General features: G+C 45.4%; 42 protein-coding genes and 1 pseudogene (1 of these 43 running past the window's edge). 22 read left to right on the top strand and 21 right to left on the bottom strand.

The window, feature by feature from the left end:
- Positions 1–25 precede the first annotated feature (25 nt).
- Positions 26–1306, bottom strand: coding sequence for a citrate synthase (gene gltA / locus GMES_RS16095; RefSeq protein ID WP_006993804.1), 1281 nt, complete (start codon positions 1304–1306; stop codon positions 26–28).
- 412 nt (positions 1307–1718) lie between these two features.
- On the opposite strand from gltA, the gene sdhC reads away from it, so the two are divergent.
- The 8 genes from sdhC to sucD all read left to right on the top strand — a co-directional run bounded on the left by sdhC (position 1719) and on the right by sucD (position 11588).
- Positions 1719–2093: a succinate dehydrogenase, cytochrome b556 subunit gene (gene sdhC, locus GMES_RS16100; RefSeq protein WP_033187562.1), complete on the top strand. Its 375-nt coding sequence runs from the start codon at positions 1719–1721 to the stop codon at positions 2091–2093.
- Entirely contained in the window at positions 2087–2434 is a 348-nt protein-coding gene (sdhD, locus tag GMES_RS16105; RefSeq protein WP_006993806.1) for a succinate dehydrogenase, hydrophobic membrane anchor protein, read from the top strand. The genes sdhC and sdhD overlap by 7 nt, the downstream gene beginning before the upstream one ends.
- Complete coding sequence (gene sdhA / locus GMES_RS16110) at positions 2435–4204, top strand: succinate dehydrogenase flavoprotein subunit (RefSeq protein ID WP_006993807.1); 1770 nt, start codon at positions 2435–2437, stop codon at positions 4202–4204.
- A 14-nt stretch (positions 4205–4218) separates the two neighbouring features.
- Positions 4219–4929 (top strand): succinate dehydrogenase iron-sulfur subunit, encoded by a 711-nt coding sequence (locus tag GMES_RS16115; RefSeq protein WP_006993808.1) that lies wholly within the window; start codon positions 4219–4221, stop codon positions 4927–4929.
- 177 nt (positions 4930–5106) lie between these two features.
- Positions 5107–7929, top strand: coding sequence for a 2-oxoglutarate dehydrogenase E1 component (sucA, locus tag GMES_RS16120; protein WP_006993809.1), 2823 nt, complete (start codon positions 5107–5109; stop codon positions 7927–7929).
- 9 nt (positions 7930–7938) lie between these two features.
- Positions 7939–9426, top strand: a complete 1488-nt coding sequence (gene odhB, locus GMES_RS16125) for a 2-oxoglutarate dehydrogenase complex dihydrolipoyllysine-residue succinyltransferase (RefSeq protein WP_006993810.1) — start codon at positions 7939–7941, stop codon at positions 9424–9426.
- Between the two features lie 123 nt (positions 9427–9549).
- On the top strand, positions 9550–10719 hold the full coding sequence (sucC, locus tag GMES_RS16130; protein WP_006993812.1) for an ADP-forming succinate--CoA ligase subunit beta: 1170 nt from the start codon (positions 9550–9552) through the stop codon (positions 10717–10719).
- Positions 10716–11588, top strand: a complete 873-nt coding sequence (gene sucD / locus GMES_RS16135; RefSeq protein ID WP_006993813.1) for a succinate--CoA ligase subunit alpha — start codon at positions 10716–10718, stop codon at positions 11586–11588. Before sucC ends, sucD begins: the two co-directional genes overlap by 4 nt.
- 64 nt (positions 11589–11652) lie before the next feature.
- Here the strand turns inward: sucD and GMES_RS16140 are convergent, their stop codons facing one another.
- Both GMES_RS16140 and GMES_RS16145 read right to left on the bottom strand, forming a co-directional pair.
- Positions 11653–13722, bottom strand: a complete 2070-nt coding sequence (locus GMES_RS16140) for a S9 family peptidase (protein ID WP_006993814.1) — start codon at positions 13720–13722, stop codon at positions 11653–11655.
- Between the two features lie 218 nt (positions 13723–13940).
- Positions 13941–15608: an FAD-binding oxidoreductase gene (locus tag GMES_RS16145; RefSeq protein ID WP_226990320.1), complete on the bottom strand. Its 1668-nt coding sequence runs from the start codon at positions 15606–15608 to the stop codon at positions 13941–13943.
- Here GMES_RS16145 and GMES_RS16150 point away from each other — a divergent pair.
- Entirely contained in the window at positions 15575–16246 is a 672-nt protein-coding gene (locus tag GMES_RS16150) for a winged helix-turn-helix transcriptional regulator (protein ID WP_083879622.1), read from the top strand. The two genes, GMES_RS16145 and GMES_RS16150, sit on opposite strands and share 34 nt — an antisense overlap.
- Positions 16247–16261: 15 nt before the next feature.
- On the opposite strand, the gene GMES_RS16155 is transcribed toward GMES_RS16150, so the two are convergent.
- The 5 genes from GMES_RS16155 to GMES_RS16175 all read right to left on the bottom strand — a co-directional run bounded on the left by GMES_RS16155 (position 16262) and on the right by GMES_RS16175 (position 23436).
- Complete coding sequence (locus GMES_RS16155) at positions 16262–17659, bottom strand: PQQ-dependent sugar dehydrogenase (protein ID WP_006993817.1); 1398 nt, start codon at positions 17657–17659, stop codon at positions 16262–16264.
- Positions 17660–17967: 308 nt separating this feature from the next.
- Positions 17968–18750 (bottom strand): substrate-binding periplasmic protein, encoded by a 783-nt coding sequence (locus GMES_RS16160; protein ID WP_006993819.1) that lies wholly within the window; start codon positions 18748–18750, stop codon positions 17968–17970.
- 133 nt (positions 18751–18883) lie between these two features.
- Positions 18884–19888, bottom strand: a complete 1005-nt coding sequence (locus GMES_RS16165) for an LLM class flavin-dependent oxidoreductase (protein WP_006993820.1) — start codon at positions 19886–19888, stop codon at positions 18884–18886.
- 121 nt (positions 19889–20009) lie between these two features.
- Positions 20010–20717, bottom strand: a complete 708-nt coding sequence (gene pepE / locus GMES_RS16170) for a dipeptidase PepE (protein WP_006993821.1) — start codon at positions 20715–20717, stop codon at positions 20010–20012.
- Positions 20718–20847: 130 nt separating this feature from the next.
- A complete protein-coding gene (locus tag GMES_RS16175; protein WP_006993822.1) occupies positions 20848–23436 on the bottom strand; it encodes a TonB-dependent receptor in 2589 nt (862 codons plus the stop codon).
- 335 nt (positions 23437–23771) lie between these two features.
- Between GMES_RS16175 and GMES_RS16180 the strand changes: the two genes are divergently transcribed.
- From GMES_RS16180 to GMES_RS16195, 4 genes are read left to right on the top strand one after another with little or no spacing between them, the layout of a single operon-like run.
- Complete coding sequence (locus tag GMES_RS16180) at positions 23772–24449, top strand: histidine phosphatase family protein (protein ID WP_006993823.1); 678 nt, start codon at positions 23772–23774, stop codon at positions 24447–24449.
- 15 nt (positions 24450–24464) lie between these two features.
- Complete coding sequence (locus GMES_RS16185; protein ID WP_006993824.1) at positions 24465–25691, top strand: acyl-CoA dehydrogenase family protein; 1227 nt, start codon at positions 24465–24467, stop codon at positions 25689–25691.
- A 14-nt stretch (positions 25692–25705) separates the two neighbouring features.
- Positions 25706–26740, top strand: a complete 1035-nt coding sequence (locus GMES_RS16190) for a phosphotransferase family protein (protein WP_006993825.1) — start codon at positions 25706–25708, stop codon at positions 26738–26740.
- 57 nt (positions 26741–26797) lie between these two features.
- Complete coding sequence (locus GMES_RS16195; protein WP_006993826.1) at positions 26798–27772, top strand: NADPH:quinone oxidoreductase family protein; 975 nt, start codon at positions 26798–26800, stop codon at positions 27770–27772.
- Positions 27773–27991: 219 nt separating this feature from the next.
- On the opposite strand, the gene GMES_RS16200 is transcribed toward GMES_RS16195, so the two are convergent.
- A complete protein-coding gene (locus GMES_RS16200) occupies positions 27992–28387 on the bottom strand; it encodes a DUF3718 domain-containing protein (RefSeq protein ID WP_006993827.1) in 396 nt (131 codons plus the stop codon).
- 292 nt (positions 28388–28679) lie between these two features.
- Between GMES_RS16200 and GMES_RS22700 the strand changes: the two genes are divergently transcribed.
- Positions 28680–28850, top strand: a complete 171-nt coding sequence (locus GMES_RS22700) for a hypothetical protein (protein WP_006993829.1) — start codon at positions 28680–28682, stop codon at positions 28848–28850.
- A gap of 98 nt (positions 28851–28948) precedes the next feature.
- Here the strand turns inward: GMES_RS22700 and GMES_RS16205 are convergent, their stop codons facing one another.
- The gene (locus GMES_RS16205) at positions 28949–30115 is read right to left on the bottom strand and encodes an aspartyl/asparaginyl beta-hydroxylase domain-containing protein (protein WP_006993830.1); all 1167 of its coding nucleotides are present in this window, start codon (positions 30113–30115) and stop codon (positions 28949–28951) included.
- A 149-nt stretch (positions 30116–30264) separates the two neighbouring features.
- Between GMES_RS16205 and GMES_RS16210 the strand changes: the two genes are divergently transcribed.
- Positions 30265–30804: a DUF924 family protein gene (locus GMES_RS16210; protein WP_006993831.1), complete on the top strand. Its 540-nt coding sequence runs from the start codon at positions 30265–30267 to the stop codon at positions 30802–30804.
- A gap of 113 nt (positions 30805–30917) precedes the next feature.
- On the opposite strand, the gene GMES_RS16215 is transcribed toward GMES_RS16210, so the two are convergent.
- Positions 30918–32996 (bottom strand): S9 family peptidase, encoded by a 2079-nt coding sequence (locus GMES_RS16215; protein ID WP_006993832.1) that lies wholly within the window; start codon positions 32994–32996, stop codon positions 30918–30920.
- 236 nt (positions 32997–33232) lie between these two features.
- On the opposite strand from GMES_RS16215, the gene GMES_RS16220 reads away from it, so the two are divergent.
- Complete coding sequence (locus GMES_RS16220) at positions 33233–33535, top strand: YkgJ family cysteine cluster protein (protein WP_033187574.1); 303 nt, start codon at positions 33233–33235, stop codon at positions 33533–33535.
- Positions 33536–33676: 141 nt separating this feature from the next.
- Here GMES_RS16220 and GMES_RS16225 read toward each other — a convergent pair whose 3' ends face one another.
- On the bottom strand, positions 33677–34993 hold the full coding sequence (locus GMES_RS16225) for a YHYH protein (protein ID WP_006993834.1): 1317 nt from the start codon (positions 34991–34993) through the stop codon (positions 33677–33679).
- Between the two features lie 524 nt (positions 34994–35517).
- Positions 35518–36390: pseudogene (locus tag GMES_RS16230) on the bottom strand (aminotransferase-like domain-containing protein); the annotation flags it as partial.
- Between the two features lie 218 nt (positions 36391–36608).
- Between GMES_RS16230 and GMES_RS16235 the strand changes: the two are divergent.
- The gene (locus GMES_RS16235) at positions 36609–39344 is read left to right on the top strand and encodes a M14 metallopeptidase family protein (protein WP_006993836.1); all 2736 of its coding nucleotides are present in this window, start codon (positions 36609–36611) and stop codon (positions 39342–39344) included.
- A 183-nt stretch (positions 39345–39527) separates the two neighbouring features.
- Here GMES_RS16235 and fghA read toward each other — a convergent pair whose 3' ends face one another.
- From fghA to GMES_RS16275, 8 genes are all read right to left on the bottom strand, one after another.
- On the bottom strand, positions 39528–40424 hold the full coding sequence (gene fghA, locus GMES_RS16240; RefSeq protein ID WP_006993837.1) for an S-formylglutathione hydrolase: 897 nt from the start codon (positions 40422–40424) through the stop codon (positions 39528–39530).
- Positions 40424–41542: an S-(hydroxymethyl)glutathione dehydrogenase/class III alcohol dehydrogenase gene (locus GMES_RS16245; RefSeq protein WP_006993838.1), complete on the bottom strand. Its 1119-nt coding sequence runs from the start codon at positions 41540–41542 to the stop codon at positions 40424–40426. Before GMES_RS16245 ends, fghA begins: the two co-directional genes overlap by 1 nt.
- Positions 41543–41643: 101 nt before the next feature.
- The gene (locus tag GMES_RS16250) at positions 41644–42102 is read right to left on the bottom strand and encodes a hypothetical protein (protein ID WP_006993839.1); all 459 of its coding nucleotides are present in this window, start codon (positions 42100–42102) and stop codon (positions 41644–41646) included.
- Between the two features lie 115 nt (positions 42103–42217).
- The gene (locus GMES_RS16255; RefSeq protein ID WP_006993840.1) at positions 42218–43114 is read right to left on the bottom strand and encodes an amidohydrolase family protein; all 897 of its coding nucleotides are present in this window, start codon (positions 43112–43114) and stop codon (positions 42218–42220) included.
- A 59-nt stretch (positions 43115–43173) separates the two neighbouring features.
- Positions 43174–43929, bottom strand: coding sequence for an SDR family NAD(P)-dependent oxidoreductase (locus GMES_RS16260; protein ID WP_006993841.1), 756 nt, complete (start codon positions 43927–43929; stop codon positions 43174–43176).
- Positions 43930–44004: 75 nt separating this feature from the next.
- Positions 44005–44454, bottom strand: coding sequence for a DUF2721 domain-containing protein (locus tag GMES_RS16265; RefSeq protein WP_006993842.1), 450 nt, complete (start codon positions 44452–44454; stop codon positions 44005–44007).
- A gap of 2 nt (positions 44455–44456) precedes the next feature.
- A complete protein-coding gene (gene rimO / locus GMES_RS16270) occupies positions 44457–45878 on the bottom strand; it encodes a 30S ribosomal protein S12 methylthiotransferase RimO (protein WP_006993843.1) in 1422 nt (473 codons plus the stop codon).
- Between the two features lie 323 nt (positions 45879–46201).
- Positions 46202–47794 carry an L-lactate permease gene (locus GMES_RS16275; RefSeq protein WP_006993844.1) on the bottom strand — a complete coding sequence of 531 codons (1593 nt, stop codon included), beginning with the start codon at positions 47792–47794 and terminating at the stop codon, positions 46202–46204.
- A 490-nt stretch (positions 47795–48284) separates the two neighbouring features.
- Here GMES_RS16275 and GMES_RS16280 point away from each other — a divergent pair, with 490 nt between their 5' ends.
- The 5 genes from GMES_RS16280 to GMES_RS16300 form a co-directional block, all read left to right on the top strand.
- Complete coding sequence (locus GMES_RS16280; RefSeq protein ID WP_006993845.1) at positions 48285–48572, top strand: DUF6172 family protein; 288 nt, start codon at positions 48285–48287, stop codon at positions 48570–48572.
- A gap of 379 nt (positions 48573–48951) precedes the next feature.
- Positions 48952–51387 (top strand): excinuclease ABC subunit UvrA, encoded by a 2436-nt coding sequence (locus tag GMES_RS16285; RefSeq protein ID WP_006993847.1) that lies wholly within the window; start codon positions 48952–48954, stop codon positions 51385–51387.
- Positions 51388–52000: 613 nt separating this feature from the next.
- Positions 52001–54643: a TonB-dependent receptor gene (locus GMES_RS16290; protein WP_006993848.1), complete on the top strand. Its 2643-nt coding sequence runs from the start codon at positions 52001–52003 to the stop codon at positions 54641–54643.
- A gap of 223 nt (positions 54644–54866) precedes the next feature.
- The gene (locus tag GMES_RS16295) at positions 54867–56354 is read left to right on the top strand and encodes a sulfatase family protein (protein WP_006993849.1); all 1488 of its coding nucleotides are present in this window, start codon (positions 54867–54869) and stop codon (positions 56352–56354) included.
- A gap of 61 nt (positions 56355–56415) precedes the next feature.
- Positions 56416–57671 carry the 5' portion of a sulfatase family protein gene (locus tag GMES_RS16300; RefSeq protein WP_006993850.1) on the top strand. The gene runs 322 nt beyond the window's last position, so 1256 of the gene's 1578 nt are visible here — the first part of the coding sequence; the start codon lies at positions 56416–56418; its stop codon lies beyond the right edge, outside the window.

Consider the following 57671-nt stretch of genomic DNA (forward strand, 5'->3'; position numbering starts at 1 on the left):
CTATTTTTTTATTCGTTAATCAACATTATTTGTCAATTTTATTGTATTTACGTTGTGCTTCGCCTGTGTATAGTTGACGAGGACGGCCAATTTTCTGACCTGGCTGGCTTAACATTTCATGCCAGTGAGATACCCAACCTACCGTTCTTGCTAAAGCAAAAATACAGGTAAACATATTCGTTGGAATACCAATCGCCTTAAGAATAATACCTGAGTAAAAATCTACGTTCGGGAACAATTTCTTTTCAGCGAAGTATGGGTCGCTAAGGGCGATACGCTCTAGCTCCATGGCAACATTCAACAACGGATCGTCAATGTTTAATTCAGCCAATACTTCATGGCAGCTTTCACGCATAACGGTTGCACGTGGGTCAAAGTTTTTGTAAACACGGTGACCGAAACCCATTAAGCGGAAAGGGTCGTTCTTATCTTTAGCGCGGTCGATAAATTCAGGAATGCGATCCACTGAACCAATTTCTTGCAACATGTTTAAACACGCTTCGTTAGCACCACCGTGAGCAGGACCCCATAATGATGCAACACCAGCGGCAATACATGCATAAGGGTTAGCGCCAGATGAACCCGCTAGACGTACCGTAGACGTAGATGCGTTTTGCTCATGGTCTGCGTGCAATGTAAAGATTCTGTCAACTGCGCGAGCCACCACAGGGCTGATTTTATAATTTTCAGCCGGCACAGAGAACATCATATTTAAGAAGTTTTCAGCGTATGACAAATCGTTACGTGGATATACAAATGGTTGACCAATATTGTATTTGTAACACATGGCGACCAAAGTCGGCATTTTAGCAACTAAACGATAAGCACTGCGTAGTCGTTGATCTGCGTCTGAAATGTCTAAATCATCGTGATAGAACGACGCCATTGCGCCAACTGTACCGCACAACATCGCCATAGGGTGCGCATCACGGCGGAATCCACGAAAGAAGTTATTAACCTGATCGTGTACCAAGGTATGACGCGTGATGGTGTCTTTAAAATCGCGATATTCTTCGGTTGTTGGCGTTTTGTCATGTAACAACATGTAACATACTTCAATGTAGTCAGCGTCACGTGCCAAATCTTCAATTGAGTAGCCGCGATGGAGCAAAATACCTTTCGCGCCGTCTATGTATGTGATTGACGACTCACATGAGCCTGTCGCCATAAAGCCCGGATCGAAAGTGAAATAACCGCTAGCTCCCAACGTACGTACATCGATTACATCATGCCCTGCAGTACCAGATAGAATCGGAAGTTCGACCTCTACATCACCTGCTTTCAAAGTGGCTTTATTGTCTGCCATGTATTGCTCTCCTCAGAAATGTTCTGTTTGCGATAAACCGCATTTTATGATGATTATCGGGAAAAATTGGCGCTATTTGTACTCAGGTTGACGCCATAAGTCAATTTAAAACCATTTTTGCTTAATAATTATTCATCCTCATTCTACCCTGAATATTCATTCTAATTATGCATATAATTTATGCTTGATTATAAACCGTTAATAACGAACAACAATTGTATTTATTGGCGTCGCTGGATATACTCGTGCCTGTCGTCTAGCTCTTGTTAACATGAATAATAAAAGCAACAACTTGTTTACAATGTGGCAACAATCTAGGCGGTAGGACACATGTATCTTTAAGCGATTGGTAAGGTGCAACACATTACCAAACAATGACTAGACAACCTACGGGTAAAACAGGCATCAAAACGTGAAAAAGCAGAGACCAGTTAATTTACAATTAAACACAATCAGTTTTCCCCCTGCAGCTATAACTTCTATCCTTCATCGCATTACCGGCGTCGCAATGTTTTTTGCGTTGCTGTTTGTGATCTGGGCTTGGGCGGAATCTGTATCTTCTCCAGACGGTTTTGCATTTGTGCAAGAACAGATGTCGGGAGTTATCGGTAAAATAATCGCTATCGGTACCATTTCAGCGCTTACCTATCACATTCTTGGCGGTCTACGTCATTTAGTGATGGACATGGGTTACTGGGAAGAACTTGAGTCAGGGAATATCAGTGCGAAAATCGTTATCGGTTTATGGATTGTTCTGACTGTCGTTGTAGGAGTTTTATTATGCTAACTAATCAAGCTAACTTTAAGCGTGACGGCGTTCAAGATTACGTTACTGTGCGCGCCACTGCCATCATCATGACTGCGTTTACTTTATATATGCTGTGGTTTTTCCTTAGCACTCCAACAGTGACCTATGAAATTTGGCACGGGTTGTTTTCTTCTTTAAGCATGAAAGTATTCACTTTTGCGGCGTTAGTGTCTGTGATGCTGCATATTAGAATTGGTTTTTGGCAAGTGCTAACCGATTACGTTAAATCAACGGGCCTTCGTGCTGTTGTGCAATTTTTTATTAACCTGGTGGCGTTTGTGTATGTTGCTGTAGGTTTGTTTGTTTTGTGGGGTCTATAAATGAGTATTCCAGTTCATGAGTTTGACGCGGTAGTAATTGGTGCTGGCGGTGCAGGTATGCGCGCCGCATTGCAGATTTCTGAATCAGGAAAGTCTTGCGCATTACTGTCTAAAGTATTTCCAACACGCTCACACACAGTATCTGCTCAAGGTGGTATTACGGTAGCACTGGGTAACTCCCACGAAGATAACTGGGAATGGCACATGTACGACACCGTAAAAGGGTCAGACTATATTGGCGATCAAGATGCCATAGAATATATGTGTAAAACAGGTCCTGAAGCCATTATTGAAATGGAAAACATGGGTTTGCCTTTCTCACGTTTCGAAAACGGTAAAATTTACCAACGTCCTTTCGGCGGTCAGTCTCAAAACTTTGGTGGCGAACAGGGTGCACGTACTGCAGCCGCAGCTGACCGAACCGGCCATGCGCTGTTGCATTTGTTGTATCAACAAAATGTAAAAAACAAAACCAAAGTGTTCAGTGAATGGTATGCCCTTGATTTAGTTAAAAACCAAGACGGTGACGTCGTTGGATGTACCGCAATCGATATCGAAAGCGGTGAAGTGGTTTTCTTTAAATCCAAAGCGGTTGTGTTAGCAACAGGTGGAGCAGGGCGTATCTTTGCCTCGACTACTAATGCGCACATTAATACTGGCGACGGTGTTGGCATGGCCATCCGTGCTGGTGTACCTATGCAAGACATGGAAATGTGGCAGTTCCACCCTACGGGTATCGCTGGTGCAGGAACATTGGTAACTGAAGGTTGTCGCGGTGAAGGCGGTTACCTACTTAACAAAGATGGCGAACGCTTCATGGAACGTTATGCGCCAAATGCTAAAGATTTGGCTGGTCGTGACGTAGTTGCCCGCTCGATGATGACAGAAATACGCGAAGGCCGTGGCTGTGAAGGACCTTGGGGTACGCACCTTAAGTTAAAACTCGATCACTTAGGTAAAGACGTACTTGAGTCTCGTTTGCCAGGTATTCTTGAATTGTCACGTACATTTGCCCACGTTGATCCTGTAAAAGAACCTATTCCAGTTATTCCTACCTGTCATTACATGATGGGCGGTATTCCAACCAACGTGAACGGTCAAGCGTTAAGCATTGACGCACAAGGTAATGAAAAGCCGATTCAAGGTTTATTCGCTTGTGGTGAAATTGCATGTGTATCAGTACATGGTGCAAACCGTCTTGGCGGTAACTCGTTACTTGATTTAGTGGTATTTGGTCGTGCGACTGGATTGCACCTCGGTAAAGCTATCGACGAAATTGAGAGCCGCGAAGCGTCTTCAGATGACATCGACGCTGCACTCGTGCGCTTTAATCGCTGGGAAAGCTCAGAAGCCGGTAAAGGCGAAGACCCAGTACAGATTAAGAAAGACTTACAGAAATGCATGCAGCTTAACTTCTCGGTATTCCGTGAAGGCGATGCAATGGCTGAAGGTCTTAAAGAGCTCGGCGAAATTCGTGAGCGTTTGAAATCAGCTCGTCTTGATGACAAGAGCAGCGATTTCAACACTGCGCGTATCGAGTGTCTTGAACTAGACAACTTGATGGAAACCGCATACAGCACAGCTGTAGCCGCTAACTTCCGTACAGAAAGCCGTGGCGCACATAGTCGTTTTGATTTCCCTGACCGTGATGACGACAACTGGTTATGTCACTCTGTTTACTTGCCTGAAGGTGACAAAATGTTGAAACGTGACGTAAACATGACACCTAAACTACGTGAAGCTTTCCCACCGAAAGCTAGAACTTACTAAGAGGAGTTAAGCATATGCAATTATCATTTTCTGTTTATCGCTATAACCCAGATGTAGACAATGCTCCTCGTATGCAAGACTACAAACTTGAGGTTGAAGAAGGTCAAGACATGATGGTGCTTGATGCACTTATCGCGTTGAAAGAGCAAGATCCTACATTGTCATTCCGTCGCTCATGCCGTGAAGGTGTTTGTGGCTCTGATGGTGTGAACATGAACGGTAAAAACGGTTTGGCGTGCATCACGCCTTTGTCTGCCCTTGGTAGCAAGAAAATCGTTGTTCGTCCTTTACCTGGTCTACCTGTGGTACGTGACTTAGTCGTTGATATGACTCAGTTCTATACTCAGTACGAAAAAATCAAGCCGTTCTTGATTAACGACAATAACCAACCGCCAGCACGTGAGTTTTTACAATCACCGGAAGAGCGCGAGAAGTTAGATGGTTTGTACGAGTGTATTTTATGTGCTTGTTGTTCAACTTCTTGTCCTTCATTCTGGTGGAACCCTGACAAGTTCATCGGTCCTGCGGGCTTATTGCACGCTTATCGCTTCTTGGCTGATAGCCGTGATACCGCAACTGAACAACGCTTGGGCGATCTAGACGATGCATTCAGTGTGTTCCGTTGTCATGGGATTATGAACTGCGTTAGCGTTTGTCCGAAAGGGCTGAACCCGACGAAAGCAATCGGACATATCAAGTCCATGCTGTTACAGCGGGCTGTTTAGTTTTTAATTCTGTAAGTTATCTCTGCAGAATGATAATGTCTAAATAGCCATCCCAAATCGGGTGGCTATTTTTTTATTTTACAAACTGTAGTTTAAGGTGAGCATCCGCAAACCTTTAAAAGGTCGTGTGCATCTGCACATTTAATTGTGAGTCTTAATAAAATTCAAGGGACAACAATGCAACAAAGCGTGATGAAAGCATGGTGGGATTCTTCTCACATGGCTGGTGGCAACGCTGCTTATGTAGAAGAACTATACGAAGCATATCTTGAAGACGCGAAAAGCGTATCTGACGAATGGCGTGCTATTTTCGACAAATTACCCAAGGTCGAAGGAGCTGAGCTTGAGACTAAGCACAGTGAAATTCGTGACCAATTTCGAGCATTAGCTGCATTGGGCCCTGTTGCTCGAGCAGGGACTGTTTCTACTGGTACATCTCATGCCAGCGATGAGAAACAAGTTAAAGTATTACAGCTTATTAATGCATACCGTTTTCGCGGTCACCAACACGCAAACCTTGATCCATTAGAACTGTGGAAACAACCCAGAGTTCGCGATCTTGAATTGTCGCATCACTCGTTATCAGAAAAAGATTTCGACACTGTATTTAATGTCGGCTCTTACGCCATAGGCCAAGACAGTATGAAACTGGGTGATTTGTTCAAATCACTTAACCGTACTTATTGTGGCTCTATTGGTACTGAGTACATGCACATTACCGATACAGAACAGAAGCGCTGGTTACAAGACAGAATCGAATCTGTACAAGCTAAGCCTGAAATTTCTCGCGATGAGAAGGTCGCCATTCTTAAAGGCCTAATTTCTGCTGACGGCATGGAAAAATACCTAGGGGCTAAATTCCCAGGGGCTAAACGTTTCTCTCTTGAAGGGGGAGATGCATTGGTGCCTATGCTTAAAGGCTTGATTAGTCATGCAGGCGAATGTGGTACTAAAGAAGTGGTTGTCGGTATGGCTCACCGAGGACGTATTAACGTTCTTGTTAACGTACTAGGCAAAAACCCGTCTGTTTTATTTGATGAATTCTCTGGTAAGCACGACAACACTTTAGGTGCTGGCGATGTTAAATACCATGCTGGCTACTCGTCAGATTACGCTACCCCGGGCGGCAACGTGCATTTAGCACTTGCTTTCAACCCGTCTCACCTAGAAATCGTTAACCCAGTGGTTATCGGCTCGGTACGTGCGCGTCTAGATCGCAGAAACTGTGAAGATGGCTCTGTGGTATTACCGATTACTATTCATGGTGATTCCGCTATCGCTGGCCAAGGTGTAGTTCAAGAGACATTTAATATGTCTCAAACACGTGGTTTTAAAGTGGGCGGTACGGTGCGTATCGTTATCAACAACCAAGTTGGTTTCACCACCTCAAACACGGAAGATACTCGCTCTACTCAGTATTGTACTGATATAGCTAAAATGGTTCAGGCGCCAATCTTCCACGTGAATTCAGATGATCCAGAAGCGGTTATGTTTGTGACTAAACTCGCCCTTGATTATCGTAATAAATTTAAGCGTGACGTGGTTATTGACCTTGTTTGTTATCGTCGTCACGGACATAACGAAGCCGATGAGCCAAGTGCAACTCAGCCGTTGATGTACAAAAAGATTAAAAAGCATGCTGTACCTCGTCAGCTTTATGCAGATCAATTGTTGGCTGAAGGCTCAATTGAAGCACATGAAATTGAGAAGTTAGTCTCTGATTATCGTGCAGCACTTGATCATGGTGCCTGTGTGGTAGAAGAGTGGCGCCCAATGACTGAACATTCAGTTGACTGGACTCCCTACCTCGGCCACGATTGGACAGCGCCTTACGATAAAGAAATCAGCGTTGAAAAGCTAAAAGAACTGGGCGACAAGTTATGTAGCTTCCCTGAGGATCTTAAGCTTCAATCACGCGTAGGTAAACTATATCAAGATAGACGAACCATGATAGAAGGTGAGAAGCTACTTGATTGGGGTATGGCAGAAAATTTAGCCTATGCTTCTATCGTTGACCGTGGCTCAAACATTCGTATGACAGGTCAAGATTCAGGTCGTGGTACGTTCTTCCATCGTCATGCAGTATTACACGGTCAGAGTGACGGTGAGACATATATGCCGCTTACTCATTTGCATGCTGAGCAAGGCAAAATGGAGATATATGACTCTGTGTTGTCAGAAGCAGCTGTGCTGGCCTTTGAATTCGGTTATGCCACGGCTGAACCGGGTACATTAACCATTTGGGAAGCACAATTCGGTGACTTCGCAAACGGCGCTCAGGTGGTCATCGACCAATTCCTAAGCTCAGGTGAAGCGAAATGGGGCCGCCTATGTGGTCTTACTATGTTGCTTCCCCATGGTTACGAAGGCCAAGGTCCAGAGCATAGCTCGGCACGTTTAGAGCGTTTCTTGCAAATGTGTGCTGATCATAACTGGCAAGTGTGTGTTCCATCAACACCGGCACAAGTGTTCAACATGTTGCGTCGTCAGGCTATTCGTCCGATGCGTAAGCCATTAATTGTTATGTCACCTAAATCATTGTTACGTCATCCATTAGCCGTTTCTTCCCTTGAGGAGTTGTCGACTGGCGTATTCCAAAACGTGATTGATGAAATTGACGAAATGGATGCCTCGAAGGTGAAGCGCGTCGTGATGTGTTCAGGCAAAGTGTATTATGATTTACTTGATCAGCGCCGTAAGAGTGAGCAGGATGATGTTGCTATTATTCGTATTGAGCAACTATACCCGTTCCCACACGCTGAAATTGAGCCTATCGTCAATAAGTTCAAACACGTTACCGATTGGGTTTGGTGTCAAGAAGAGCCACAAAACCAAGGTGCTTGGTATTGTAGCCAACACCACTTTTGGTCAGCTATTCCTAACGGCGCAAAATTGAGCTATGCCGGTCGTAACGCATCTGCGTCACCAGCGGTAGGGTATATTTCTGTTCACAACCAGCAACAAAAAGAGTTGGTTGATGATGCATTAACTATTAAATAAGGATCCAGTATGTCAATAGATATTAAAGTACCGGTATTGCCAGAATCTGTGGCCGATGCATCAATTGCCACTTGGCATGTGAAGGTAGGTGAACAGGTTACTCGCGATCAAAACTTGGTTGATATCGAAACCGATAAAGTGGTACTTGAAGTGGTTGCTCCTGCAGATGGCGTATTAAGCGACATCCTAGATGAAGAAGGTGCAACGGTACTAGGCGAGCAAATCATCGCAAAATTTGAAGAAGGGGCTGGTGCATCTCAAGCAAAAGAGCAAAGTGCACCAGCAGCAGAGAAAACATCCAGTAATAAAGGTGAGTCAGTGGAGATTAAAGTACCTGTTCTGCCCGAATCAGTGGCAGATGCAACCGTAGCAACATGGCATGTTCAACCAGGCGAAGCGGTCTCTCGTGACCAAAACTTGGTTGATATTGAAACCGATAAAGTGGTTTTAGAAGTGGTTGCTCCAGCCGATGGCACCTTGAGTGACATTCTCGCTCAAGAAGGCGAAACGGTAATGGGTGAGCAAGTGATTGCTAATTTTGCTGCAGGCGCTGCGCCCGCTAAAGCTGAAGCCCCTGCAGCCGCTAGTAGTGATGCAGGTGGGTCAGACAATGACGCCTTGAGCCCTTCAGTACGCCGTTTATTGGCCGAAAAAGGCATTGATGCTGCGAGCATTAAAGGTACAGGTAAAGGCGGTCGTGTGACCAAAGAAGACGTTGAGAAATCATTGTCTGCTCCTGCCAAAAGTGCAGCACCAGCAAAAGCTGACGCATCGGCGACTCCTTCACTAGGCGGCGAGCGTTCTGAAAAACGCGTTCCTATGACACGTCTACGTAAGACAATCGCAAGTCGTTTGCTTGAAGCGAAAAACTCTACGGCTATGTTAACAACGTTTAATGAAGTCAACATGAAGCCCATCATGGAACTACGTAAGCAATATCAAGAGTCGTTCGAGAAACGTCACGGTATTCGTTTAGGTTTCATGTCTTTCTACGTTAAAGCGGTGACAGAAGCACTTAAACGCTTCCCAGAAGTCAATGCTTCTCTTGACGGTGATGATATTTGTTACCATAACTACTTCGACGTATCGATTGCGGTGTCTACCCCACGCGGTTTAGTAACACCTGTATTGCGTGATTGCGATACGTTGGGTATGGCTGGTATCGAAGGTGGCATCAAAGCGCTAGCACTTAAAGGCCGTGATGGTAAATTGTCAATGGCTGATATGCAAGGTGGTAACTTCACTATCACTAACGGTGGTGTATTTGGTTCATTGCTTTCAACCCCTATTATTAACCCACCACAGAGCGCTATCTTGGGAATGCATAAAATCCAAGATCGTCCTATGGCGGTTAATGGCAAAGTAGAAATTTTGCCTATGATGTATTTAGCACTTTCTTATGATCATAGAATCATCGACGGTAAAGAGTCTGTTGGTTTCTTAGTTACGATCAAAGAAATGTTAGAAGATCCAACGCGTCTGCTACTGGATGTTTAATAGGATCTAAGCGGGTAAATCATTGATTTACCCGTTTCTTGCCGTTGTTGTTTCTATAATATCGGCTAACAAAATCAAGCTGCCAAGCGCGGCTTTTTTCTTAAACAAAACGGATAGAAAACCATGAATTTGCATGAATATCAGGGTAAACAATTATTCGCTGAATACGGTTTACCTGTATCTGAAGGATATGCTGCGGAAACTCCGCAGGCGGCAGTTGAAGCTGCAGATCGTATTGGCGGTACTGAATGGGTTGTGAAATGTCAGGTTCACGCTGGTGGTCGCGGTAAAGCAGGTGGCGTTAAGCTTGTTAAAAACAAAGATGAAATCAAGGCATTTGCGCAAAAATGGCTTGGTCAAAATTTGGTGACTTATCAGACAGATGAAGCTGGGCAACCAGTAAGCAAAATCTTGGTTGAAAGCTGTACAGATATTGCTCAAGAATTGTACCTAGGTGCAGTTGTTGATCGTGCTTCTCGTCGCGTTGTTTTCATGGCATCTACCGAAGGTGGTGTAGAAATTGAGACAGTTGCTGAAGAAACACCTGAAAAAATTCTTAAGGCTGAGATCGATCCTCTAGTAGGTGCTCAACCTTACCAAGCTCGCGAAATCGCGTTCAAACTTGGTCTTAAAGGCGTTCAAATCAAACAATTCACTCAAATCTTCATGGGTTTGGCTAAATTGTTTGAAGAAAAAGACATTGCACTAATCGAAGTTAACCCGCTTGTTATTAAAGAAGACGGCAACCTTCATTGTCTTGACGCGAAAGTAGCGATGGACAGCAACGCTGCATATCGTCAGCCTAAGCTTCAAGAAATGCACGATCCTTCACAGGAAGATGCACGTGAAGCACAAGCGGCTAAGTGGGAACTTAACTACGTAGCACTTGATGGCAACATCGGTTGTATGGTTAACGGTGCAGGCCTAGCAATGGGCACAATGGACATCGTAAACTTACACGGTGGCTCACCAGCTAACTTCTTAGATGTTGGCGGCGGTGCAACCAAAGAGCGTGTTGCTGAGGCATTCAAAATCATCCTTTCTGATTCAAATGTTGCAGCCGTTTTGGTTAACATTTTCGGTGGTATCGTTCGTTGTGACATGATCGCTGAAGGTATTATCGGGGCAGTTAAAGAAGTGGGTGTAACCATTCCTGTTGTTGTACGTTTAGAAGGTACAAACGCAGAGCTTGGCCGTGATGTATTGGCTAACTCAGGATTAGATATCATCGCTGCTTCTAGCTTAACGGATGCTGCGAAACAAGTTGTTAAAGCTGCCGGAGGTGCCGCATGAGCGTACTAATCGACAAAAACACCAAGGTAATCTGTCAAGGTTTCACTGGTGGACAAGGTACTTTCCACTCAGAACAAGCTATCGAATACGGTACGCAAATGGTTGGTGGTGTTACGCCTGGTAAAGGTGGCACAACTCATCTTGGTTTACCTGTTTTCAATACTGTGCGTGAAGCTGTGCAAGAAACCGGCGCAACTGCGACAGTTATCTATGTACCAGCGCCTTTCTGTAAAGACTCTATCGTTGAAGCTGCAGATGCAGGTATCGAATTGATCGTTTGTATTACTGAAGGTATCCCTACGCTTGATATGCTTTACGTAAAAGAATACGTAAACGGTAAAGGCGTGCGTATGATCGGTCCTAACTGCCCAGGTGTTATCACTCCAGGCGAATGTAAGATTGGCATCATGCCTGGTCACATTCACAAGCCAGGTAAAGTAGGTATCGTTTCTCGTTCAGGTACATTGACGTATGAAGCCGTTAAACAAACAACTGACGAAGGTTTCGGCCAGTCTACTTGTGTTGGTATCGGTGGCGACCCTATCCCAGGCTCTAACTTCATCGACATCCTACAGATGTTCCAAGACGATCCTAAGACTGAAGCAATCGTAATGATTGGTGAAATCGGTGGAACGGCTGAAGAAGAAGCGGCTGCATTCATCAAAGCTAACATCACTAAACCTGTTGTTTCTTACATCGCAGGTGTAACTGCACCTGCTGGTAAGCGCATGGGTCATGCTGGTGCGATTATCTCTGGTGGTAAAGGTACTGCTGACGACAAATTTAAAGCACTTGAAGATGCAGGCGTTAAAACTGTTCGTTCACTTGCTGACATTGGTCAAGGTCTTCGTGAAATTACCGGTTGGTAAACTTGCTTAGTACTTATAAAAACCCGCTCTTGTAGCGGGTTTTTTTATGGCTTAACTAAATAATTTAGTTATTTGCTAGTGTGGACATATGCTCATTTAATCCTGGGATATATTCAGCGCCGTGAATAATCTCTATGCTAGAGTCACTGAAATCATCACCTATGGGCTCTATTCGCCCTCCTAAACACGAGCCTAAAAATGCTTCGGTAACGGCAAAAAACGAAAGGTTATTTTCAGGCTTGTTAAAACCGTGACCTTCGTCGGGGTATAGTACGTAAGTTACTGGAATATCGCGGCTTTTCATTGCGTCAACGATTTGGTCAGACTCAGCTTGTTTTACTCTAGGGTCATTCGCTCCCTGGCCAATGAGTAACGGCTTTTCTATCTTGTCCACATGGGTAATGGGCGAGCGTGCTTTAAGCAGCGCTAAACCTTCTTCGGTAGCAGGGTTGCCCACCGACTCGTAGAATTGCTGACGAAAGCTCTCCCAGTAAGGGGGAATTGAATCGAGCAACGTCACTAAGTTTGAAGGCCCTACAATATCGACTCCACAGGCAAACGCTTCTGGGGTAAAGGTGAGTCCTGTTAGAGTAGCGTAGCCACCGTAACTTCCCCCCATTATGGCGACTTGGTCATCCGTGGTAATACCTTGTGCTACCGCCCATTCTTTTGCATCAATTAGGTCGTTGTGCATAGCACCTGCCCACTCTTTGTTCCCTGCGTTTAAAAACGTTTTACCAAAACCTGTTGAAGCGCGAAAATTAACTTGCAGTACGCTATACCCTCGATTTGCTAGCCATTGAGCTAAAGAATTAAAGCCAAATTGGTCCCTCGCCCAAGGGCCGCCGTGAACCAATAATACGAGAGGGGAAGACTGCTCGGGTTTGCCGTCTTGGTTAGGATCTGACACCAAGGGCAACGACAAGTAACTCACTAAATCTAGATTATCCCGCGATGGAATAACCACTCCGTGCATAGTGGAAAGAGGTAGGTTATTAACTTCTGGCTGGGTAATGAATAAATCAGTCAATTCACCGCTTGTGGTATCAAATACTTTATAAATAGGTGATTGATTACTTTGGTCAGTGAATACCGTCCAAAGCGAATTATCTAATGTTTGCGCTAAAACTTGTGACCCACCATTCAATTGGTTGTTCAACTGTTTAATCGGGGTAATGAAAGCGTCATCAATGGCGTGCCACACAGGTTTAATGAAGTTTAGTGCATAGGCTAGGGGCACATGGCTACGAGGATGTAAAAGTACATTGGTAACATCTACTTTATCATCGCTAGCAATGACTGTGGGCGTCGTTTCTCCTATAGGCAAGTATACAAGCGCGGCGGTGTCTCGCTCTCGCGTATCTATCATGTATATGCCTTGATTCTGTTTATCGAAGCCAAGAATATTAAAAACTTGTGAATCTGCAAAGGGCACTTTAAACCACAAGCGCCATTCATTATTCGCTTTAGTGAAAATATGGCTCGAGCCATCTTCAGCAGTCTTAACCGCGAGCCTTACTTTTAAGTTATTGTCTAATTTGTAATGAGCGTAGCCATCGTTTTGTTCAAGTAAGGTGCGCTCTGCGGTAGCCACGTTAACTTGATACATGTCGTGCCATTTTGCGTCGCGGTCATTCATACCCACAATAATCGTGCCCGGGTGGGCCTCACTCTGGTGCATCTGATCAGCTTGCACCCCTTGATATGGCGTTAGGTCTTGTCTGTCACCGCTACCGACATCCACACGATGTAAATGCCAGTTTTCATCGCCATTTTTGTCTTGAGTGAAAAAAACATATTGGCTGTCTAATGACCAAAAGTGGGTTGGAATACCGCGTCCAGTGTCTTGGGTTATGGGTTTTGCACTAGAAAAGTCGCCAATCTGTCCGACCCAAAGATTCATAACACCCTCTACTGGCGCTCTAAAACTCATGCTGTTTCCATCCGGGCTGATACGCCCTTGATATCGACTTGGGTTGCCCAGCAAAACCTCTCTAGAGATGAGCATAGACGGAGATGATTTTTGATTAAGTGAATTTGATTCTTGTTGGGTTGTTTGAGAAGTGTTGGGCGCACATCCGATTAACGTGAAAAATACGCTCAATGTAAAAGCGTAAAGCAGTGAATTTTTCATTTGATTCCCTTGCAGTTAGCGTTTGATATGGGCCAATACCACTTGGCTAAACCTTTGTCCCTGTGTTTGCTATATGAATATAGCTCATAACGCGAAGTATATAATGTCGTTTTGAAAGGGGGGATTAGGTACTCATTTAGTCGTGTTTTAATGGGGGGGAAAACGCTAAGCGCTGCACACATATAGACAGATATATGCATGCAGTGCTTTTGAAAGCTCTAGCAGGTTATTTGGGTGTTAGGCAGAATGTTAATATTACTGCGAAACAGGTTTAGTTTATCAACGCGACTTTTAATTTCTTCTAATTTCGGCTTATTAGCACCATAAGGGCCAATTGAGCGCTCTTCGTCATATTCAGGTACAAAATTAACGTATACGCTGCCCGTTGAGAACTTCTCTAGTTGATTAAACAGTTCTCTTACCCAACCTTTACATGCGTCGTCCCTATCTGCGGTTTGCCAACGTCCATGAATATTTACCGTGTACGCTGTTGAGCGATGGGGAAAGGCCATAGCATCAGGCGCCACTCGCGATGCAGCGCCGCCTAGCTGAGCCGTAAAAATTTCACATTCATCTGATGGTAACTGTTCAGCTGCGTTGACTAACGTATCGATAAGCTCATCAGTCATTTCGGTAAAATCGCTGGATTTCCAATAATTTCGCGCCCCTGGTGCAAGTAGCGGGTCAAATGCAGCTTGCCACGCAGCATAAGGGACAGGGCCAACCGCATCAGCTAAGGGCTTTGCAATACTGCGAAGTGGTGCGAGTGCCGCTTCACCTTTTGCTGTATCTCCCACGTATATCATTGGCAGAATAATGACGGGCTTACCGTGATGTTCGGGGGCCAGAAAGGGAAAGGGCGGTGCTTTGCGCATGACAGGCCAGCAACTTGCTTCATCCGGCATTGATTTGGCGATGTCGCGGAATGTGCGTAGAATTGATTTCGCTTCGGTAAGAGGGAATACGACCGGGCCGCCAAACACTATTGGTCCAACAGGATGCAATTTCAATTCAAATTGTGTTACTACCCCAAAATTACCGCTTCCGCCACGTATAGCCCAAAATAGTTCGCTGTTTTCCTGCTCTGATACATGCAGGAACTCGCCCTGAGCATCAACTAGATCAACGCTAATAATATTATCAACGGTATGCCCAAAAGAACGGCTTAACCAGCCATATCCGCCACCCAACGCCAGACCTGCAATCCCTGTTGTTGAATTAATACCAGTCGGGACTGCCAGACCGAAGCGTTGAGTCTCATGATCAATATCTCCCAAGCAAACGCCGCTTTGCACTCTTGCTATACGCGCCTTAGGATCAACAGAAATACCTTTCATACTGCTCATATCTAACGTGAGGCCGCCGTGACATAAAGCGCTCCCCGCGATATTGTGGCCACCGCCTTTCAATGAGATTAACAGTTCATTCTTCCGAGCGAATTGTATTGTTGTTACCACGTCAGCGGTTCCACTGCAGCGGACAATAAGGGCGGGGCAGATGTCTATCATGCCATTCCATAGTGCTCGAGCCTCTGCGTAACCAGCAGTGTCAGGTAGTAACACCTCACCGCGAATAGAGGAGGTGTACTGTTCAAACTGTTGCGTATTTATATCCTTCTTTTGGCCATTAAGGCCCATAATATGAATGTTCATATCGTCACTCCTTTGGTTGATTTCTAACCAAGGGTAGGCGTTAGCAAAAATGCAGTCTAGTGAACATTTTGCACTAGGGGGTACAAGTTGTTTACTGGCTAGGGTGCTAAATACACGTTTAGGGCGTATGCTAAATTGACCTTTCACTGAGGAATGCCACTGTGAATACAACCCCCTATGGGCAGTATTGCCCACTAGCAATGTCTGCAGCTTTTCTATGTAATAAATGGACATTATTGATCTTTAGAGAGTTACTGTTTGGTTCAACAAACTTTAATGATATAAGCCGAGGAGTGCCGCGAATGTCGCGCACATTGCTGTCGAACCGCTTGAAGGAGCTGGTCAATATTGGCTTGATAACGCGCCAGGAAAAGCAGGCAACAGGACAAGTTGATTATGTGTTGACTGAATCAGGTAAAGCCCTAGAGTCAGTGGTTTTCTCGATGGCTAGCTGGGGTCAGGAGTGGTTAGAAACCGAGCCATCATTGGATAATATTGATGGTAGTTTCTTGATGTGGGACATTCGACGTAATGTGAGAATACACGAAGATTTGCCTAACCTTTTTATTGCCCATTTTTTTCTGACTGACATGCCTGAGAATAAAAGCGAGTATTGGTTGATATTCGAAAATGGGCAAGTGGATTTATGTTACGTGGACAGAGGGTTTAATGTAGATGTAAACATTGAAGTGGCTGCGCGCGAACTTACCAAAATTTGGATGGGCTGGGAGGACTTTTCCGCTGCAGTTAAAGACCAAACATTGAAATTCAGAGGACCTAAGAAATACACCGAAATTGCCGAATATTGGCTAGGTTGTAGCACGCTTGCGCATATCAAAAAACGCGAAGGGCACTTACTCGTGTCTGAGTAAGTGCAGGATACTGTTTTATTCGTTCGAACTTAGGTTATGAGTAACATTGCTATCACTAGGTGATACCCGCCATATTATATTACCTACATCATCTGCCACCAATAAATTGCCGCTCTTATCAAACTCTACCCCGACAGGGCGGCCTTGGGCTTCATCTTCTTGGTTTAAAAATCCTGTCAGAATATCAATAGGTTTCCCCGCAGGTTGTTGATCCTTAAAGGGTACAAAAATGACTTTATAACCAGCTTTAGGTTCACGGTTCCAAGAGCCATGCTGGCCGATAAACATGCCTTCGCTTATATCGTTTAGTGCATGCCCACCTCGTGTGTACATTAACCCTAGTGATGCGGTGTGAGCGCCTAATGCATAATCGGGTTTAATAGCACGCTCTACTAACTCAGGCTCTCGCTGTTCGACTCGGGTATCAATATTTTGCCCGTAGTAACTATAGGGCCAACCGTAAAACCCGTTTTCTTGCACTGACGTCATATAATCGGGCACTAAATCGTTGCCCAGCTCATCTCGCTCATTGACTGCGGTCCATAATGTATCATTGACCCAGGTCATGCCCACTGGGTTACGTAATCCAGAAGCGAAAACACGATGCTCACCAGTTGCAATGTCGATTTCCCAAATAGCAGCCCGGCCAATTTCGGCTTCAAATCCATTTTCTGCAATATTACTATTGGAGCCAATCGAGGCATAAAGTTTAGTGCCTTCCTTATTGGCTATAAGGTTTTTAGTCCAATGATGATTGAGTTTCCCCCCAGGCAGTTTGACTAATTCGGTGGCTGTAGCTGTGATTTCAGTTTGGCCTTGCTGATAAGGAAAACTCACCACGGCATCCGTATTGGCAATGTACAACGTATTGCCTATGAGTGTCATGCCAAAGGGAGAGTGAAGGTTTTGCAAAAATATGGTTTTCGTTTCCGCCACGCCGTCCTTATCAGCATCTCTCAATAAAGTGATACGATCAGCACTTGGAGTGCCCGCACCAGCCTTCGCCATAATTTTGCCGGCAATCCAGTCCTTAATCCCGCTATCGTCTTGGCCTTTCTGAGGCTTGTTACTCTCAGCCACCAATACATCACCGTTTGGCAAAGTGTAAAGCCATCTGGGGTGATTTAAATCCGTCGCGAAGCGATTCACCTGGATTGAATCCAAAGGAGTCGTAGGTTTCTCGCCCTCAGGCCAGCCTACAGCGCTTGCGATGTTCACACTAGGGATAAGCGAACTGTCAGGCTCAACTAAGGTCGGCTCTTCGCCAAAGGTAACAGCAGGGTCTATTTTAGAGCTTTCGCTGCAACCGCTTAAGCCAATGAGTGAAACGATCAGCGCTGTGCTCCCAATGGCAGGGGTAAAGCGTTTAAAATTTGATAACGAGGGGCCGAAAAATGTACGTAGAGGGAACATGAAATCTCCTGAAACTCACTAAACTAGGTGAATCTAGCGTCTTATGGTTAATGATATACAGTGGATACGATAGTACACATATAGCAATTTTTTTGCCGCTTATTGTTAACGAAAAAATTAATCGTAAACCTTTATATTTCCCTGTTATTACGCCCCACAGCTTGAATACAGTGGATCTGCATAATGTACTGGATTAAGTAATATTTGCGTTTTGTGTAGCAAATTTACGTACTGTAATGCTCTGGTAGTAAATTACGCTACCGGGCGTTAAGGCGCGAGTTAATTAGTGGCGAGTGAACAGGCGGCGCTTAGTTCAGTAGGGTATCATCTCGGTACATGCTGTACTTTTGCACAAGTTCTTCAAGTGCCGCAGACTCTTGCACTTCAAGTAACGCTTGATTGAATCTATTTCTGAGCTCCTCGTTCAAGAAGCCCACTCGATAATGATTAGGCGCAAAAAGGTTGTGCACGGTCACTGGGGTCAGTTGGTTGCTGGGCTCTATAAGGGCCTGCAGGTGAGCAAAAATGTTTATGTCCATAATCACCACCGACACATTACCATTTAACAGCATTGCAACTTGCTTCTGCTGGTCCGGCAGTTCGACGTAAAGAGGGGCTTTTTGGGCAGCAAGTGCAAACTCTTGGCCGAGATTCTTAGAAGCGGTTTGATAAGCTGATATGACATACTGCTGTAAATCTTTCGGCTGGTGTAACTTAATATCTCTGGCCTGTAATGTCACCGCCACATTTTGGTATTCGATATAAACATCACTCAAAGAAATACCGGATACATCTGCAGTGTCACTGACTGTGAGCACAGCCTGAACTTTCTGGTTTTTTAACATGCTGAGGCTACGTCCATAAGGGACATAGATTGGTTTGAAGGTATAACCCATTTTAGCGAATACATGGCGGGCTAAATCAAGCTCAAACCCACTGTTATCCGCTGAGTTAACATAGGGTGGTTTTGACCAGCCTACGGCTACCTCAATATCGTTCGTTTTTGGTTCAGCCGACGCATTAACGGGCAAAAAGAAGAAAACTAGCGCTATCCACCTTTTGTTCACTGTTAGAGCGCCTCGAAAATTCATTATCTTCCTTTCGCTTTTATAAAACCAATTTATGGTGGATTGACTAAGTCACATTGAATGAGGCTATTTTCAGAGCAATTTCACACAAAGTCATCTGTTAATCGCGAAAACGAGGCAAAGTTAGCCTAATTGACTAGGCTTTTGCCATATTTCGACTCTGTGCTAACAATTCCATACTGTGCAAACGAGCGTTTTGATCATGTATAGGAAATGAAAAAATCACCTCATCTACCTTAGTGTTTTCAATGAATCGCGCTAATTGTGAATGCGCGGTCTCGGGCGAGCCAACAATGGCATATTGTAAAGTGTGAGCAATCATTGACAGTTCAGCTGGGCTGCATACCGTATTAATATCATCAACTGGCCGTGCGAATGGCTTGTTGGCACCCCGGCGCAAATTAGCGAATTGTTGTTGTAATGAGGTATATAAGTATTGTGCGTCTTCATCTGTATCAGCAATAACGGCCATCACACCTGCCATCGTATAAGGCTGCGTTAATTGCGCAGACGGTTTGAACTGACTGCGATATATATTCAACGCATCAAACAGGGCATCTGGTGCAAAATGGGATGCAAACGAATAGGGCAAACCAAATTGTGCTGCTAATTGGGCACTGTATAAACTGGAGCCAAGTAACCACAATGGCACATGACTGTCGCAACCAGGAATAGCGAGGATCGATTGGTCAGCGCTTGGTGCCCCTAAGTAAGTTTGTAAGGCGCGAATGTCATTAGGGTAGTCTTCCACACTGGCTTGCATATTACGTCTTAACGCTCTTGCTGTTGCCATGTCCGTGCCTGGTGCACGGCCCAAGCCTAAGTCAACTCTGTCTGGGAAAAGTGCAGCCAAGGTACCAAATTGTTCGGCAATGATAAGTGGGGAATGGTTAGGTAACATGACGCCACCGGACCCTATCCGAATCTTGTGTGTGGCAACGCCAATGTGACCAAGCACCACCGAGGTAGCTGAACTGCCGACACCGCGCATACCATGGTGCTCTGCTAACCAAACTCGATTGTAACCCAATTGTTCTGCTTGCACCGCCATCTGGCGACTGTTTTCGAGTGTCTGAGAAATGTTTTGCCCCTGAGCAATGGGGGCTAAATCTAAAATTGAAAACGCAGTGGTACCTGTCATATTGCTTGTCCTAAAGTCCGGCTAATCAGTGACAAGTGGGGATGTTTTTAACCGAAAACAAGCGCCAGTCATGATTTGTCACTATTTGATTTATCTATGTTTATCTATTAAGCGTTCAGGACTAATAAGCACCCACGACTAAATACGCAGATAAATCCTGCAAAGGTTGGATCACGCTTTGCTGCTGACCTTTAAACACAACCCCATCATGGGGTCCTTGCAGTGTCAAGGTGTCACCTTTTCTAACTAATGCCGTGCCTTCTTTGATACCTAACACCGGCATCGCTGGGTTTAAAACACAAAACTCCGCTATTCGTTGGGCGCGTGTTTCACCGTTATGACCAGGGGGTTGATAATCGCTGTAATGAGGGTTGAGTTGAAAAGGCACTAAACTAAGAGCATCAAACGAAGGGGGATAGACAATAGGCATGTCATTGGTCGTTCGAATTGAATTTCCACAAATATTTGAGCCGGCGCTCCAGCCAACATAGGGCATACCGTTTTTGGCTCGTTCACGTATAGGATCCATGAGGCTATTTTTATAAAGCTGGTTTAACAAATGAAATGTATTGCCGCCTCCCACCATAACAGCATCAGCTTGAGCAATGGCAGTCACGGGGTTACTAAAAGACTCGATGCCAACAATATTGAGCTTCGGCAAAGCGGTTTGTACTTTTTCGGTATAACTCGGCCAATCAATGGTCACTCCGGCATAGGGAATAAACACAATACGCTCACACTTAGCTAAATGCTCAGCAATCATTTGACTGGCATGGTTTAAATATCCTTCATCACCTGCACGTGAGCTGCTTAACATTAATAAATTCAAAAGTGTTCCTTGGTATGCAAGTTGAACCAAAATGATATCAATTCAATCAACAAATTTCAGGCAATAAAAAACCGGCTACTTGACGAAATACAATTATTTCTCAGGTGCCGGTTTTATTTAAGTTACTTAATTAAAAACGTTTTTTCACCGTAATCCCATAAGTAGCAGGCTCAGCCATATAGGCGTTTAACTTACCTTCTTGCAACGGTGTGTTGAAGTTGGTGCGGTTAATGTACTCTTCATCCAATATATTACGACCCCACAAAATCACGTCCATATCGTATTCAGTGAAGTTCATGAACAAACGTAAGTTCAAGATATTGTAAGAATCTTGGACCGCGTATGGGTCGTTACTGCCATCTAGTATCACATCACCTGTGTAACTGTACTCACCTTGAATATAGGCATAAATGCTATCACTCAATTCAAAGTCTTTTTTGACACTTAACACCGCGTAGTTTTCTGGCTCGCCACCAGGGCGGTCTCCTGAGCGGTCACAAAATCCATCGGTTGGATTAACACGACCAGGGTCGTCAATACCTGTATGCCATGAGTAAGCCGTCCAGCAGTTGCCTGCTTCGAAGGTTTTATATTCAGCATTGACCAACGCATAGCCGAAGTTCACTTCCACAGTATCCATGGGGATCCACGTGGCTTCTAACTCCATGCCTGATATTTCATAGTCACCGGCGTTTTGTAGGTTAAAACCATTTCCTGTAAAGGTGTTCGCTTGAAAGTCATCAACCGTGGTGTAATGGGCGGCGGCATTTACACGAAAATTTTGTTCGCGGAAATCCTTTTTGATCCCGACTTCAAAAGATTGAGACGTTTCGGCGTCAAAGATTGGGTTAAAGCTGGCCGCGATGCGATCGGTATTGGTTCCACCTGATTTATAGCCGTTACCGTATGAGGCATACAATAACGTGTCGGCGTTAGGTTGGTAGCTCAACTTTAAGGTACCGCTGATTTGATCGTCGCTTAGACTTTCTTGAATATTGCTGCGCGGGCGAGTGGTATCCCCTAGCAGTGGAAATGCCCAACCTGCTTCACTAAACCCTTGGAATGTGCCCAATGCGGCTTGGCCTTCTGCCGTGGTCAAATCAATTGCACCTGCAGCAATGCCGCCAGCTACCGTTAACGCCGATACTAAATCCACAGGAGTGTTGTCTGCTAAGCCATTGATGCCAGGCCCTACTTCCGTGAATACAGTCAGTAAGTCTTTTTTCTCTTTGGTGAAACGTAACCCTGCGGTTACGGTGAATTCGTCAGTGAGTTTGTAATCAAATTGCCCAAAAATGGCGTAGCTTTTGTGTTCTTGCTCGGCCATGTGATCAAAGCCTGTACCTGCAGGAGCTGCAGCCGCTCTTGGGGCAATTAATCCTGCAGAGGCAAGGCCATCAATGCCTCCTAATAACGCGTCAAACGTGCCAGGAGCTCCGGTTAACCCATCAACTGTTTGGCCCAACACGCTCAGCGCGAAGCCTTCGAATATGTTGTCAGTGTATAGGCTATAGTTTAGGTCCAAGTCTTGAGTAAAATAATAAGCGCCTAAAATAAAGTTCAAATCTTCACTGGTATAATCTAAGCGAAATTCCTGAGAAAAAGAGCTTTGCTCAGAATCATTTAAGGTGCCAAATAAATCTGCGTCCGTGAAATCACTGTCAATATTGTCGTAGGAATCAAATGCACGTATGGCCGAAATTGAAACAAAAGTGTAATTTTCGTCTAGTTCCCAATCGAGTTCGGCAGAAAGCCCGCGGTCTTTCATGGTCGCTACAGGTAAAAATGAAACGGCTACTTCTCTGTCAAAAAAAGCTTCTCCACCTTCAAATCGAGTTCCGCCTAATTGGTCTATCGCCGCATCGGTACCAAATTTACCTGGAATTTCATTTGCTTGAAAGTTGCTTAGCTGCACCGGGGCGCCACAGCAAATTTCGTCTATTTCCGCATAGTCAGCAATTACACGAAGAGATATATCTTCGCTCGGGGTATACAGGGCTTGTAAGCGCCCCCCGAAACGGTTTCTGTCGTTAAGTACATCTTCACCAAAATTTACATCATCTATGGTGCCGTCACGATCGCTTGAAAAGCCTGTTACGCGAAAGGCTAGAACATCTTCTATCGCTGATAAAGAGACAGCACCTGACAAATTCACTAATCCATAGTTACCCACTGTGGCTTCAACAAAGCCATCGCCACCGCTATGACTTGGCGCCACGGTTGACAATAAAATGGCGCCAGAAGGGGTGTTTTTGCCAAATAAGGTACCTTGTGGGCCTCGCAGTACTTCTACGGCCGCGACATCAACTAGGTTGTTGATCATGGAATTTTGACGAGCGCGATAGACACCATCAACGTATAAGCCAACCGAAGACTCTAAACCGAAGTTTTGAGAAGAGGTGCCTACGCCGCGAATAGAAAAACTTGAATTTGTGGCGCTTTGGCTTTGAAAGGCACCTAGGCCGGGGACATTTGTTTGCAAGTCATACATGTCTTTGATGACAGCCTCTGCCATGGCCTCACCACTGAATGCACTAACAGACACTGGGACTTCTTGCAGGTTTTGCGCGCGTTTTTGCGCAGTAACGGTAATGGTCTCAAGCCCCTTATCGTCAGGAGCGACCTCCTGGGCGACGGAAATTCCAGCGTTTAGCGCAAGTGCTAAACCGATAATTGAAGCGACGGGGGTACGTTTTAAGCGATTGGGTAAAATGGGCATTTTATACTTCTCTCAATGTATTAGCTCTGAGTCCTCACAACTTATTATTCGAATTTTTGCTGTGAGGAGCGACAATATCCAACACATTGCCTGAGAAGCAACTAGTCAGATGAGCACAAGAGTGCAAGTTTTTCTAACTAAAGTAAATAATACGTTAGTAAAATGTTAAGAGCGGTTTTTGCTTTATGATATCAACCAGTTGGAATGTACGCCGCACCGTTGCTGCGATTGAGAATTAGCATAATGTAAATCAATACAAAACCATTAAAAGAATCAATTAAACTAATAATAGCTTTGTCTCTACTATCATTTCAGTTTCAAATTGAGGTGGTTCAATGTCAGAGTTTTATATCGTGCGACATGGTCAGGCGTCTTTTGGCGCGGCCAATTACGACAAACTTAGCGAGTTAGGTCATCAGCAGTCAGTTTGGTTAGGTGAGTATTTCGCTCAGCGGAATATGACATTCGGTCAGCTCTGGTTAGGGGAAATGGTCCGCCATCAGGAAACTGCCGCCGGTATCTGTAAGGGCTTGAACACAGATATCGCGAGTACCACACATACCGGTTTAAATGAGTTTGATTTTCAGAATATCGCAGCCGCCTACTTAGCCAAGCACCCAAATGACGCGGTGCAAAAAGGCGCCCCTCCAGCAGAGTTTTATCGCTTGTTGAAAAAAGCCATGGGCGCTTGGTCTGCTGAGCAGCTCGACCCTAGTATGCTCAATGAAACATGGGGGCAATTTCGCCAACGTGTATTTGACGTACTCGATGTATTAGGGCAAAAAAGCCACGATAAACCTGTTTTGTTGGTGAGCTCGGGTGGTGCCATATCTATGCTAATGAGCATTGTACTTGAGCTTGAGGCGAAGCATGTCATCGAGCTGAACATGCAAGTACGCAACGCCAGTTACAGTCATTTCTTTTTTAATCGCGACACTGTGCGGTTAAGCAGCTTCAATAATGTACCTCACCTTGATATACCCGAGCGTGTTGGTGCCGTTACGTTTAGTTAAATGGAATAAAATACTATGAATTTCGATTATTCAGAAAAAACACAAGATCTTATCGCCCGTTTAGAAGCGTTTATGGATGAGCACATTTACCCTAACGAAAAGCAGTATCTTGTAGATGTTCAGGCGGCATCAAGCAATCCTGAAACACGCTGGAAAACCTTGCCTTTGATTGAAGAGTTAAAGGAAAAAGCCAAAGCTGCAGGTTTGTGGAATTTATTTTTACCTGAAGAGTATTTGCCCTATGGCGCCGGTTTAAACAACCTTGAGTACGCCCCTTTATGTGAAATCATGGGCCGTGTCATGTTCAGTTCAGAAGTATTTAACTGCAGTGCTCCTGATACAGGCAATATGGAAGTGCTTGCCCGTTATGGCTCAGAAGAAGACAAAAAACGCTGGTTAGAGCCTTTGCTTGAAGGCAAGGTGCGCTCTGGGTTTGCGATGACTGAGCCTGCGGTAGCCTCATCTGATGCCACTAATATTGAAACGTCAATTGTGCGTGACGGTGGTGAATACGTCATCAATGGACGTAAATGGTATACCAGCGGTGCCATGAATGAAGACTGTAAAATTTTAGTGGTAATGGGTAAAACTGACCCCAATGCCGCCCGCCATGAGCAGCAGTCACAAGTACTCGTGCCTATCGATACTAAAGGAGTAACTGTTGTGCGCCCACTAAGCGCCATGGGGTTCTATGATGAGCCAGTAGGGCACGCTGAAGTATTGTTTGACGATGTACGCGTACCTGCTTCCAGCCTATTAATGGGTGAAGGTAGAGGGTTTGAAATCGCTCAAGGGCGTTTAGGACCGGGCCGAATTCACCATTGCATGCGCTTAATTGGTTGTGCACAGCGTGCGCTCGATTTGGCCTGTGAGCGGGTAGAGTCTCGGGTTGCATTTGGTCAGCCGCTTAGCAAGCAGCAGTCGGTACGTGAAAGCATTGCTAAAATGCATTGCGAGATTGAACAGGCACGGTTACTAACACTTAAAGCTGCTGACAAGATGGATCGTTATGGGAATAAGGTCGCACGAGACATTATCGCAGCGATTAAAATAGTCGCCCCTTCTATGGCGTGTAATGTGATTGATCAGTCAATACAGATGCACGGAGCAGCGGGCACCAGTCAAGACTTTATCTTGTCAGCTAGTTATGCTTACGCGCGCACGATTCGCTTAGCTGATGGCCCAGATCAAGTGCACATGATGCAGCTAGGACGCAATTTAATTAAAGATCACAACGCATAATTGGAGTGTGAGCAATGAGTAAGCAAAGCGGTGTAGAGCAACTAGATGAAGCAACATTAGCCACCTATTTAGCTCAACATATTGCCGGTTTTAGTGGCCCAGTAAAGGCCACTAAATTTGCAGGTGGACAGTCAAATCCTACTTTTAAATTACAAACTGCGAACGCAACCTATGTGTTACGTCGCCAACCGCCGGGTAAGTTGTTGAAATCAGCCCATGCGGTCGACCGTGAATATCGAGTTATCAAAGCATTGGAAAACACTGATGTCCCAGTGGCCAAGGTTTATCATCTTTGTGAAGACGTTGATGTCATTGGCAGTATGTTTTATGTCATGGAGTTTATGGACGGCAACGTCTATTGGGACAGTTCGTTACCGGAAATGGCCGATAAACAAACCCGCAGCACCATGTACCAGAATATGGTCACAGTCATGGCGACCATGCACAGTGTCAATGTGGATGAGGTCGGCCTAGGGGACTATGGTAAGCCGGGTAATTACTTTGAGCGCCAAATAAGTCGCTGGACCAAGCAATATCGTTTATCTGAAACCCACGAAATTCCTGAAATGGATCAACTTATAAGTTGGTTAGAAACAAACATTCCAGTCGATGATGGCAAAGTCTCGTTAGTACACGGTGACTACCGTATGGACAACTTGATGTTCGCCAAAGATTCATCAGACATTATTGCTGTGCTGGATTGGGAGTTATCGACTTTGGGTCATCCGTATGCCGATTTAGCTTACCAGTGTATGCAATTACGCCTACCAGATAACGTAGGTAAAGCGACTGGGCTGGGTGATGTAGACAGAGCAGCTCTGGGTATTCCAAGTGAAGAGGAATACGTCGCACAATACTGCAAACTGGTAGGTATTGATGGCATAGAGAACTGGAATTTTTACTTGGCATTTAGCTTTTTCAGACTAGGGGCTATCGCACAAGGTGTGGCTAAGCGCGCGGTTGACGGCAATGCATCGAACAAAGAAGCGCTGCAAGTAGGCAAGCTTGTGCAACCTTTGGCGCAATACGCCCTAAAAATTCTTAAATAAATAACAGCTACATACGCCGCCGATTAAGCGGCGTTTTAACAGATAACGGAGTCAAACATGAAAGCCATCGTATGTAATGCTTTTGGTCCAGTAGAGGACTTGGAATACAAAGACGTACCAGACCCAAAAGCTGGCAAAGGCCAAGTCGTCGTAGACATTAAAGCCTGTGGCGTTAACTTTCCTGATGGGTTAATCGTACAAGGGCTGTATCAAATGAAGCCTGAAGTGCCGTTTATACCGGGTAACGAAGTAGCAGGCGTGATCAGCGAAATCGGTGAAGGCGTTCCACATCTTAAAGTCGGGCAACGTGTCATCGCCTTGTGTATGTTAGGTGGCTACGCTGAAAAAGTAGCCTGTGCTGCGACGCATGTCATGCCGCTGCCAGATGAAATCTCTTTTGATGAAGCGGCAGGTCTTGTGACTGCCCATGCTACAGCACACCATGGCCTTAAGCAGCGGGCTAATATTCAGCCGGGTGAAACCTTGCTGGTAACAGGTGCTGCTGGTGGCACTGGGCTTGCTGCAGTGCAAATTGGTAAGCAAATGGGCGCCAAAGTGATTGCGGTGTGCTCAACTCAAGAAAAGCTCGACATGGCCAAAGCCAACGGTGCTGACATTTTAATTAATTACAGTGAAGTTGATTTAAAGAGCGCGATTAAGGACGTCACCAATGGTAAAGGCGTTGATGTGGTATACGAGTGTGTTGGCGGTGATACATTCCACGCCTGTTCACGCTCTATGGCATGGAATGGTCGCTTACTGGTCGTTGGTTTTGCAGGTGGTACTATTCCTGAATTTCCAGTGAATTTATCATTGGTGAAGGGTTATTCCGTGGTCGGCGTGTTTTGGGGCTCGTTTACTCAGCATCAACCACAAGACTTCGCTCAAAATATGAAAGAGTTATTAACCTGGTATGTGCAGGGCAAGGTGAAAGTGGTTGTCGATGAAGCATTGCCTTTAGCGCAGGCAAAAGATGCATTGAATAAAGTTATGGGCCGAGAAGTAAAAGGTAAAATGTCACTTAACCCTTAGTTTTTTGTCTCTTGTCTTAACTCCTGTTCTGATTATCGTCCTAACTTGTTCTTCGAAACACATGTTATACACAAAAAAACGGGCCTCAATTGAGGCCCGTTTCGTTTTTGATGCGTGTTGAACAACAAAATTAATCATTGTCTTTTTACTTGCGTCAGTTCCAACACCTTGAGTAAATTTGTTGCCAACACGCTAAAACAGTATTGCGCTATAAGGTGACTATATACGGTCGTTTAAAACAGCAACAATAGGTGAGGCGGTTAAGCCATTTTCTGATGCCCAAGCCACAACTGTTTTTCCGTCTTGCTCAGGAGAGCTTAAATCACTTTTAGGCATTTTTTTAACCATTAGGGTGCCTGTTTCAACCGCATCATTTAACATCGCGGTACGGATAAGGCTGTTGCCACCACAGCTGATGCCAGAATAGTAATCTTGTAACTTAAGGCGGTAATCAGACTGCACGCGTTTCATCTTTTTACGTAACTCGCCTTTATCATCGGCTTTTACGATAGTGCATATATTTTGTAATGCTTCGGCTACGTCCGCTTGTGCAGGGGCAGCGAAGATAATAGATGTAGCGGCGATAGCGATAGAAGCTTTAACAATTTTCAACATGGTCAATTCCTCGGTTTTCAATTTGATGTTTAAATACAATCTCGTTTCGTTGAGGTTATTAAACGCCATGTAGCTTGATTAAAAAATCTACAAGGTGATACTAAGGTATAAGGCTCTATACCTTAGGCTAACCCAAAGCATACTTTAAGTGACCCCCGCAGCGTCACACTTTGTTGCAGTTATAAGCTAGTGCTGAACACGTGCAGCTGCTTTACTCTACCCTAGGTTAAGTGCGTTATTTAGTGTGATAGGTAACTGGTTTAATGCAAAGAAACGAAATAAGGAGAACGTCATGAAAGTGATGTACAGAGTGTTGTTATCTATTGCAGTCATTCTTGCTGCGTTATTATGTTATTCGGCAGGGAGTATGACAGGTGTGGTGGCTTTTTTCGTGTTAGGCATTGTGCTAGAAGGGGTATTTTGGCTCGGTATTGGTAAAATTTTCAGACGAAAAGCGAGTTAATCAGCGCCGTTACCTTTGTTCAGCGCTCAATGCAAAGCTAACTTGAGCACTGCGGCATGCCATATTATTCATAGGGCATGAATTAGGTTGCTAGCTGGTTACAGGTCAGGGTACTCATCAACAGCCACTAACATATCTGTGATCAAGCGTTGTTCATCTTCAGTCAATTCTGGTCGCCATATATCAAATAACAACACCACACGCTCCTCGTTGCTATTGTTCCATGCTTCATGTTCTATGCTGTCATCAAAAATAAGGGCCTTACCTTCCTCCCATTCTCGGGTTTGGTTTCCTACGCGTAGACCACCACAATCTTTCGGTACAATAATGGGCAAATGACATATCAACCGAGTGTTCAATAACCCATGGTGAGGTGGTATTTTAACGCCAGCTTTTAGTTTAGAAAACAGTGCCACTGGTGTTTGCCCAGCAATAAAAGGTAAGGGAGCAGATTTGAGCGCTTGCATGGTTATAGGGCACTGGCGAGTGATTGATTCGTCCAACTTACCATAGCGCCATAAGTAGGCGGCCGACCAGTTCAAGTTGTCAACAATATCAAGGTGTTTAGCAAAATTTGGCTCATTATTGCCGCTATCCAGATAAGGCGAAAACTGTTCTTTTCCTCCCAACATTGCCTCTAGCTCAGCTTTCATTTGGGGTGTTTTTGCTTCCAACTCACTGAGCCAAGGAAACTCATCACGTTCAAAGAATGCTCTTTGAGGTAATCCTGGAAAGTAAAACCGTGTAGGTTGTTGCAGGAATATTTCTTTTTTACCGAAACTAATATCTAATGCCTCATCGAAGCGACGGCTGATCTTACCCCTTTGATAACCCTTCTTTTGCAGTGCTTCAAGTAAGTAGTTAGAATATTGGTTATCATGCTTTTCACGAAGTGCTAAACCTCGTTGCAAACCTCGTACAATTTCATCGGGCAAGTTTTGCTGACCTTCTGTTAGCTGTAATGCCCCTTCATAGAATGCTAAAGCGCTTCGCTCTTGCTGGTTGTATACCAGTTGGTCCGCCTTGAAAATTAATGCCTTAACGTTTTTCGGTTCTTTTTCCAAGACTTTTTCGATCGCTGAAATAGACGCTACAAAATCGTTCAAATGAGAGCACGCATAAGCCAATCCAAACCAAGCGTGAGTCACATTAGGTGCTAGGCTACATAAGTGCTGAAAGCTGTTTCTGGCTTGCTGTATTTTACCCTGTTGTAATAGTTCGATGGCAGACTGCAGTTGCAGCGCCGTAGAAGAGGTGTCGCTCATGAGATGTTCCTTATTATTATCGTGTTAAGCTACTTTCTTAGCCGCGAAAAAACAAGTTCCTCTTTTCGTTTTATCGTCTTTTACTGTCACTGTGAGCTTCAAATTCAACCGTGAAATACTCACCAACCAACTGCCCGGGAATTAAAAAAATGACCTACAAAGACATTATTCAGTTTTGGTTTAATGAGCTTACGCCATCCCAGTGGTGGCAAAAAAGCGCAGCTTTTGATGCTGATCTAAAAGAACGATTTTTCGATGTTCATCAGCAAGCGATCCACTGCGAACTGAGTCATTGGCGCGCCTGTGCTTTAGGGCGCTTGGCGGAGATCATTGTGATAGATCAGTTCTCGCGCAATATTTACCGCGATACCGCTAAAGCATTCTGTTACGACCCACTAGTACTTGCTTTAGCACAAGAGGCAGTAGCCGTAAAAGCGGATGACGCCCTAAGCGAATCCCAGCGTAATTTTATGTATATGCCGTTTATGCACAGTGAATCTTTGCTTATTCATCAGCAAGCGCGGTCCTTGTTTGAAAACAAAGCAAGTCAACATACCTTCGATTTTGAGTTAAAGCACATGGCGATTATCCAGCGCTTTGGCCGTTACCCCCATAGGAATGATATTTTGCAGCGCAGTTCGAGTAAAGAAGAGCGGGTATTTTTAACCGAGCCTAACTCAGGTTTTTGAACGCATGGTGTTGATAAACAGGGTAGGTAGATAAAGGCTAGGGGGAAAAAGCAGGCGCGAACGTGATATTCGAGCCTGCTTATATTGCAACAGAATCTAAGCTCAATCAGCTATTATTCGCTTTTAGATGTGTCTTTATCTGTGCGATGCTCATCAAACCACCACAGGATATAGCCTACCTTCGCCATTAGATTACTTGGCCTTGCGTAAATGCCGTGTGATGCGCCGGGTATACGCACCATTGCTGATTCAACACCCTGTAATTTCAACGCTTGATAATACTGCTCTGTTTCCGAAATCGGCGTGCGGTGATCTGACTCACCAGTGAGCAACATAGTGGGTGTGGTGACGTTGCCTACATAACTGATAGGCGAGTGCTTCATGTATAAATCTTGTGCTTCCCACGGCTTTTTACCAAACCAATTTTTATAGAAAAACGGGTAGAAATCAGACGTTAGTACAAAGCTGTACCAATTTATTACCGGCTTGGCGACGACGGCTGCGGTAAATCGCTCGGTGTGTCCCACTATCCATGCGGTCAAGGTGCCGCCACCTGAGCCGCCTGTAACAAATAAGTTTTGCTCATCGATTGCGCCTTGGGCAATAACGGCATCAACGGTGGACATCAAATCATCGTAATCTTGACTTGGGTAGTTTTTATCAATGGTTTGCGCGAAGTCTTTGCCGTAGCTATCACTTCCTCGCGGGTTTGCGTATACCACCACATAACCTTGAGCCGCCATAAGCTGAATTTCAGTGGAAAAATGCGGCCCGTAATTGGCAACCGGTCCACCGTGTATTTCCAGAATAAGCGGGTAGCGTTTGCCTTCTTTTTTGCCTTGTTCAAATCCTGGCGGGTAAGCAACCCATGCCTGAATAGGCAATTCATCAAAAGACGACTTAAGGTTCAATGGTTTAATGCTTGCAATGTCTTTGTGGGCGAGGGCATCTTCGTTTAATTGGGTGAGTAAATTGGCTTTGTCACCTTTTTTGATAGCGATGTCGGCTGGGCGCTGCGGGTTCGAGTAAGTGAACGCCACGGTGCCATTGTTGGCTACATCAAACTCACCGCCTGAGTAAGGACGTCCAAACGCCAAGCCACCGACTTTATCAGCAACAATCTTCCGTTCACCTTGTAAGGGCTGGTATGCCACATAGGTTTCACCCTTATCGTCATAACTTAGGTACAAACCTTTGCTATCGCTCGCCCATTTTATACTACCTACCGAGCGGTCGAACTCAGAGGTAAGGGAGCGACTCACGCCGCCATTAGCATCCATGATGTAAAGCTGAGTATTCTCGTAGTTGGTGTATTTTTCGTCATATCCCAAATAGGCAATCAATTTGCCGTCAGGAGAGACCAATGGACTGTTATCTGGACCAATGCGATCGGTTAGCTGCAGCATATCGCCACTTGCTACATCCACTTTATATACGTTGTCATCAGTAAGCTCTAAATCGCTGTCAGGACGAAGATTAGCCGAGAAGACTATGGCTTTGCTATCGCGGCTCCAACTGATGCTCCCTGCGTGGTCAAACTCGCCTTGGGTGAGTTGCCGTGGGGTTCCGCCATCCGCTGACAGTACAAAAATTTGGCTATTTCCCGCCGGGATATAACCCGCACCGTCTGCCCGATAAAACAAATCGTCGATAAATATAGCCGAGTCCGCCCATTTGGCACCCTCTGGTTTACCTGACAAATTCACGGGGGATTTAGGCGTACCTTTTACAAACTGACTAAATGCGAGCATTTTACCGTCGGGAGACCAACTAAGATTAGAAGGAGAGCCAGTTAGGTGAGTCATTTGACCCGTTTGCCCGGTGTTTAGCCATTTAATATGAATTTGGGCAGCGCCGCTTGCGGTCGATATATAGGCTAACTTGCTTTCGTCTGGCGAAAGAGTAGGACTATAATCCGCGTGCAAACCATTGGTAACTGGGGTCATCACCTTGTTTTTGTCGACCTTCCAGATATTGCCACGCTTTTTATCGTTTTGAATATCCATGTAGTTACGTACAAAGTAGACCGTTTCACCATCGTTGGTAATATCCAGTCCTGAGGCGTATTCCAAGGAGAAAACATCCTCCAGTTTAAGTGTGTTTTTTGCTGTATCAGCCAGCGAGTAGCTACTGTTAAATGCAATTGGTGCAGCCAGCATCGCCAGCGCTACAGATTTTTTAATCAAATTCACGTGCATGTTCCCTGTCGTTTTTGTTATTTATTCGTTTTATCTTCAATAAACTAGCACAGTCATTGGTTATCAAGAATACCCAATGAGACAGACTACAAATGTTGCCGGTCAGTTGCACAAGTTTATGCTCAATTAATATCTAAGTTTAGTCATGTTGTAGTCATTTAATGGCACCTCAACCCTAGCAAATAGTGTAAAATTCGCTTTATCAACAGCGGCATATTTATACTCAATAGATGAAGTTAGAACAAAGCACGACAATAGACGTAACCAACTTACCGATCAACGAAGCCATAACCTGCAGTACGTGCCGGGCGAACTGTTGCCGCCTTGAAGTGATGTTGATAACAGATACGGGCGTGCCTGAAAAGTATATTGAAGAAGACAAATGGGGCGGGGAAGTGATGCTTCGTTTAGAAGACGGCTGGTGCGCTGCGGTCGACCGAGAGACCATGCTGTGCACTATATATGAGAACCGCCCGCTTATTTGCCGTGAGTTTGAGATGGGCGGCTTTGAATGTCTCGATGAACGCACATGACAAAACGTCAAAAGCGTAAAGGCCATGAGCTGGCGTTTTAGGAGCGCTCACCGGCATCTACCCTATGGCAGTGAGCGATTAATCAACTCCTCAAGGATCGTTCATCCCTAATAACGATTAGCATCCATTGGATATACAGGATTAGCGATTTGGCCGCTGGGGTAGAGCAGCTTTTAACTCTGCTTCAGTTACGTTCAGTGCTTTGGCTACTTTGGCCAAATCAGCCTGAGGGCCGCCTGCTTCATCCATGGCTTGCATCAATTGAGCTTGCGTTACGCCAAGTTTTTCCGCTGCTTTATCGAATCCAGGGGGGGCCATGTCACCGTCTCTATCCATATTTTGAGGGCGACCGCCGCCGGGTGGCTCGTTACGGGTGATTTCAGTCCCTTCGGGTGGATGGGCGCCAACGCCTGCTTGGGCGGTAGTTGAGAAATTGTTTTTAGCCACCACGCCTTTTAAGCATTTAGGTAAATTTGGAAATTCACTGGTTGAATGGTAATGATAGGCGCTAATATCACTGTCACCAATCAATCCTGTATGACCATTACATTCGTCTAAGTCTGTCGGCATGACATCATCGGCATCGACACTGCCATAAATGGGCACGCCATCAAAAGCATAACCGAACAGCGCCGCTGGATCTTGGGTCAAGTTAGTGCACTTGGCGTCCACATGCTCATGGGCGTATACGGTATCAATATCGCTGGACGTGCCGTGATAGTGGTACCAACCACCTGGGTCAACATGGCCAGCGCAGGTGTCTAACGCGGGTAGATGACCAGTGCGCTGCACACTAGGGGCATCAGAGAAAATAGGCACGCCAGCAAGAGCAATACCCACTTTAGATACCACGCCTAAACGCGATGCTGTTTCTGCCATCACAGGCGTGGTCGGTATCAATAAAGTGATTTTAACGTCTTGGTCTTCTGATACTTGAATACAAGCATGATCGACAGTGGGTTTGGCTGTCGCATTATCCACAATATGCACCGTGCCGTCGTCATCATAAAAGGTATAGCCTTGTTCATTCAGCATGGTGAGAAAGTCTTTATCTAAACGATATAAACCAGCCTTTGTGCCGTCCCAGTCCCAGATGCCGCCTTGAGCATCGAGTGTTTTAGGGCAAAATGGGCCAATTTCCATCTCATCAGGCAGATACTTAACTACCAACTTCGCACATTGGGCGTTATCGCCATTTTCTAACGTGCAGTCCACAATTTCTGGTTGCTTGGCCAACGCATTGAGGCTGAATAAATTGATATCCACTTGAGATGCATCGGCTGTTGCACTTTGCACTGCTGTGGATTTTTGAGTTGATGAGGAGTCATCACCGCAAGCCGAGATGGCAAGGGGAGCGGCGAGCGCAATAAGCGCGAATCGAAGTGGTTTTAGTATTCGCGTTTTGTCAGCGGATAATGGGTATATATTGCTGCGTGTTAGTGTATGACGGCGGGTCATAGGGCACCTTGTGTTAAGTGATTGTATTAAGCTTAATGAATACTGATAGATATTAACCATGCTCGAAGAGATAACGCATTGCTCAACTATATTTAGCATCAGCACGGATCAATCCTGTAGCTGGCTTTCTCACCTATTTGGACATCAGTATGATGACATTCAACAAATAATACCGCATTCATCACGCAGGCTTTAATGAATTAAGCTGGATTACCGCCTTGAAGTGTGCAGAACCGGTGCAAATGTGTGACGGGATCTAAATAACCTGAATACTGGATAAGCCGAGCCTCTCGATAACGCTCTTTTTGTGCCTAACTGCGTTGGATTGTCTAGCAATAACTCGTTACTACACACGCCAATCCGCCTTGCTATGCACGAAAAATTTCGTCACCGAGTAAGCTATAGAGTAAAACAACTTGGGTGTAAATTCGTAAGTTATTGAATTATAGCATTAAATTATATTGGAGCGACATTTCTTATCCAGAACTCAGGTTAAATAGCGAAGTATTACACTCGATATGTATTTACGTGTTCATGCGCTTGCGCGCCAATTTACATAGCTGTTTTAGTTGTACGTATATTGCTGAACTTGCCAGATTCCCCATGTTTATGCGCAGGCAGTCATTACATAAGCGAGTGCTTGAGAACTGAGCCCCTGCTTTTACATACACGCCTTTTTCGCTAAGCTCGTCCGCAAGTGTTTGTGTGTCTACTGCAGGCAGTGTAAGCCATAGCACTAAGCCGCCGCTGGGGGCGTACACATCAGCGTGTGTTGGTAAGTGCGCATGCAAAAACGCGATGTATTGGTCACTGTTTGTCCTGAGCGCTCGATTCACCTTATTTATATGGGTGGCGTAATAACCTTTGGCAATGTAACGCGCCAGCGCTAGCTGTATAGGCTGATTGACCCCTAAAGTTCTCGCCTGACGTTGACGAATAAATTTATCGGTAAATCTGCCCGCCACGCACCACCCAATTCGCAGGCCTGGTGCAAGCGTTTTTGACACGCTAGAGCACCAGATCACCCAGCCTTGTAGATCATAATATTTAATCGGCAACGGTATTGTCCGCTGATGACTAAGCTCTCTAAAGACATCATCTTCAATAATGGGTACCTGATATTTTGAGGCCAGCTCAGCAATGGCTTGCTTTTGTTCGTTACCTAAACTGTGCCCCGTGGGGTTTTGATGATTAGCGGTGAATAAACAGGCTTTGACTTTTTGCGTTATTAGAGCGCTTTCGAGCTGGACCAAATCCATGCCTGTTTCCGTGCTTGGAATTTCAATAACAGCGCGCCCAATGGTAGCGAGAATATCCAGCAAACCTGAATAACAGGGTGAGCTAACAGCGATAACATCGCCAGCCTGACTGACGCTTTCCAGCGCAATTAACACGGCATCTAAGCAGCCATTCTAAGAGTCGTTATGTACAATTTTAAGGCCACTGACGCTCAAGAGGAGAAGCGGAATATTTGTTTACGATTTTGTTCGCTATTTACTGGGATCGTTGGGGACTTTGGGTATGATATGCCTGAATAATAAAAGACGCCTACAAAGGTCATCTGTACGAGTCGTATGGAAAAGTCAACTAAAGCACACTTATATCAGGGAACAATATGATTCTTAAACACACTATTAAACCGCTCATTTTGGGTGCGTTGACGTGCATAAGCGCGCTCGCACTTGCCGCACCGCAGTCTGGTTTGACACCATTCGCTGCTACGCCAAAATCTCTTACTAAAGCCGCTAACTGGCCATCGGTTCAATATGATAGTGCTATTCCCAATATGCAAAGCGTGCTGGGCTACTCAGTTGGCGAGCGTATAACGTCACACCCAGACATGCTGCGCTTTTTTGAAGCCCTGCAACAAGCCGCTCCTAAGCAGATTAAACTGTTCGAATACGGGGAAACGTGGGAAGGGCGTAAGCTTATTTATGCGGCCATTGGCACTGAGCAAAATATTGCCAGCTTGGGGCAGTTCTCTACTGATATGCAGGCATTGTCTGACCCGCGTATCACCAATAAAAGTAAAGCCAAAAATTTAATGAACACGTTGCCCTCATCCGTGTGGCTTGAGTACAGCGTGCATGGCAATGAAATAAGCAGTACCGATGCCGCCATGATGACGGCTTATCATTTACTTGCGGGTAAAGGGGATGCAACGGTTGATAACATCATGCAAAACAGCATTGTGTTTATTGACCCTTTGCAAAACCCAGATGGTCGCAGCCGCTTTATTGCCAACTATTATTCTACGGTGGGCATGATGCACAGCAGTGACAGATTATCCGCTGAGCACAATGAGCCTTGGCCTCGTGGCAGGGCAAACCATTACCTTTTTGATATGAACCGTGACTGGCTGGCCATCACTCAGCCTGAAACGAAAGGCCGAATTGCCGGTATGAATAAGTATCGCCCACTAGTCGTCATTGATTTACATGAAATGGGTGGCGATGAAAGTTATTACTTTGCCCCGTCAGCACAGCCTGTTAATCCACATATGACCCAAGCGCAAATCGACAATATCAATTTGGTAGGGCGCAATAATGCTAAGCATTTCGATGCTAACGGCTTTGACTATTTTACCCGGGAAATCTTTGATGCCTTTTACCCAGGTTATGGTGATAGCTGGCCGACCTTTTATGGCGCTGCTGCATCTACCTATGAAGTGGCCTCATCCCGCGGTGAAGTGTATCGCCGCATGGACGGCAAAGACTTGAGTTATGAAGATACCGTATTGCGTCACTTTGTGGCCTCTATTTCCACCGCTGAAACCGTTGCTAACAATCGCAGCAAGTTACTTAAGGATTACTACCAGTATCAGGTAGACGCCATAGATGCAGGTAAGTCTGATAAAAAAGAGCGCGTCTTTATTTTGCCCAATAAACGTGACCGTGCTGGTAACTTCAAGCTGGCTAAACTGATGACAGAGCATGGCGTAGATGTGTACCAAACCACTGAAAAAGTGAAAATGTGCGGTGAAACATATGCACCAGGTAGCTACTACATTGATACCGCTCAACCTCGCGGTCGTTTCGTAAAAACTACGTTCACGCAGCAAGTCGACATGAGTAAAGCGTTTATTAAAGAGCAAGAGCGCCGCCGTAAACGCAAGCTAGGAGATCAAATTTACGATGTAACCGGTTGGTCATTGCCCTTAATGTATAACCTAGACGTCAATACCTGTGGCAAAGGCGTATCGGGTGATCATCGCTTGGTGAAGATGACTGACACCCTTGAGGGAAAAGTAACAAACCCAAATGCTACCGTAGCTTACATTGTACCTTGGGGTGATATGGCCGCAGGGCGCTTTTTAACCGCGGCCTTACAGCGAAATATTACTCTTAAAACCGCTGACCGAGCGTTTACCTTAGATGATAAAAAACGCTATCCAGCGGGCAGTTTAATTATTGAAGTGGCGGCTAATGACAATGCTATTGCTGCAACTGTGCAAGATTTGGCAGCCCAAAGTGGTGCCATCATCGATGGTGTGAATACCAGCTGGGTAACAGACGGCCCCAGTTTTGGTAGTAATGATACTCACCTAATGAGCGCGCCCAAAATCGCCATGGCCTGGGATGACCCCACATCATCACTCAGTGCGGGCAATACCCGCTTCGTGATTGAGCAACAATTTGGCTATCCGGTCAATGCCATTCGTACTTCGACGTTAGCAAGCGCAGATATACGTCATTATCAGGTGCTGATCTTACCGGCAGGGCGTTATCACAGTGGCCTAGGTCAGGCAGGTGCACAAAATATAAAGCAATGGGTTGAAGCGGGTGGAGTGCTGATTACCCTTGGCAGTGCAACGCGCTTTGCGGCTGATGCAGACATTGGTTTACTGGATATAAAACGTGAGTTAGCCATCAAAGAAGAGGGAAGCGCCGAGAAGCCTGATGACGAATTATCAACCGTTCCGGGTAAAGCCTATGTCAACCGTGAAGATTTAGTCAAAGACAGTGAAAACAGTGAAGAGAGCCCTGATTTTGTTGCAGGCATATTGGCCAATGTGGAAGTAGACCAAGAGCATTGGCTCACCGCAGGCGTTGCGCCTGAAGTGGTAGGGCTTGTTTATGGTAACGATATTTTCGCACCTATCCGTTTAGCCTCAGGTAAAAACCTTGCATGGTTTAAAAGCGAGAAAGACGTATTGGCCAGTGGCTACTTATGGCAAGAAAATAAAAAGCAGTTGGCGTATAAGCCATTTCTTATTCATCAACCTAATGGGAATGGAATGGTGATCGCGTTTACCCAAGAGCCTACCACTCGCGCATACCTTGATGGTTTGAATGTGATGCTGATGAACGCTATTTTCAGCGCATCGGCTCACGCTTATGTGGCTAGATAGCTAAGCTGTTAATTGATGATGTATGGCGTTTAGTGCTAGTCAGTACGCGCCAATAAAAACACCAAGTGGGGTCACTTCATACCGCCACTTGACGTTTTTTTGTTTAGCACAGTCTTATTCTTGGTAAACGAGTAATCGTGAAATAGCTTAATCGCATTGGCATAAGCTCAGCGCGCTGAATGACTAATACTCGGCTAAATGCTTAGCATGAAATCGTAAGTGATCTTCAATAAAGCTGCTGATGAAAAAGTAGCTGTGATCATAACCTTCATGGTATCGAAACTCAGCGGGATAGTTTATCTCTTGTGCTATCGCCTCAAGGGGCTTGGCTAACTTTTGGTGTTGGTAAAAGTCATCCGCTAGGCCTTGGTCAATCAACATGGGCAATTGTAAAAATTGGCCTTGTTGGCGCATTAGCTCACAACTGTCGTACTGTTGCCATTCGCTTTTGTCATTGCCTAAATAATGTTTAAAGGCTTTTTGTCCCCATGGGCAATCCATCGGATTCACAATCGGTGAAAAGGCCGACACCGAACTAAAGCGTTTCACGTTCGATAAGGCAATCATAAGTGCACCGTGGCCGCCCATCGAATGCCCAGCGATTGCCGCTTTAGGTTGAACCTGAAATTGCTGTTGAATAAGGCTAGGGAGCTCGTCTACTATGTAATCATACATGCGGTAATGCTCAGCCCAAGGGGCTTGAGTTGCATTCACATAAAAGCCAGCACCCAAACCTAAGTCGTAGGCTTGGTCGTCTGCATCGGGTACTGCATCACCTCGCGGGCTGGTGTCAGGTATGACAAGCATAATCCCCAACTCGCTGGCGACCCGCTGTGCTCCAGCTTTGGTGACAAAGTTTTCATCTGTACAGGTAAGCCCGCTTAACCAATAAACCACAGGCAGCGGTTTAGCCAGTTCAGCGGCAGGGGGTAAATACACGCTAAAATACATTTCGCAATTAAGCACAGCAGATTGATGGCTAAAACGCTTCTGCCAACCGCCAAAACAGCGATTTGCCGACACTTCATTTGCGCTCGAGGTTACGCTTGATGTAGCGCTCATTTGCTGTTGGCCGCTCATTAGTAATGCACCACTGAGCGTATCGATTTCCCTTCATGCATTAAATCAAATGCCGTGTTGATATCTTCTAGTGGCATGGTGTGGGTAATGAAGGTATCAAGCTCGAACTCGCCGTCCATGTAGCGTTGCACATAGTCTGGTAATTGGCTGCGACCTTTTACGCCACCAAATGCTGAGCCGCGCCATACTCGACCGGTAACAAGCTGGAACGGTCGAGTTGAGATTTCTTGGCCTGCACCGGCCACACCAATGATCACCGATTCGCCCCAGCCTTTATGACAACATTCAAGTGCTGAGCGCATCACATTCACATTACCGATACATTCGAATGAGTAATCTACGCCGCCATCGGTCATATCCACAATGACTTCTTGGATTGATTTATCAAAATCTTTTGGGTTCACCACATCGGTCGCACCAAGTTGCTTAGCAATTTTGAATTTATCTTCGTTCACATCAATAGCGATGATACGACCCGCTTTAGCCATTTTCGCGCCAATAAGCACAGATAAACCAATACCGCCTAAACCGAATACCGCCACCGTGTCGCCTTCCTGTACTTTGGCGGTGTTAGTGACAGCGCCCATGCCTGTGGTGACGCCACAGCCAAGTAAGCATACTTTTTCAAGAGGGGCTTCTTTGGGGATTTTAGCCAAGGCAATTTCAGGCACGACTGTGTGCTCAGCGAAGGTAGATGTGCCCATGTAATGATAAATAGGCTTACCATTTTTTGAAAAACGTGTGGTGCCATCTGGCATTACGCCTTTACCTTGCGTGGCACGTATTGCTTGGCATAGGTTAGTTTTACCTGACAGACAAAATTTACACTCGCCGCATTCTGGGGTGTATAACGGAATCACATGGTCGCCTACTTCGACAGACGTCACGCCTTCGCCGATGGCTTCCACGATCCCAGCGCCTTCATGGCCCAAAATAGCAGGAAAGATACCCTCCGGGTCATCGCCCGATAGGGTGTATGCATCGGTGTGACATACGCCAGTGGCGATGACTTTGATGAGTACTTCGCCTTTTTGAGGCGGCATTAAATCAACTTCTTCAATGGTTAATGGCTCGCCGGCTGCCCATGCAACCGCTGCTCGTGTTTTAATGCTTTGCATATTGTTGATCCTTTTGTTGAATACAGGGATTTCGAGAATTAACCACTTATTCCGACCAAATAGGTGGGTATTATCAAATAAACGATTTTACTTGCACGCTCTTACTTGCACATTCCCATCAGGCGAATGCGTCTGGGCTCCCAAATAATATCGTCGATGGTATAACCATTGGGACACAGATCGCGTTTGTCTAGGGTTTGCTTTAAATGCAGCACAGCTTTGTCTTCAAGCGCCAATTTGGTTTCATTATTTGGTTGCGGGTTTAAGTTTGAGCCGATTGGGCGATTACTTTGCCCACCTAGGCCTGCATCGCGACTTCCGCCTCTGCTTCCATCTCTACTGCCGCGTCTGCCACCACGCTCGCCTCTGTCTGTATCTTCTTCGGGTAAATTAAACCACGACAAACCGAAGGCAAATTGTGTCTCTCCGTTATCGCCGATTTGAGTACTGAAGTGATCTGTTGTTTGTATTGGTTTAGGTTCATTGCCGGCACAGCCAATTAGGCTTGCCGTGAGCAAAATTAAGGGCCATTGATACAGGTTCTTGTGCTGTTTTTTCACTTAAGCTTACTCACTTTTTATCGTTTGAAGGGTTAGTCTAAACGCTTAACAGGGACCAGTGCAATACAAGAGAGGGGCGAGGCTCATCACTAGCGTGAAGTGCCTTTCTATACGATTAAAATTGATACCAATTTGCACTGTTTTTATACAGCAGTAGGCTTTTTAATCTGGTATCTCGCTCTGCTTGTGCAACATTCTGCACCTTAGTTGTTAAAAGTGCGCCGTAGGTTTGCCACAGGTCGGCATAAGACCGGCTGAAGGTGGTTAACGGAAAATTACTGGCTAGCATCACTCGGCGCTCACCGAATATTTGCACGCAGGCCATCATCACAGTTTGGATGTCTTGTTGTGTGTAGGCGCGATTTTGCATTTCCCAACCAGAGAGCTTTATTGCCACACTTGGGTATTGCTCGAGTACACGAAGGTTGTGTTGCCAGCGGTCAAAGGCTTGCTGCCACGTTTGGGTGTTTGATCGAAGAGGCGGCCAACCTGCATGATTGATGATCACGCGCAAGGTAGGTGTACTATCAAGCAGCTTACACAGCGCTTGAGTGGCTTGCTTATCTGATAACGAAAACTGCGCATCGAAACTCAAACCATGCTCAGCCAATAAGGCCAAGTTCTTTTGAAACACCGAGCTACTTAACAACGAGTGAGCATTATCATCAAGAATATGCCTAATTCCGACAAGTGACTTTCGGCGCATTAATTCGCTTAACACGTTAGGGAAATCCCTAGAGGTTAAATTACCTCCTGCCACACTCTTAAATGCTACGGTACAATGTTGTTCAAGCCAATCTAGTTCGCGCCAGGGCTTAGCGTTGTCAAACCCTGCTTCTATGTGCACAAAACCGGCTAGGGTTAACGCGCTGGGGAGTTGTAACTCAGTTTGGCCCACATCACGATTGATTGTGTGTTTGTCTGGCCAGTGGGGGGCATTTTCGGGTTTTAACCAACCGTATTGGCCGTCACTTAGGTTAAAAAGGTGCAAATGTGGGTCGATGATGTCCATGTTGCTACTTGCCGTTTTCCTTTGTGTGTACCGCTTATCTGTGTACCGCTTTAAAACGGCTACTGAGCTGTGTAGCCGCCATCAATAACTTGCAAACTGCCGGTTATAAACTCAGCGTGCTCACTGGCCAAAAAGTAACAAAGCTGCGCCACTTCATCAGGTTGGCCCAATCGCCCCAGTGGTTGCAACGCCGCTTCTTCGGCGTGCACCTCGTCGCTGTCACGACCTGACTTTTCAAGGTAACTATCAATCGCTTTATGATAAAGAGGAGTTTCTATTGTGCCAGGGCACACCGCATTCGCACGAATATTGTGCTTGGCATAATCTAGCGCGGTCGTTTTGGCCATTGACGCCAAAGCGGATTTGGTCAGGTTATAAGCAAAGGAATTTTGTTTGGCGATCAGCGCTTGATCAGAGGCCATTAGAATAATTGAACCTGATTTATGCTCTACCATGCTTGGCAGCACACCTTGAATGGCGGCGTAAGCGCCTTTGACATTAATGGAAAACATCTGGTCAAGCACGTCTTCACTGGTTTGCTCGATATTGGCTGATAGATGCACACCAGCGTTAGACACCAAACAGTCAATTTTTGAATGTTTATTGCCGATACTGGCAATAATACTTTTCACCTGTGCCACGTTTGCTACATCACACTCTTGCCAGACTACAGCTGAGTGGGCTTGCATAGGTGCTTGTAAATCTAAATTAAAAACTTGGTAGCCCTTTTTGGCAAAGAGCTGACAAATAGCAGCCCCTATCCCTAAGCTTCCACCGGTGACAATACAAACGGGCTGTTTAGTGCTTGAAGTCATATTACCTCTTAACGGTTGATTCACGGTTTGCTAAATCGGTTTAATTTAGCAAACAGGCGCTACACATAGCATGAGTTACTCGTCGTCGAACTCTTTGCCCATTTGCAGGGTGCGGGTCGCCAACTGCACTTCTTTTAAGAATGAAATTAAAGCAGCAATGAGTAACAAAAGAGCGATAACAAAAAGGATCACAATGGCTTTGGTCAAGTCCATCAGTAAGAATTCGCCGATAAACAAACAACATACCACTGAACAGACAAACAGCGCCGATGCGGTACACATACCAATAGAGCGGTTGATAATTTTAATCCGGCGCCACAGGTACTTAAGCTCAACGTGAGAGATTTTCAATTTATCGGGGTTCTTAAGAATAGCGACACGGCGCTCAATAATGCGCGCTCGATCAACGATGCGCCCCAAGCGACCTGACATCACATTTAAGAAGCCAGCGATGCCGGTCAGCATAAAGACTGGCGCAACGACGATTTGGATAACCTGAGCTAAATCAGAAATCGATGACTCCACGTTTAAGCACTCAAGTCAGTGTTTACTGCACGCGAGGCCCATAAATCGTATTCATCAGCGTGTTCAACTGTGGCGGTAATCAAGTCACCAGGTTTAAGCTCAACGTCACCATTTAAATAAACTAAACCGTCAATTTCAGGGGCATCGGCAAAGCTACGACCGATAGCGCCTTCTTCATCAACTTCATCGATGAGGACCTGAATAGTGCTACCGATTCGGCGCTGCAATTTAGCCGTGCTGATTTGCTGTTGTTTTTGCATAAAGCGCTCGAAGCGCTCTTGTTTGACCTCTTCACTGACAGGGTCTGGCAAATCGTTTGCTTTCGCGCCTTCAACGTCTGAGTATTTAAAGCAGCCAACACGCTCAAGTTGGGCTTCGTCTAAAAAGTCGAGCAGCATTTGAAAGTCTTCTTCGGTTTCACCAGGAAAGCCCACAATAAAGGTAGAGCGGATAACTAACTCTGGGCACAGTTCGCGCCATTTTTTAATGCGCTCCATGGTGCGCTCAGCAGCGGCAGGGCGCTTCATCAATTTAAGAATGCGCGGGCTCGCATGTTGAAAAGGAATGTCGAGGTAGGGCAGTACTTTACCTGAGGCCATTAGGGGCATAACCTTGTCGACCGACGGGTAAGGGTAAACATAATGTAAGCGCACCCACATGCCCATCTCACCGAGTTTTTCGCACAATTCTGTCATGCCTGTTTTAACCGGCATGCCATTCCAAAAGCCCATTTTGTTTTTTACATCTACGCCATAAGCGCTGGTGTCTTGTGAAATAACCAACAGCTCTTTCACGCCCGCGTTTTTCAAGCGCTGCGCTTCATCTAAAACCTCACCAATAGGGCGGCTAACCAAATCGCCGCGCATGGAAGGAATAATGCAGAAGGTGCATCTGTGGTTACAGCCTTCAGATATTTTTAAGTAGGCATAATGGCGCGGCGTGAGTTTCACACCAATATCTGGCACCAAATTCATATACGGGTTATAACTTGGCTGAGGTAAATGCTCGTGTACTTGATTCACCACCTCTTCGTAAGCGTGAGGGCCGGTAATGGCCAGTACGTTGGGATGCACTTCGCGAATTTCGTCTTCTTTTATGCCCAAACAGCCAGTTACAATGACTTTGCCGTTCTCAGCGAGCGCTTCGCCTATGGTATCGAGCGACTCTTGTACTGCGGTATCGATAAAGCCGCAAGTGTTTACAATCACTAAATCCGCATCATCATAGGTATTGACCACGTCATAACCCTCTGTGCGCAATTGGGTCAAAATACGCTCAGAGTCGACTAGGTTTTTCGGGCAGCCAAGGCTGACAAAACCAATCCGCGAGCCGGTGGATAAGCTACTTGGCTTATCGGCTTCGATAATTTTTACCGGTGTTTCTAAAGTCGTGGTTTGTTTTGGATTAAAGGTTTCAACAGTCATCAAATGCTCAAAATAGTGTAATGGATCAATTAAGTAGATCGGGGCGAACGCCCAGTTGCGGCGATTATAACGGAAATGGATTGCGATGCACATGACAGATAATTGTCTTTGATTATTGAGCTCGACGAGACCGTAATTTTTTTAATCTATTAGCAAGCTTTAGCCTATTCTCGATGTTATTTTGCTATTTCAATATGAGTCGTGAAGCTCTATTTCGGTGGCGATATACCAAGAGTAATCGCATTTAAGACGAACCGTACTGATGTGCTCTAAGCAGGCGGACTGAGTTTAGATAGCATCACGTGTTGAGACATTGTATCGCGTTAGGCTAAAACCATACCCATGGTTCCAGCAATTAAACCGTAGAGCAGTAATACCAATATGCTGCGCTTGAGAATGTAGCCCTCACTATTTTGTAGCGCGAGAATAGAGGTCACTGCCACTATATTGTTGATGCAAATCATGTTCCCCATGGCGGCACCCACCGACTGTAAAGCCAAGATGGTTGTTACATTCAACTGTAAATCGCTGGCAATAGTCTGCTGAACACCGGCAAATGTGAGGTTTGATATTGTGGCTGAACCAGAGAAGAACGAACCTAATGCGCCAAGAAATGGCGCGAAGAACCCCCAGTACTGGCCACTAATGCCTGCTAAATGTCGACCGATTAAACTCACCGCAGAATATTCTTCAGTGAGCATCATCATGTTGACAAAGACTAAGGCCCCAAAAAGCGCAATCACTGGCTTTTTCATACTGTTTTTGGTGTGACTTACCACGTTTGCGAATGAGCTGCTCTTAAACAACCACAGCGTTAAACAACCCAATACTACGAATGGTAAAATGGAGGGAACATACAAGGTGTTGTGCTGCCAGCTAATGGGCGTTTGTAGTATGCGTTCGAGTTTAACAACCAGTGATGCACTAATACTGACGTCGCCTAAGGGCCCAGCGCTTATCCCCCATGCAGGTGATGTGAGTTGCAGTAAGTTCTTGATGCCCAGCTCAGGAATACGTGTCACAACCAATAGCAATATTGTTCCCCATAGCGGAAAACTGGCTTTTAGCAGAATGGGCATTGATACCTGCACCGGTATTTGCACCGAACAGTGGCGGTCATTTTGGCGTTGGTGTAGGCCAATATTATATTTCGCCAGTAACAGGGTAATTATCAGGCCGATGAAACCGCCCACCAGAGAGGGAAATTCAACCGATACTTGACTCAACATTAAATACGGTAGGGTGCAAGAGAAGGTTGATAACACAATAAATAGCCAATTTTGCTTAAGTTGGATTTTTTTCTCGACCACTAAGGCCAGCGCCGCCATGACGATAAAGGGAGCAGCAACCGAATTGATAAGCGCAGACTTCCAAGCAACATCTTGCAGTAACACAGGGGTTAATTCGGTTAAAGCTAAGCCAAACCAAATAGGTGTACCCACGGCGCCAAATGTGACTGGTATGGTATTGAAAACAAGACAGGCGATGGCGACCCTGAGGGCCGGGAAGCCTAATCCGACAAGTATAGGCGCAGCGATGGCAGCAGGAGTGCCAAATCCGCTCGCGCCTTCAATCAAAAAGGCAAAAGCCCAACCCACGACCATCAGTTGGGCTATTGAATTACTGCTGATGCGATTTAGCCAGCTACGGATTATGCCTAACGCTCCGGTGACTTCCATACACCGAAACAGAAAAATTGCTCCGGCGATAATCATGATAGGGGTAAGCGCCAACAACAACCCGCTGATGACCGAGGCATTCACTAGCCGTAGCTCAAAATCAAATACAAACAGAACTACCAGATAGGCAATCAATGCACTCAAAGGCAATGCTTTGCTGGCCGCTACACTGTGTTTTTTCGTCATTAAATAGATGAGTATAGCAACGGGTAAGTACGCACTTATGAGTAACAACATAGATGGCCTTTGAAACAAGTTATTCCCTAGTGGGGTATTGTTATTGCGCTTTTAGCATGATGTCAAAGACTATTGTGGCGGTAAACGAAGGCAGTCTAGAGTGAATTTCTATCAGTGTTGTATGTTAACGGCTTTATGTTTAATTTTCTAAGCGCATATGCTTGCGATCATTCACTAAAAACGTATCACGGCATTATCCGTGTAATGACTGAATGAAGCTGGCAAATACAAAACAGGATTAATTGTGAGTAGGTACATCTATTAAGCATCAGTTCTTGTATAATCCTTATGATGAAACACATCAATTGGTTGAATTGCACTTACTTATACGTGCTTATTTAAACGTGCATAGTAAACCTGCTTATTTGAATGTGTTTTTTTAATTGTGCAAAGATTAATCTGCCTTCGCTCGCGAACTGGCCTGTAAAGCCCAATATCATCCCCTTCTATTGAATGCCATATTTGAATTTGGCTAATACGAGTAAATACCATGAAAAAAACATTCGTTCTGTCTCATCCGAAAATCAAACTGCCAAGACTAGTCGAAGCCATTAAGTTTGAAGTAAAGAAATATCTTAGACGAGAGAGAAAAAAGTCACTTCCTGAGGGCGCTGATTATTGGGATTTTGACTGTCGTTTCGGAGCGGATAAGGATAGTGCACAAGTCATTCACCTTGGTTCAATTAATAAACATATCGATGAAGCCGAAAAAAACGAACTTGCCTCTTTTTACTTAGAAATACTCGCCAAGCCCGGCGTTAAAAAACTAACTGAGTAAAATACATATTCAGGGCATTCCGTTTACCATTAAAGCAATGAGGTAATGCTCTCTCTTGCTGACCCCATTGAGTGCCGCTTTGCAAGCGGCTTTCATTCAAGAGCAAGCAATACAAACACATTGAGCACACCATGCTCTATATATATCCGCGTTTACTATCTGCAAAAACAATGTTATTTCGTTTGATTTTTGTATGGTTTTTTCAGCGTTTTTTTAATACGTTCTTATGAACTTTTTTCAGCGAGTCATGTACTAGTAAAACATACCTTTTAGAATCAAAGGAGACTTAGTCATCCCTCAAGACAAAGCCAGCCATATACTCAGCCAACCAGAGCACTGTATCAAGGTACGTGGTGCCCGCGTCCATAACTTAAAGAATGTGAGTCTTGATTTACCGCGCAATGCGTTGGTGGTATTTACCGGCATTTCAGGCTCAGGTAAATCCTCCCTGGCCTTTGGTACATTATTCGCTGAATCTCAGCGCCGTTATCTCGATTCGGTATCCCCTTATGCACGGCGCTTAATTGATCAGGTCGAAGAGCCAGATGTTGACGCTATTGAGGGCTTGCCGCCTGCGGTAGCCCTGCAGCAACAAAGAGGCACTCCTTCGGTTCGCTCTTCCGTGGGCAGTGTTACCACCATATCTAATGCCCTGCGAATGCTTTACTCCCGGGCGGGTGATTATCCGGATGGTCAATCCATTTTATATGCAGACTCATTTTCACCGAATACCGCCCAAGGGGCGTGCCCTAAATGCCATGGCATTGGCCGTGTTTTTGATGTGACCGAAGCACTATTGGTACCTGATGACAGTAAAACCATACGAGACAGAGCGATTGCGGCGTGGCCGCCTGCATGGCAAGGCGCAAATTTAAGCCGAATTCTGGTTTCTCTTGGTTACGACATCGATGTTCCGTGGCGTGATTTGCCTAAAAAGGCCAGGCAGTGGATTTTATTCACTGATGAAACCCCTACAGTGCCAGTCTATCCTGAATACAATTTAAAGCAGGCTCAAGCCGCCATTAAAAATGATGAAGCACCTAGCTATATGGGTACGTTTACCAGCGCCCAGCGCTTCGTATTGCAGTCTTTTGCTACTACGCAAAGCCCGCGCACTAAAAAACGTGTATCGCAATTTATGCAGATTTCACAGTGCCCCGAGTGTGAAGGCAAAAAGCTTAAGCGAGAGTCGCTATCGGTTACTTTTACTGGTGTGGATATTGGGCAGTTATCACAATTAACCTTGACTGACTTGGCCGAAAGATTACGTGAAACAGCGACTACCCAACCCAGTGAAGAATTAAAGGATCGTGAAAAAGTCATAGTGGCTCAACGCTTAGCCAGCGATATTTTAGCGAGAGTTGAAGCACTGACGTATTTAGGCCTTGGGTATTTGTCCCTTGAACGTAGTACCACCACACTGTCGCCTGGGGAGTTACAACGTTTGCGCTTGGCGACACAAATTCGCTCGCAGTTATTCGGTGTGGTTTACGTGCTAGATGAGCCATCCGCCGGGTTGCATCCTGCTGATAAAAAAGCCTTGTTAGGCTCATTAGATGCGTTAGTTGGGGCGGGAAACTCAGTCTTTATGGTGGAGCATGATGTGAGCGTTATTCGTCATGCAGATTGGATAGTCGATGTAGGGCCAGACGCTGGCACCCATGGCGGCGAGATTATCTATAATGGCCCAGTTGAAGGGCTAGAAGGTAATCAACGCTCGCATACCGCTAAGCATTTATTCGAGAGTTCAGCAGAAATAGGGCGCACGCCGCGAGAGGCGAAGGCATGGTTAAAACTTGCAGGCGTGACCCGTAATAACGTACAGAATCTCGATGTGGCATTCCCACTTGGGATTATAACCACCGTAACGGGGGTCTCTGGCTCGGGTAAGTCGAGTCTAGTCAGTCAAGCATTGGTTGAATTAGTCAATGAAGGCTTAGGCGTGAAGAAAACCGTTGATGTGCCTAGTGATGAAGCTGATCTGCTCGAACAAGAAACCGAGACGAGCACAGGTGGGCATATCGTTGACGGGCTAACGCACGTGAAGCGCTTGATCACGGTGGATCAAAAACCCATCGGCAGAACGCCGCGCTCTAATTTAGCCACATACACTGGGCTATTCGATCATGTTCGTAAGTTATTTGCCGGCACCAAAGAGTCGAAGAAAAGACGCTACGACGCAGGGCGCTTTTCCTTCAATGTGACTAAAGGCCGTTGCAGTAATTGTGACGGGGTGGGTTTTGTGAGCGTTGAGTTACTCTTCTTACCTAGTGTGTATTCGCCTTGCCCAGTGTGTCAGGGCCAGCGCTACAACGATAAAACCCTAGAAATCACCTATCGAGACAAAAGTATCGCCGATGTGCTGGGTTTGACGGTCGAGGCAGCTCACACCTTTTTCGTTGACGAGCCACCTGTGCTGCGAGCATTGGATGCCTTAATTCAAGTAGGTCTTGGCTATTTACGTCTTGGCCAACCAGCCACGGAGTTATCGGGTGGTGAAGCTCAGCGTATTAAGCTGGCAACCGAGCTACAGCGAGTGCAAAAAGGTGACACGCTATACGTGTTAGATGAGCCCACCACAGGTTTACACCCAAAAGATGCGGCTATGTTGATGTCGCAACTCAATGGGTTGGTGGATGCAGGCAATACTGTGATCATGGTTGAACACGACATGAAAGTGGCCAGCAACAGTGATTGGGTCATTGATATCGGCCCAGAAGCAGGTGATAAGGGCGGTAAAGTCGTCGCACAGGGCACACCAAAACAAGTCGCAACTAATAAACAAAGTCGGACGGCACCCTTCTTACTGGTTTGACGGTATAGCCTTAAGGGTAATGTTTTAATACGTTGCCATCCAACGCCATGTATTGCATTCATACTGGCCGTTTCAGTGACAGACGCTGATGATGCGGTGTCTGCTATTTTATGTGTGTTCTTTTCCTTAGAGCTTTTGGATAACTGAAAGCTCTTAACCCCAGTACAAAGGCCCCAAGTACACATTGCTACTTGGGACTTTTTCTGCTTTTCCATTCTCCAATGAAACGTTTCCTTTTCATATCACTATGCGGTAAACCGTTATCATTTTAAATAATTTTATTTCTTTTGAGGTAAATATAATTACCTTTTTCTAGTATTTATATTCAATAAATTCAGAATCTTATTGTTCTTGCTTTTATTTCAGGTTCGAATTTTAAGGGAAACTGTTTGCATTTATGGTGTTGTTATATTGTTAACTGCATGCTAATTTCCTTACAAACTTGGAGTTGGTAACCACGCAAGTCGTCTAAACATTCAAGACTTGGTAGAGACAAGTCTAGAGAACGACGCAAACTACGAACGGACAGCCAGTGCGTGGCGAAGTAAAGCCGGGTTTTTAGCAACCGAATGCCTAATACGAATACATACGAATAAAATTTTCGGAGAACAAAATGAGAGCCAAAACGAAATACACCCTTTTAGCATCATCCATCGCCATGATAAACAGCACCGGTCAACTAAGGGCGCAAGAAAGTGCAATTGACGCAGGTGCGAATGAAGATATTGAGCAAATTTCGGTGGTAGGCATACGTTCGAGTATTGCGAGTTCAGTGGCGCGTAAGCAAGAGTCAGGTCAGGTTGCAGATGTTATTTCAGCTGAAGATATTGGTAAGTTTCCCGACTTGAACGTTGCTGAATCACTACAGCGTATTCCGGGGATACAGATTTCACGCTCCCGGGGTGAAGCGTCTGGTGTGTCTATTCGTGGGCTTGATGAAGTGGCGACGTTACTAAATGGTCGGAATTATTTCGGCGGTGCATCGGGGGTTAGTATTAATCGCTTTGCCAGTTTCGAGGATATTCCAGCGGAATTGGTCGGCTCGGTGGTGGTGTATAAATCGGTTTCGGCAGATATTCTCGAAGGGGGCATTGGGGGCGTAGTGGACATCGAGCGCACTGATGCGTTAAGTCTAAGCGGACCTACTATCGCTGGTAGTCTTAAAGAGCACTACGGTGATTTATCTAAAGAATGGTCGCCTAGAGGTTCTCTAGTGGTGGGGAACGTCTGGGATTATGGTAACAGTGGCGGTGAAATAGGGGTTATCTTCGGTGTTTCCTATTTAGAACGAGAATATCGGGAAGACTTAGTACGCAATTCTAGCGCAACCCCTATTGAGGGAGACTTTCCTAGTGGCACGGCCCCAAGCGGAGCTAAAACCAGTGCGTCACTCAATTCATCTCCGGCTTGGGGCGATCGAGAGCGTACCGTTTATTCACTCGGTATCGATCTTTCACTCAACAGCGATACTAAGTTCTATTTTGATTCAGGCTACACCGATTACTCTACTGCACAGTTACGCGAAGAGTTTGTGTGGAGCTTTAACGGTGCAAACACAGTGGACGCTGACTTCTCAAATATTGATGAAAACAATTTATATCCTGCTTCTGTCACCTTAAGTGATATGGATTTTGATGTGCTCAGCATGATCGATGACAGATACACAACTACCTACGATTTGGCACTGGGTTTTGAAACAGTAGCCGGACCATGGCGCTTTGAAGGGGAAGTAAGCTACGTTGATACCGACAATGAAACAAATTTTCACAACACCCGCATTCGCGATACTTGGACTGCTCTGCCGGTTACGATTTCTAACAGTGGCTTTGTTAGCCAACCGCCTTCGGTTGACTTTGGCGATTTTGATGTAACAGATGAAGGTAATTTCGACATAGTGCAATGGCGCCATGAAAGTCGACAACTTAAGGCTGATGAATCCGCTGCTAAGTTAGACATAGATTACATGTTTGACGAAGGTGTCGTGCGCTCTATTGAGGCTGGGGTTCGTTTCGCGAGTTTAGGCACCAGCAAAAACATACAAAACAACCATATCTTTGATGCGTCAGGTGCAACCTATGGAAGTGACGACCCGCTTAATTTGGTCGAAGCCAGTACCTGGAATGACTTTATGGACGAATATGATGGTGGCAATTTTCCGAATGATTATGTGGCCGTAAACCCGGCTTATTTGTTGTCTCGTAATGATGAAATCCGCGAGTATTACGGTTTTACTGGCCAGTCTGAAACGGAAAACCCGCGAGACTCTTTTGACTATGAAGAGGAGGTCACGGCTGTGTATTTGAAGGCCAACTTTGAAACAGAAGTAGGGGGCTATTTTGTCGGTGGTGACTTAGGTGGCCGTTATGTACAAACCGACACCACAGCAGATTATTTCTTCGACACAGGTAACATCGATCAAAACGGCGCACCGATTTATGAGGGCACCAAAAGCGATAAAGATTACAGTGAATTTTTACCCTCATTTAATCTGAAAGTTGAATTAACTGACGAGATGCTTGTACGACTAGCGGGCTCGAAAACCTTTTCGCGGCCTCATTTTGGCGATTTAGCTCCCTCGTTAAATCTTAATTTTGAACAAGGACGAGGTACCGGCGGAAACCCAGATTTAGACCCATTTACCGCAACCAATTTAGATTTAAGCCTTGAATATTATTTCGCTAGTGGTGGCATGGCGTCGTCTGCCATTTTCTACAAAGACATTGATGGCTTTTTGCAAACATCTGAAAACCAAGAAACCATCGGCGGCAATGACTTCATTATTTTGCGCAAGAGTAACGGTGGTTCAGGCACGGTTCGAGGTTTAGAACTGGCCTATCAGCAATTCTTTGACTTTTTGCCCGTTCCTTTTGATGGCTTAGGGATTCAAGCAAACTACACCTACGTGGATTCAGACGTGCCATCGCCTAATCCTTTGTTGCCTAATATTTCTTTAGAGGGTTTGTCTGACAACAGTTATAACTTGGTTGCCATTTATGAAGATGACTTGTTTTCAGGGCGCTTGTCTTACAACTACCGCTCAGACTTTTTAGTCACCACCGAAGTGGCTCAAGAAGGATTTGGCCAACTTGATTTATCACTGTCGTACAACGTTTCTGAGAGCTTCCGTTTAACCCTAGATGCTTTAAACCTGCTGAGACGCGACCATTTCGAATATCGCGCAGGGGATAAGTATGACCCGTATCACTGGATCGCCACTGAAAGACAAGTGTTGGTCGGTGTGTCGTATACCTTTTAATTCACTTAGCTGTATGACAAACCTCTAGGTTGATCTTGGAGGTCGTTCTTCAGTATTGGATGAGTCAACAATAGATGAGTGTATTGCTAGGTTTCGTTCCCGTAAGAAAAAGAACAGGGCGCTAAGCAGTATGGTCGTTCTGTTCTTTTATTCTCCTCTGCTCAGCTCTGGGGTAATACGGCGGGTAGTGGGTGAGTAACGCAAATCAGTAGGGTTGTTTATCATGAAATACATTAAGACGCTTACCCTGAGCACCGTTATCTTGGTGCTTTGTGCAGCAAACGTTGCAGCTAAAAGCGAGCAAAGTAAGAATAATGAGGTCAACAGGCCAAATATCGTGATGATTGTGGCTGACGATCACGGATTAGATGCTATCGGTGCATACGGCAATAACGTGATCCAAACCCCAAATATTAATGCGCTGGCAAGAGACGGCTCTCGCTTTGAAAATGCGTTTGCTACTGTGTCAAGTTGTAGCCCTAGTCGCTCAGTTATTTTGACAGGTCAACATAATCACACCAATGGGATGTATGGCTTGCAGCATAAACAGCACCATTTCAGTAGTTTTGATGAAGTGCGATCGTTACCGGTCATGCTAAGTGAAAACGGTTATAGAACAGCAAGAATTGGTAAATATCACTTAGGGCCAAACAGCGTATTTAAGTTTGATAATGTGTTGTCAGAAGGCGCAGCCAATGATATGGCCTCAATTGCACGCAGCCCGGTTGAAATGGCGCAAAAAAGCGAAGCGTTTATAAGTGGTGACAGCGCGCCGTTCTTTTTATATTTTGCCAGTGACGACCCACATCGAGGTTACCCGTTTAAAACCTATCCCGAACCAAACCAATTTGGCAACCGGGAACAGGGTTACCCAGGCATAAAGCAGGTCGTGTATCAGCCTGGTGAAGTATTGGTACCACCGTACTTACCAGACACGCCCGCTGCACGCAAAGAGATAGCGCAATACTATCAGGCTATTTCGCGCCTCGATGAAGGTGTAGGCAAGCTGATTGAAATTCTCAAAGCCCAGGGAAAATACGACAATACCTTAATTTTATATTTGTCAGATAACGGCATTGCCTTTCCTGGTGCGAAAACCAATTTGTATGATGCCGGCATTCATCTGCCTTTAATTGTCAAAGCGCCAGCACAAAAAAACAGCATTAAGGCATGTGCAAAAAATATTCAAAATTGTGCTCGTCATCAGCAAATGGTGTCTTGGGTTGATTTAACGCCAACCGTCCTAGATTACGCACACGTAACGCCAATGCCTGAAAGTGTTCAGGGCAAATCATTTAAAATAATCTTAGAAAACGAACAGCCTACAGGCTGGGATCATGTTTTTGCATCCCACACTATGCACGAAGTCATGATGTATTACCCCATGCGCATGGTGCGAACCAAGCAATATAAATTGATTTGGAATATCGCCCATGAATTGAGCTACCCCTTTGCTGCGGACTTGCAGCAGTCCTTAGTCTGGCAAGATGTGCGTCGCCGCGGAATCACTCAATATGCGGGTCGCCAGATCGAGGACTTTTTACATCGCCCTGAGTTTGAGTTATTTGATATGAAAAATGACCGTCAAGAGCAACATAATCTCGCTGATCTAGCCCAGTTCAGTACTATAAAACATGAACTTATTCAACAGCTTAAAGCATTTCAACAACACACTCAGGACCCTTGGCTCACTAAATGGCAGTACCAGTAATTTATTGGGTTAATTGTCGAAATGGCCAAAGGGCTTTAGATCTTTTCAGGAGCAATAAAGAATGACTGTTATCAGAACCACAATGTCACGCTATTTAACTTTCATCATGGGCGTTACTGCCTTATCAGCGGGGGGGGGAGCATTCGCCGCAGAACAACCATCACAATCATCGTTATCACAAAAGCCCAATGTGGTGATTTTTTATGTGGACGACCTAGGTTACGGAGATATTTCCCCTAATGGCGCAATAGGGGTCAGTACACCTAATTTAGATGCGCTAGCGAGTAAAGGTGTGAGCTTCACAGATGCCCATAGCACTGCCTCTACTTGCACGCCTTCGCGCTATTCACTATTAACCGGTGAACACGGCTTTCGGCAAAACGCCGCTATTTTACCTGGCGATGCCCCTGCACTTATTCGACCGGGCAAAGCGACTTTGCCAAGCATGTTGCAAAAAGCGGGTTACACCACGGGTGTGATAGGAAAATGGCATTTAGGTTTAGGCGATGGTTCAGTTGATTGGAACCAAGACGTGAAACCTGGGCCACTGGAAATCGGCTTCAATTACAGCTTTTTGTTACCAGCAACGGGCGACAGGGTACCCACTGTCTATTTAGAAGATCATAAAGTGGTCAACTTAGAACGTAGCGACCCTATTGAAGTCAGTTACGATCATAAAGTAGGTGATCGCCCTACAGGTGTTGAGCACCCAGAATTACTGCGCATGAAAGCAGATTTGCAACATAGCGAAACGATTGTAAACGGCATCAGTCGTATAGGTAGCATGAGTGGTGGGGAAAGCGCCTTGTGGGTAGATGAAGAGTTTCCCGATGTGTTTTCTGAAAAAGCCGTGGATTTCATTGAGAAAAGCAAAAAAGATCCGTTCTTTTTGTTCTTCTCATTTCAAGATATTCACGTTCCTCGTATACCCAATGAGCGCTTTAAAGGTAAAAGCACTATGGGTCCAAGAGGTGATGCAATTGCCCAAATGGATTGGGTTGTCGGCAGAGTTATGCAGGAACTGAAGATTCAAGGGGTAGCCGATAATACCCTAGTGATATTCACCAGTGATAACGGGCCAGTGCTTGATGATGGCTACGACGATATGGCCGTAGAGATGTTAGGTGAGCATACACCCGCTGGGCCTTTTCGTGGCGGCAAGTACAGTGTCTTTGAGGGGGGAACGCGTGTGCCTATGATTGTATATTGGCCGAACAAGAGTGCCCATATCCGCAGCAACGCGCTTATCTCGCAAGTCGATATTTATGCGTCGTTGGCCGGTCTGGTTAATCAGCCACTGGCAAAAAAGGAAGCCAT

Origin of the sequence: Paraglaciecola mesophila KMM 241 (assembly GCF_000315015.1) — a bacterium.
In the GTDB taxonomy this organism is placed as follows: domain Bacteria; phylum Pseudomonadota; class Gammaproteobacteria; order Enterobacterales; family Alteromonadaceae; genus Paraglaciecola; species Paraglaciecola mesophila.

Bases quoted from the DNA above. Each gene is read 5' to 3' on its own strand.
- gltA (WP_006993804.1), bottom strand. From the start codon at position 1,306: ATGGCAGACAATAAAGCCACTTTGAAAGCAGGTGATGTAGAGGTCGAA.
- sdhD (WP_006993806.1), top strand. From the start codon at position 2,087: ATGCTAACTAATCAAGCTAACTTTAAGCGTGACGGCGTTCAAGATTAC.
- sdhA (WP_006993807.1), top strand. From the start codon at position 2,435: ATGAGTATTCCAGTTCATGAGTTTGACGCGGTAGTAATTGGTGCTGGC.
- GMES_RS16115 (WP_006993808.1), top strand. From the start codon at position 4,219: ATGCAATTATCATTTTCTGTTTATCGCTATAACCCAGATGTAGACAAT.
- sucA (WP_006993809.1), top strand. From the start codon at position 5,107: ATGCAACAAAGCGTGATGAAAGCATGGTGGGATTCTTCTCACATGGCT.
- odhB (WP_006993810.1), top strand. From the start codon at position 7,939: ATGTCAATAGATATTAAAGTACCGGTATTGCCAGAATCTGTGGCCGAT.
- sucC (WP_006993812.1), top strand. From the start codon at position 9,550: ATGAATTTGCATGAATATCAGGGTAAACAATTATTCGCTGAATACGGT.
- sucD (WP_006993813.1), top strand. From the start codon at position 10,716: ATGAGCGTACTAATCGACAAAAACACCAAGGTAATCTGTCAAGGTTTC.
- GMES_RS16140 (WP_006993814.1), bottom strand. From the start codon at position 13,722: ATGAAAAATTCACTGCTTTACGCTTTTACATTGAGCGTATTTTTCACG.
- GMES_RS16150 (WP_083879622.1), top strand. From the start codon at position 15,575: ATGTCTGCAGCTTTTCTATGTAATAAATGGACATTATTGATCTTTAGA.
- GMES_RS16145 (WP_226990320.1), bottom strand. From the start codon at position 15,608: ATGTCCATTTATTACATAGAAAAGCTGCAGACATTGCTAGTGGGCAAT.
- GMES_RS16155 (WP_006993817.1), bottom strand. From the start codon at position 17,659: ATGTTCCCTCTACGTACATTTTTCGGCCCCTCGTTATCAAATTTTAAA.
- GMES_RS16160 (WP_006993819.1), bottom strand. From the start codon at position 18,750: ATGAATTTTCGAGGCGCTCTAACAGTGAACAAAAGGTGGATAGCGCTA.
- GMES_RS16165 (WP_006993820.1), bottom strand. From the start codon at position 19,888: ATGACAGGTACCACTGCGTTTTCAATTTTAGATTTAGCCCCCATTGCT.
- GMES_RS16175 (WP_006993822.1), bottom strand. From the start codon at position 23,436: ATGCCCATTTTACCCAATCGCTTAAAACGTACCCCCGTCGCTTCAATT.
- GMES_RS16180 (WP_006993823.1), top strand. From the start codon at position 23,772: ATGTCAGAGTTTTATATCGTGCGACATGGTCAGGCGTCTTTTGGCGCG.
- GMES_RS16185 (WP_006993824.1), top strand. From the start codon at position 24,465: ATGAATTTCGATTATTCAGAAAAAACACAAGATCTTATCGCCCGTTTA.
- GMES_RS16190 (WP_006993825.1), top strand. From the start codon at position 25,706: ATGAGTAAGCAAAGCGGTGTAGAGCAACTAGATGAAGCAACATTAGCC.
- GMES_RS16195 (WP_006993826.1), top strand. From the start codon at position 26,798: ATGAAAGCCATCGTATGTAATGCTTTTGGTCCAGTAGAGGACTTGGAA.
- GMES_RS16200 (WP_006993827.1), bottom strand. From the start codon at position 28,387: ATGTTGAAAATTGTTAAAGCTTCTATCGCTATCGCCGCTACATCTATT.
- GMES_RS22700 (WP_006993829.1), top strand. From the start codon at position 28,680: ATGAAAGTGATGTACAGAGTGTTGTTATCTATTGCAGTCATTCTTGCT.
- GMES_RS16205 (WP_006993830.1), bottom strand. From the start codon at position 30,115: ATGAGCGACACCTCTTCTACGGCGCTGCAACTGCAGTCTGCCATCGAA.
- GMES_RS16210 (WP_006993831.1), top strand. From the start codon at position 30,265: ATGACCTACAAAGACATTATTCAGTTTTGGTTTAATGAGCTTACGCCA.
- GMES_RS16220 (WP_033187574.1), top strand. From the start codon at position 33,233: ATGAAGTTAGAACAAAGCACGACAATAGACGTAACCAACTTACCGATC.
- GMES_RS16225 (WP_006993834.1), bottom strand. From the start codon at position 34,993: ATGACCCGCCGTCATACACTAACACGCAGCAATATATACCCATTATCC.
- GMES_RS16235 (WP_006993836.1), top strand. From the start codon at position 36,609: ATGATTCTTAAACACACTATTAAACCGCTCATTTTGGGTGCGTTGACG.
- fghA (WP_006993837.1), bottom strand. From the start codon at position 40,424: ATGAGCGGCCAACAGCAAATGAGCGCTACATCAAGCGTAACCTCGAGC.
- GMES_RS16245 (WP_006993838.1), bottom strand. From the start codon at position 41,542: ATGCAAAGCATTAAAACACGAGCAGCGGTTGCATGGGCAGCCGGCGAG.
- GMES_RS16255 (WP_006993840.1), bottom strand. From the start codon at position 43,114: ATGGACATCATCGACCCACATTTGCACCTTTTTAACCTAAGTGACGGC.
- GMES_RS16260 (WP_006993841.1), bottom strand. From the start codon at position 43,929: ATGACTTCAAGCACTAAACAGCCCGTTTGTATTGTCACCGGTGGAAGC.
- rimO (WP_006993843.1), bottom strand. From the start codon at position 45,878: ATGACTGTTGAAACCTTTAATCCAAAACAAACCACGACTTTAGAAACA.
- GMES_RS16275 (WP_006993844.1), bottom strand. From the start codon at position 47,794: ATGTTGTTACTCATAAGTGCGTACTTACCCGTTGCTATACTCATCTAT.
- GMES_RS16280 (WP_006993845.1), top strand. From the start codon at position 48,285: ATGAAAAAAACATTCGTTCTGTCTCATCCGAAAATCAAACTGCCAAGA.
- GMES_RS16290 (WP_006993848.1), top strand. From the start codon at position 52,001: ATGAGAGCCAAAACGAAATACACCCTTTTAGCATCATCCATCGCCATG.
- GMES_RS16295 (WP_006993849.1), top strand. From the start codon at position 54,867: ATGAAATACATTAAGACGCTTACCCTGAGCACCGTTATCTTGGTGCTT.